This is a genomic window from Kitasatospora sp. NPDC089797 (genome assembly GCF_040684795.1).
GTDB lineage: Bacteria > Actinomycetota > Actinomycetes > Streptomycetales > Streptomycetaceae > Kitasatospora.
The window spans coordinates 1-57,424 of the sequence record NZ_JBFBGS010000013.1; the positions used below are offsets into that span (position 1 = coordinate 1).

The 57,424-nt window shown below is 73.7% G+C and carries 45 protein-coding genes and 1 pseudogene (1 of these 46 cut by a window edge); 21 read left to right on the forward strand and 25 right to left on the reverse strand.

The genetic code is table 11. From position 1 onward, the window contains the following. Positions 1–68 precede the first annotated feature (68 nt). Genes AB0O91_RS12310 through AB0O91_RS12320 form a run of 3 tightly spaced genes read right to left on the reverse strand, consistent with a single transcriptional unit; the run spans position 69 to position 4,866 of the window. On the reverse strand, positions 69–2,570 hold the full coding sequence (locus AB0O91_RS12310) for an acyl-CoA reductase (RefSeq protein WP_363430826.1): 2,502 nt from the start codon (positions 2,568–2,570) through the stop codon (positions 69–71). Next, entirely contained in the window at positions 2,567–3,742 is a 1,176-nt protein-coding gene (locus AB0O91_RS12315; protein WP_363430829.1) for an acyl-protein synthase, read from the reverse strand. Before AB0O91_RS12315 ends, AB0O91_RS12310 begins: the two co-directional genes overlap by 4 nt. Next, a complete protein-coding gene (locus tag AB0O91_RS12320; protein WP_363430832.1) occupies positions 3,739–4,866 on the reverse strand; it encodes a GNAT family N-acetyltransferase in 1,128 nt (375 codons plus the stop codon). The genes AB0O91_RS12315 and AB0O91_RS12320 overlap by 4 nt, the downstream gene beginning before the upstream one ends. A 1,410-nt stretch (positions 4,867–6,276) precedes the next feature. On the opposite strand from AB0O91_RS12320, the gene AB0O91_RS12325 reads away from it, so the two are divergent. After that, the gene (locus AB0O91_RS12325) at positions 6,277–7,002 is read left to right on the forward strand and encodes a peptidase inhibitor family I36 protein (RefSeq protein ID WP_363430835.1); all 726 of its coding nucleotides are present in this window, start codon (positions 6,277–6,279) and stop codon (positions 7,000–7,002) included. Here the strand turns inward: AB0O91_RS12325 and AB0O91_RS12330 are convergent. Both AB0O91_RS12330 and AB0O91_RS12335 read right to left on the reverse strand, forming a co-directional pair. Then, the gene (locus AB0O91_RS12330) at positions 6,974–8,002 is read right to left on the reverse strand and encodes a site-specific integrase (protein ID WP_363430838.1); all 1,029 of its coding nucleotides are present in this window, start codon (positions 8,000–8,002) and stop codon (positions 6,974–6,976) included. The two genes, AB0O91_RS12325 and AB0O91_RS12330, sit on opposite strands and share 29 nt — an antisense overlap. Positions 8,003–8,468: 466 nt before the next feature. Continuing rightward, positions 8,469–9,362, reverse strand: coding sequence for a pirin family protein (locus AB0O91_RS12335; RefSeq protein WP_363431146.1), 894 nt, complete (start codon positions 9,360–9,362; stop codon positions 8,469–8,471). A 180-nt stretch (positions 9,363–9,542) separates the two neighbouring features. Between AB0O91_RS12335 and AB0O91_RS12340 the strand changes: the two genes are divergently transcribed. Next, on the forward strand, positions 9,543–10,031 hold the full coding sequence (locus AB0O91_RS12340; protein ID WP_363430841.1) for a carboxymuconolactone decarboxylase family protein: 489 nt from the start codon (positions 9,543–9,545) through the stop codon (positions 10,029–10,031). A 93-nt stretch (positions 10,032–10,124) separates the two neighbouring features. Here AB0O91_RS12340 and AB0O91_RS12345 read toward each other — a convergent pair whose 3' ends face one another. Beyond that, complete coding sequence (locus tag AB0O91_RS12345; protein ID WP_363430844.1) at positions 10,125–11,522, reverse strand: hypothetical protein; 1,398 nt, start codon at positions 11,520–11,522, stop codon at positions 10,125–10,127. Between the two features lie 344 nt (positions 11,523–11,866). On the opposite strand from AB0O91_RS12345, the gene AB0O91_RS12350 reads away from it, so the two are divergent. Continuing rightward, positions 11,867–13,150, forward strand: coding sequence for a serine hydrolase domain-containing protein (locus AB0O91_RS12350; RefSeq protein ID WP_363430846.1), 1,284 nt, complete (start codon positions 11,867–11,869; stop codon positions 13,148–13,150). Positions 13,151–13,303: 153 nt separating this feature from the next. Here the strand turns inward: AB0O91_RS12350 and AB0O91_RS12355 are convergent, their stop codons facing one another. From AB0O91_RS12355 to AB0O91_RS12365, 3 genes are all read right to left on the reverse strand, one after another. Further along, positions 13,304–14,569 carry an aspartate kinase gene (locus AB0O91_RS12355; protein ID WP_363430849.1) on the reverse strand — a complete coding sequence of 422 codons (1,266 nt, stop codon included), beginning with the start codon at positions 14,567–14,569 and terminating at the stop codon, positions 13,304–13,306. A gap of 5 nt (positions 14,570–14,574) precedes the next feature. Then, positions 14,575–15,954, reverse strand: a complete 1,380-nt coding sequence (locus AB0O91_RS12360) for a diaminobutyrate--2-oxoglutarate transaminase family protein (RefSeq protein WP_363430852.1) — start codon at positions 15,952–15,954, stop codon at positions 14,575–14,577. Between the two features lie 144 nt (positions 15,955–16,098). Continuing rightward, a complete protein-coding gene (locus AB0O91_RS12365) occupies positions 16,099–20,100 on the reverse strand; it encodes a Pls/PosA family non-ribosomal peptide synthetase (RefSeq protein WP_363431148.1) in 4,002 nt (1,333 codons plus the stop codon). Positions 20,101–20,805: 705 nt separating this feature from the next. Here AB0O91_RS12365 and AB0O91_RS12370 point away from each other — a divergent pair. The 4 genes from AB0O91_RS12370 to AB0O91_RS12385 all read left to right on the forward strand — a co-directional run bounded on the left by AB0O91_RS12370 (position 20,806) and on the right by AB0O91_RS12385 (position 25,716). Further along, positions 20,806–22,704, forward strand: coding sequence for a serine/threonine-protein kinase (locus AB0O91_RS12370; protein WP_363430855.1), 1,899 nt, complete (start codon positions 20,806–20,808; stop codon positions 22,702–22,704). A gap of 71 nt (positions 22,705–22,775) precedes the next feature. Further along, complete coding sequence (locus tag AB0O91_RS12375; protein ID WP_363431151.1) at positions 22,776–23,510, forward strand: leucine-rich repeat domain-containing protein; 735 nt, start codon at positions 22,776–22,778, stop codon at positions 23,508–23,510. 197 nt (positions 23,511–23,707) lie between these two features. Next, a complete protein-coding gene (thrS, locus tag AB0O91_RS12380; RefSeq protein ID WP_363430857.1) occupies positions 23,708–25,024 on the forward strand; it encodes a threonine--tRNA ligase in 1,317 nt (438 codons plus the stop codon). A gap of 146 nt (positions 25,025–25,170) precedes the next feature. After that, positions 25,171–25,716 (forward strand): hypothetical protein, encoded by a 546-nt coding sequence (locus tag AB0O91_RS12385; protein ID WP_363430860.1) that lies wholly within the window; start codon positions 25,171–25,173, stop codon positions 25,714–25,716. Positions 25,717–25,761: 45 nt separating this feature from the next. Here the strand turns inward: AB0O91_RS12385 and AB0O91_RS12390 are convergent, their stop codons facing one another. Next, on the reverse strand, positions 25,762–26,172 hold the full coding sequence (locus AB0O91_RS12390) for a VOC family protein (RefSeq protein WP_363430862.1): 411 nt from the start codon (positions 26,170–26,172) through the stop codon (positions 25,762–25,764). A gap of 67 nt (positions 26,173–26,239) precedes the next feature. On the opposite strand from AB0O91_RS12390, the gene AB0O91_RS12395 reads away from it, so the two are divergent. Continuing rightward, positions 26,240–26,719 carry a MarR family winged helix-turn-helix transcriptional regulator gene (locus AB0O91_RS12395; protein ID WP_363430865.1) on the forward strand — a complete coding sequence of 160 codons (480 nt, stop codon included), beginning with the start codon at positions 26,240–26,242 and terminating at the stop codon, positions 26,717–26,719. A 15-nt stretch (positions 26,720–26,734) separates the two neighbouring features. Here the strand turns inward: AB0O91_RS12395 and AB0O91_RS12400 are convergent, their stop codons facing one another. Further along, complete coding sequence (locus tag AB0O91_RS12400; protein ID WP_363430867.1) at positions 26,735–27,415, reverse strand: C40 family peptidase; 681 nt, start codon at positions 27,413–27,415, stop codon at positions 26,735–26,737. Between the two features lie 211 nt (positions 27,416–27,626). On the opposite strand from AB0O91_RS12400, the gene AB0O91_RS12405 reads away from it, so the two are divergent. After that, complete coding sequence (locus AB0O91_RS12405; RefSeq protein WP_363430869.1) at positions 27,627–28,031, forward strand: RidA family protein; 405 nt, start codon at positions 27,627–27,629, stop codon at positions 28,029–28,031. Between the two features lie 58 nt (positions 28,032–28,089). Here the strand turns inward: AB0O91_RS12405 and AB0O91_RS12410 are convergent, their stop codons facing one another. Next, positions 28,090–28,584, reverse strand: coding sequence for an SRPBCC family protein (locus AB0O91_RS12410; protein WP_363430872.1), 495 nt, complete (start codon positions 28,582–28,584; stop codon positions 28,090–28,092). After that, on the reverse strand, positions 28,584–29,027 hold the full coding sequence (locus tag AB0O91_RS12415) for a metalloregulator ArsR/SmtB family transcription factor (RefSeq protein ID WP_363430875.1): 444 nt from the start codon (positions 29,025–29,027) through the stop codon (positions 28,584–28,586). Before AB0O91_RS12415 ends, AB0O91_RS12410 begins: the two co-directional genes overlap by 1 nt. A gap of 380 nt (positions 29,028–29,407) precedes the next feature. Between AB0O91_RS12415 and AB0O91_RS12420 the strand changes: the two genes are divergently transcribed. The 4 genes and pseudogenes from AB0O91_RS12420 to AB0O91_RS12435 all read left to right on the forward strand — a co-directional run. Continuing rightward, the gene (locus AB0O91_RS12420; RefSeq protein WP_363430878.1) at positions 29,408–30,121 is read left to right on the forward strand and encodes a ScbR family autoregulator-binding transcription factor; all 714 of its coding nucleotides are present in this window, start codon (positions 29,408–29,410) and stop codon (positions 30,119–30,121) included. A gap of 421 nt (positions 30,122–30,542) precedes the next feature. Continuing rightward, positions 30,543–31,403: an AfsR/SARP family transcriptional regulator gene (locus AB0O91_RS12425; protein WP_363430881.1), complete on the forward strand. Its 861-nt coding sequence runs from the start codon at positions 30,543–30,545 to the stop codon at positions 31,401–31,403. Positions 31,404–31,537: 134 nt separating this feature from the next. Then, entirely contained in the window at positions 31,538–32,203 is a 666-nt protein-coding gene (locus tag AB0O91_RS12430) for a ScbR family autoregulator-binding transcription factor (protein WP_363430884.1), read from the forward strand. A 314-nt stretch (positions 32,204–32,517) separates the two neighbouring features. Beyond that, a pseudogene (locus AB0O91_RS12435) lies at positions 32,518–32,760 on the forward strand (DIP1984 family protein); the annotation flags it as partial. 327 nt (positions 32,761–33,087) lie between these two features. On the opposite strand, the gene AB0O91_RS12440 reads toward AB0O91_RS12435, so the two are convergent. Next, on the reverse strand, positions 33,088–33,564 hold the full coding sequence (locus AB0O91_RS12440; protein ID WP_363430887.1) for a MarR family winged helix-turn-helix transcriptional regulator: 477 nt from the start codon (positions 33,562–33,564) through the stop codon (positions 33,088–33,090). A 43-nt stretch (positions 33,565–33,607) separates the two neighbouring features. On the opposite strand from AB0O91_RS12440, the gene AB0O91_RS12445 reads away from it, so the two are divergent. The 3 genes from AB0O91_RS12445 (at position 33,608) to AB0O91_RS12455 (ending at position 37,793) form a co-directional block, all read left to right on the forward strand. After that, positions 33,608–34,507 carry an alpha/beta hydrolase gene (locus tag AB0O91_RS12445; protein ID WP_363430889.1) on the forward strand — a complete coding sequence of 300 codons (900 nt, stop codon included), beginning with the start codon at positions 33,608–33,610 and terminating at the stop codon, positions 34,505–34,507. Between the two features lie 141 nt (positions 34,508–34,648). Then, entirely contained in the window at positions 34,649–36,721 is a 2,073-nt protein-coding gene (gene ligA, locus AB0O91_RS12450) for an NAD-dependent DNA ligase LigA (RefSeq protein ID WP_363430892.1), read from the forward strand. A gap of 271 nt (positions 36,722–36,992) precedes the next feature. Continuing rightward, a complete protein-coding gene (locus tag AB0O91_RS12455) occupies positions 36,993–37,793 on the forward strand; it encodes a putative protein N(5)-glutamine methyltransferase (protein ID WP_363430895.1) in 801 nt (266 codons plus the stop codon). A 104-nt stretch (positions 37,794–37,897) separates the two neighbouring features. On the opposite strand, the gene AB0O91_RS12460 is transcribed toward AB0O91_RS12455, so the two are convergent. Beyond that, positions 37,898–38,326, reverse strand: coding sequence for a PPOX class F420-dependent oxidoreductase (locus AB0O91_RS12460; protein WP_363430898.1), 429 nt, complete (start codon positions 38,324–38,326; stop codon positions 37,898–37,900). Positions 38,327–38,586: 260 nt separating this feature from the next. On the opposite strand from AB0O91_RS12460, the gene AB0O91_RS12465 reads away from it, so the two are divergent. Further along, the gene (locus tag AB0O91_RS12465) at positions 38,587–39,033 is read left to right on the forward strand and encodes a hypothetical protein (RefSeq protein ID WP_363430900.1); all 447 of its coding nucleotides are present in this window, start codon (positions 38,587–38,589) and stop codon (positions 39,031–39,033) included. Positions 39,034–39,112: 79 nt separating this feature from the next. Here AB0O91_RS12465 and AB0O91_RS12470 read toward each other — a convergent pair whose 3' ends face one another. Both AB0O91_RS12470 and AB0O91_RS12475 read right to left on the reverse strand, forming a co-directional pair. Next, positions 39,113–40,501 carry a pyridoxal-dependent decarboxylase gene (locus AB0O91_RS12470; protein ID WP_363430902.1) on the reverse strand — a complete coding sequence of 463 codons (1,389 nt, stop codon included), beginning with the start codon at positions 40,499–40,501 and terminating at the stop codon, positions 39,113–39,115. A gap of 108 nt (positions 40,502–40,609) precedes the next feature. Further along, positions 40,610–42,202: an MFS transporter gene (locus AB0O91_RS12475; protein WP_363431154.1), complete on the reverse strand. Its 1,593-nt coding sequence runs from the start codon at positions 42,200–42,202 to the stop codon at positions 40,610–40,612. A 216-nt stretch (positions 42,203–42,418) separates the two neighbouring features. On the opposite strand from AB0O91_RS12475, the gene AB0O91_RS12480 reads away from it, so the two are divergent. Together AB0O91_RS12480 and AB0O91_RS12485 are read left to right on the forward strand one after the other, a co-directional pair. Further along, on the forward strand, positions 42,419–42,874 hold the full coding sequence (locus AB0O91_RS12480) for a MarR family transcriptional regulator (RefSeq protein ID WP_363430905.1): 456 nt from the start codon (positions 42,419–42,421) through the stop codon (positions 42,872–42,874). A gap of 113 nt (positions 42,875–42,987) precedes the next feature. Then, positions 42,988–43,278, forward strand: coding sequence for a DUF4287 domain-containing protein (locus AB0O91_RS12485; RefSeq protein ID WP_363430908.1), 291 nt, complete (start codon positions 42,988–42,990; stop codon positions 43,276–43,278). A gap of 4 nt (positions 43,279–43,282) precedes the next feature. Here AB0O91_RS12485 and AB0O91_RS12490 read toward each other — a convergent pair whose 3' ends face one another. Both AB0O91_RS12490 and AB0O91_RS12495 read right to left on the reverse strand, forming a co-directional pair. Then, positions 43,283–44,548 (reverse strand): MFS transporter, encoded by a 1,266-nt coding sequence (locus tag AB0O91_RS12490; RefSeq protein ID WP_363430910.1) that lies wholly within the window; start codon positions 44,546–44,548, stop codon positions 43,283–43,285. Between the two features lie 95 nt (positions 44,549–44,643). Continuing rightward, positions 44,644–45,240 (reverse strand): helix-turn-helix domain-containing protein, encoded by a 597-nt coding sequence (locus tag AB0O91_RS12495; RefSeq protein ID WP_363430913.1) that lies wholly within the window; start codon positions 45,238–45,240, stop codon positions 44,644–44,646. Positions 45,241–45,400: 160 nt separating this feature from the next. Between AB0O91_RS12495 and AB0O91_RS12500 the strand changes: the two genes are divergently transcribed. Then, a complete protein-coding gene (locus AB0O91_RS12500; protein ID WP_363430915.1) occupies positions 45,401–46,012 on the forward strand; it encodes an SMI1/KNR4 family protein in 612 nt (203 codons plus the stop codon). A gap of 34 nt (positions 46,013–46,046) precedes the next feature. Here AB0O91_RS12500 and AB0O91_RS12505 read toward each other — a convergent pair whose 3' ends face one another. The 6 genes from AB0O91_RS12505 to AB0O91_RS12530 all read right to left on the reverse strand — a co-directional run bounded on the left by AB0O91_RS12505 (position 46,047) and on the right by AB0O91_RS12530 (position 56,665). After that, positions 46,047–48,977: a poly(A) polymerase gene (locus tag AB0O91_RS12505; RefSeq protein WP_363430918.1), complete on the reverse strand. Its 2,931-nt coding sequence runs from the start codon at positions 48,975–48,977 to the stop codon at positions 46,047–46,049. Further along, the gene (locus AB0O91_RS12510) at positions 48,977–50,749 is read right to left on the reverse strand and encodes an RNA ligase family protein (RefSeq protein ID WP_363430921.1); all 1,773 of its coding nucleotides are present in this window, start codon (positions 50,747–50,749) and stop codon (positions 48,977–48,979) included. The genes AB0O91_RS12505 and AB0O91_RS12510 overlap by 1 nt, the downstream gene beginning before the upstream one ends. 88 nt (positions 50,750–50,837) lie before the next feature. Continuing rightward, positions 50,838–52,163: a M1 family metallopeptidase gene (locus AB0O91_RS12515; protein WP_363430923.1), complete on the reverse strand. Its 1,326-nt coding sequence runs from the start codon at positions 52,161–52,163 to the stop codon at positions 50,838–50,840. Continuing rightward, on the reverse strand, positions 52,160–53,671 hold the full coding sequence (locus tag AB0O91_RS12520) for an ATP-dependent carboxylate-amine ligase (protein ID WP_363430925.1): 1,512 nt from the start codon (positions 53,669–53,671) through the stop codon (positions 52,160–52,162). The genes AB0O91_RS12515 and AB0O91_RS12520 overlap by 4 nt, the downstream gene beginning before the upstream one ends. A gap of 260 nt (positions 53,672–53,931) precedes the next feature. Next, the gene (blsF, locus tag AB0O91_RS12525) at positions 53,932–54,981 is read right to left on the reverse strand and encodes a CGA synthase-related protein (protein WP_363430928.1); all 1,050 of its coding nucleotides are present in this window, start codon (positions 54,979–54,981) and stop codon (positions 53,932–53,934) included. A 349-nt stretch (positions 54,982–55,330) separates the two neighbouring features. Beyond that, on the reverse strand, positions 55,331–56,665 hold the full coding sequence (locus tag AB0O91_RS12530; protein WP_363430931.1) for a hydroxymethylcytosylglucuronate/cytosylglucuronate synthase: 1,335 nt from the start codon (positions 56,663–56,665) through the stop codon (positions 55,331–55,333). Positions 56,666–57,044: 379 nt separating this feature from the next. On the opposite strand from AB0O91_RS12530, the gene AB0O91_RS12535 reads away from it, so the two are divergent. After that, positions 57,045–57,424, forward strand: the 5' portion of a protein-coding gene (locus tag AB0O91_RS12535) for a PadR family transcriptional regulator (RefSeq protein WP_363430934.1). It continues 262 nt past the right edge of the window; 380 of the gene's 642 nt are visible here — the first part of the coding sequence; its start codon is at positions 57,045–57,047; its stop codon lies beyond the right edge, outside the window.

Sequence of the window (57,424 nt, forward strand, 5' to 3'; positions counted from 1 at the left end):
GCGCCCGGGCCCCCCCGGCTCGTAGGCGGGGGGCCCGCTCGCGCGGTTCCTGCGCGTCCTCCGGAACGTCAGTGGTTCCTGGACCGCCGGTCCACGACGGCCAGCAGCTTCCCGCTCGCCGCCGTCTGCGCGAAGTCCGCGGCCGGCGCGCGTTCCACGCGCAGCTCCACCAGCCGGTCAAGCTCCACCGCCGCCGCGAGGTCCGGGTACCCGTCCAGGAACTCCCGGGCGCCCGACGCGTCCTGCGGCAGGCCCTCCAGCCGGACGGTCAGGCTCTCGTTGGCGTCGTCGTCCTCGTCCAGCAGGATCTGCAGCGCGCCGTGGTGGTCCAGCCGTTCCTCCGCGACCTCCACGAACCGCCGGTAGTTGAGGAAGTAGCTGCCGCTGCGGAAGATGTCGCCGAAGCGCCCCAGCAGTTCGAAGCGCGGGGTGCGCCGACCGCACGGGCAGTCCTCGGTCAGCCAGCACCCGAGGTCGCCGATCTCGTACCGGTCCAGCCGCTGCCCGCGCCGGGTGTGCGCGGTGAACACCAGCCGCCCGGCCTCACCCGCCGGCGCGGGCCGGTCCGCCTCGCGGTCGAGGATCTCCAGCGTGTGCAGTCCGCTGAACAGGTGGTACACCCGGTCCGGTGCGGCCGGGCACTGGTAGCCGAGCGGGCCGGCGTCCACGCTGCCGTACGCGCCGGCGCGGACCAGCTCGACCCCGAACTCCTCGCGCAGCCACTCGCGCTGGCGGGCCGGGAAGTGCTCGCCGCCGTAGAACAGCTTGCGCACACCGCGGTACTCGCGCAGCAGGTCCGCACCCTCGGTGAAGACCCGCAGCAGGTAACTCGGCATGCCGAACAGGGTGTTGACCCGGTGCTCGACCACCGATCGGGCGACCGCCGCGTGGTCGTCCTGCGCCATCATCGGGTACTGGACCGCCCCGAGCGTCTCCAGTACCGAGAAGAAGCTGGAGAACCCGCCGTACAGCTGCCCGCCGAAGAAGAGGTTCATCGACCGGTCGGTCCGCGGGTCGAACCCGGCCGCCAGCAGGCCCTCCGCGCCGGAGCGCATGTGCTCGTGGTAGTCGTCCCAGCTGAACGCGGAGAGCTTGGGCGCGCCGGAGCTGCCGCCGCTGCGGAAGAAGACCTCCGCACGGCTGAGGTCGGTCTGCAACTGCTCGAAGTCGGTCTTGACGGTCACCGCGACCGCCGGGGGCGCGAGTTCCCGCGCACCGACCAGGTCGTCCAGGCAGGCGTCGCCGGCGAACCGCCCGTCCAGCTGGACGTCCACCCGGCGGCTGTACCGCTGCAGCGCGTAGACGCCGTCGTGCGGCTCACCGTCGTAGCTGCCGAGCATCCCGCCGGGCACCGTCACCCGCTGGACGCCCGCCGCCAGCACGGCGCCGGCCAGCTCCGCGGTGTCGGTGCGGCTCGCGCCGATCCCGGCGGTCTGCAGGTAGCGGCGCATCGGGCGCAGCACCTCGGCGATCCGCTTGCGCGGCAGCGGCTTGACCCAGACCGTGCGGTGCAGCGGCGAGGCCCGCAGCGCGCTGCGGGTGTCGGCGAGCACGTGCCAGCTCGCGTCGGGCGCGGCGTGCACCTTGGTGAGCCCGAGGTGCTCCTCCAGCCGGGCCACCAGGACGGTGTTGGTGATCTCGGCGCTCTCCAGCGGCTCCCGGTCGTGCGGGGCGGGTGCGCGGGCGGCGAGCACGGCGGCGAACCGCTCGGCGAAGGCGAAGAGCTCGTCCTCGTCCTCGGTGTCCAGGTACACCACCTGCGGGCTGGCGCAGGCCTGCTGTTCGAGGCGGCAGATGTCGTCGGCGATGCCGTCCAGCGCCTCGGGGGCGGACCAGGCATCGGCCGTCAGATACGCGAAGGAGAGCTTCGGTCCCCAGTCGACCAGCCGGCAGCCGGCGGGTATCAGCGCGGCGATCGAGGCGATGGCCTCCTCGCCGCCCCAGGCGGCGACGGCGTCGGCGGCCGCGCACAGTCGCCGGAGCCAGTCGGTGCGCGAGGAGGGGAAGCCGAGCACCACGACCTGCCGGGCGATCGCTCCGGTGGCGTCGAACTCCGCGATGGCGGCGAGCAGTTCATGGGTGAACCGCTCCCCGCCGCTGGTCTTGACGACGTTGAGGTTGCCCGCGAGCAGGCCCTCGACCACGGTGAGCGCCCCGGCGGCGGGTGCGTTGCCCGGCGCGATGTGCACCAGCAGGCCGACCGGCAACCAGCCCTCGAAGATCTCCCGGCGGAAGTCGAAGCGCGCCAGCCGCCCGGGGTCGATGCCGCCGAGTTCGCGGGTGAGCTTGACCTCCAGCTCCTCCCGGGACAGCGCCTCGGTGAGGTCGTGCATCGTCCGCGCGGTCTCGTCCTCGGGCACGCCCGCCTCGCGCAGCAGACCCGCCAGCCGGACGGAGTGCTCGCTCGCCGGGTCGGTCAGCGCGACGGCCATGCGCTCGCAGGCGGCGATCACGGTGAGCGGGCTGAGCCGCTCGGCGAGCGCGCCGGCGGCGTACTCGTCGAGGTGCTCCAGGCGGGCCGCCGCCTCCGCGTCGTCGACCCACGTGCCCTGCCAGTAGTGCTGAGTCACTTCTTCCCCTCGGTCTTGAGCAGTTCGGCGGCGGCGACGGCACAGCTGCGGTTGCGGCTGAGCCCGGCGCGCCCGTGCACCTCGAACCAGGGCGTGGGCAGGTCGCAGCCGCACTCCTCCGGCGCGTGCTGGGTGACCAGGTCGCCCATCAGCACGGACTGGGCCGGCACCGAGGTGATGTACGGCGAGATGAACTGGGGGTAGCCGCTCTCGCCGTACGGCAGCGGCTGGAGCGTGCGCACGTCACGGACCAGCTGGCGGGCCCAGACCGGGACGTGCAGACGGTGGTTGGAGCACTCCATGTGCAGGACGGAGTGCTCCACCGCGCCGTAGCCGTCGCGGATCCGCTCGTCCGGGATGCCGAGCTGCTCGTGGATGCGCCGGTACAGCTCCGACTTGGTGATCTCCTTGTCCGCGTTGCCCTTCCAGCCGCCGCCGAAGGCCACCAGCGACTCCGGGTTCAACTGGAGCGGCGGCAGACCGAGTTCGCGCATCCGGTCCAGGGTGAAGGAGAGGAAGGCGGGGAAGCCGAGGATCCGGACCGGCGCGCCCTCCTCGGCGAAGCGGATCAGCGCGCGGACGCAGCCGAACGGGTCGAACTCGTGGCCGCTGCCGGTGTGCTTGAGCGCGTACTCGACCGAGCGGACGGGTGCGAAGTGGCACAGGTACTCGTCGGTGAACGAGGTGCCGAGGTTCAGGCCGGGCCGGGGCTGGTAGTTGGAGAGCAGGTAGTTGACCGGCTCGTCGCCCTCGGACTTGATCCAGCCGTAGTGGTCGAAGACCCGGGCGACCATCCGCTGGCCGTTGCGCAGGGTGAAGTCGTCGAAGGCCATCTGCGACTTCTGACCGGTCGTGCCGGACGACGTCAGGGTCAGCAGCGTCTCCTCGCGCGGCAGCGACAGCACCTCGTGCAGCTTGAAGAAGTTGGCGTGCACGAACGGCAGTCGGTGGAGCTCCTCGACGGACTCCAGGGTGTGCCCCTCGGCGGCCCACAGCTTGGCGAACCAGGGCGAGCGCTCGGCGTGCCAGGCGTTGATCTCGTTCATCGCCGCCGTGAACAGGGCGTCCACGTCGTCCCCGACCCGGTACGGCTCGGCCAGGTCGACCAACTGCTGCACGCGGGCGAGGGCTTCGGGGTCCGGTACCGAGACCGGTTGGAGGTACGTGTTCATTGGAATATCCCGTGGGTGTCGAGGTGCTGCTGCTTCCACAGCTCGATGTACTGCTCGGTGAACGGCTGGAACGCGGCGTCGATGGCCAGGCCCCGGAAGTCCAGCGGCTGCAGGATCCGGGCCAGCACCACGTAGTCGCGGAAGCCCTCGCCCTCCCGGCGCATCGCGGGGTAGGCCGCCACCGGCAGGAAGCCGTGCCCGAGCAGCCGGCGCAGCGAGTGGTAACCGTCCAGCGGCACCAAGGCCTCGATGTACCGGGCGCCGTGCGCGGCCAGCCGGTCGGTGATGGTGTCGAGGTCCTCGCCGATCTCCGCGAGCTCGGTGCCGATCAGCGTGCAGTACCCGTCGGCGGGGCTGAGGTGCGCGTACACCTCGTAGGCGCCGTCGGCGGCCGAGAGCATGACGTTCGGTTCGTGGAACGGGTAGAAGCAGTCCCCCAGCCCGGCGAACCGGCGGCTCACGAAGGCCGGTGCGTCGATGAACTCCAGCTCCCGGACGGCGATCCCGCCCTTCCTCGGCCTGGGCAGCGGTTCGTCCACGAGCTCCGGTCGCTGCTCGGGGCCCGGCACGTCCGCCAGCGCCCGGACCAGCCCGCCGAGCGCGGAGGGGACCTTGTACACCGGAAGCCGCTGCTCCAGGACGCCCGAACGGTGCTTGGCCAGCAGCACCATGGTCTCGTGCCAGGCGGCCTTGCGCAGGTTCGGCAGCACGCCGAGCGCGCGGAAGCCGGACTTCAGGCAGATGCGCTGCGGGGCGGTGGTGTCGGTCCGGGCGGTCGCGTACACGGAGTCGACCGGGTGGTCGCCCGTCAGCAACTGGTCGGCGAGCTGCTGCACGGCGAGGTTGGCCGCACCGAGCCCACGGGCGTCCGGATGGATCACCAGACCCTGCAGCTTGCCGATCCGCGCGGCCGGGTCGACCGTGCCGAGGATGGACCCGAACAGCCGGTCGCCGCCGGGCTCCCGGGCCACCAGCCAGGTGGTGTCCGGGGCCTCGATCTCACGGGCCATCACCTCGGGGTCGGTGCCGAGCGGAAGCGCGTAGCTCCGCCCGTAGACCTGGCGGTAGAGCGTCAGCAGACCGTCCACGTCATCAAGACGGGCCGGTATGAATTCGAGGGACAAGTCGCCTCTCCCAAAGGGCGGTTCGAACACGGTTCATCGCGTACGCACCACGAAAGAAACTTGAGTCGCAAGGAGGCGTGCCCGGTCCGAGCAGCCACGTTGCCGCTCCACCACAGTAACGCTCATGCAACGGTGCACCGGACCGCTCCAGTGCTAAAAGGCCGTCAGGAGGCGAGGATGCGACGAGGATCACAAGCACGCGAAATTCGTACGAAATTGAACCGATGAACTTCCACTGAACGTTGTCCGGCCGTTCGCCGACCGATCGTCGGGGAATTCACCGCGTCGACCCCGCGCGGGCTTTCCATGTCGGTCCCGACATTGCCCCAGAGGCAGGATTCGACGAGGGTCCGCGCGCCGAAGTGCTCGGCCGGGAGGGGCGGGTGCATGCTCCCCGCGCATCCCGAAGCCGTCGTAGGGCTGGTGTCGAGACCTCACCGCCGCCCACCGGGCACGGCCTCAGGGCCGGCGGTCACCCTGGCGCCGGGTCGGGGTGGGTCGGTGGGCTCCTGGCGGCGGCCCGGCGCAAGGCCGAGAACCTCAATCCCGACCAGGGTCGCCACGTCGGCAGACCGTGCTCCTGGGCGTCCTGGACCGGTGCGGTGGGACCATCACCGGCTGACTCTCGCGGTCCGGGGCGCGGGTTGGTAGGGCTACACGCCACATCGGCGCCACAGACTTCGGCTTCGCCGCGTCCGCAGGCTCGGGACAAACCGGCTGTCCGTCGGGAGCCAGTAGACCCGCGGAGACTGGACGCGGTCAGCCTCCTCCCGCAGCTCGTCGACATGACGGCGAGCAGTGAGCTCACGCTGCTCCAGCAGCCCCACAACCGACGGCATCCCCAACCTCCACCCCAGCGACGACACGACACGTCACCACTGCCACGGGGCCGCCGACCCTATACCTGGCCAGCGGAAACACAGCCATCAAGAACGGAAAGACAACAACCGCTGACGAGCCAGCCGAGACTCCGGATCGGCTTGTCGATGAGGGCCAGCTGATCACGGTGAAGGTCGCCGAGGTCGATCTCCAGCGTCACCCGGTGCGGCTGGGCGCCGCTGGCGGAGCGGACAGAAGCTAGCGGATGGGCGTACTGGTGCCCCGTTCGACAGATACCTCGCCGATTCGGCGACGGTTGTCGTGCTGACCCGCCCGGAGAACCGCACGTCGAGCAGTGCGATGAGCGACAAGTAGCGCGCCGAGTCACAGTAGTCAGGGTGACTGGCAGGCAAGGTGGTACGACCAGGGCGCGTCGTGGGGGGATCCGCATGGGGCAGGCGAGTGGGATCCGTTCGGGAGCGGACTTTTACCAGATCGGACTTGCTCATGACACGGCTTTGTTGATGTTGGTCGCCCCCTCGCGCTGCGGTGCCACGATGATCCGAAACTGACGATCTGACGGAGGTTCACATGGCAGCGACCGGCGCCCTCGCGCAGTTCTTCCTCGACCGCGACTACCAGGGCGCACGTGTCTCCCTGGCCGCGGGCGTCTACAACCTCGAAGGGAAGACCAACGACGCCATCAGCTCGCTGAAGGTCCCCGCCGGCCTGGAGGTCACCGTCTACCAGGACGCCGACCTCAAGGGCGCCAGCAGGGTCTTCACCGCCGATGTCCCGTTCATCGGTGCGGACTTCAACGACACCGTGTCCTCGATCAAGATCACCGCCCTGAACACCGACGCGCAGTCCTCGGCGTCCGCCCTCAAGATCGCCGCCATGACGCCGGGCAGCGCCCCGGACAAGGACGTCACGGTCCCCGGCGACACCCAGATCAAGATCGCCTTCACCGATCCCGCCGTCAAGGCCCCCGCGGCAGGCAGCGAGTCGGAAGGGCTCAAGTACCTGGGCTTCGTACAGGACGCCGCCGCCTACGCGGTCACCACGTTCAGCAACGTCTACCTGTACGCCAAGGACAAGAGCGGGCCGCTGCAGCCCGGCGTCGACATCATCGAGGGCCCGGTCAAGAACGTCGCCGTACCCCTCTACAACCGCTTCTCCTACATCCCCAACGGCGCCCTGAAGTTCGTCGACCGCACGGTCGACGCCAGCGTCACCGTCATCGACCGCAGCCTGCCCCCCATCGTCAAGGACGCCAGCAGCCCCAAGGTCACCATCGTCGGCACCTTCGACAGCTGACCGGCCATCCCCCCTCAGGCCCGCCATGCGTCCCAGTCGCATGGCGGGCCTGCTGCGAACGACTGGTGGGGTCTGCTGGTTCGAGTTCGATGGCGCGGCGTAGTTGTTCCATGCGTCGGGGCAGGGGGTGCCAGCCGGGTTCGGCGGCCATGTCGGTGTTGAGGTCGTGGATCGCGCGGGCGTAGGCGCGGGCCAGGCCGCGGAAGTGGAGGGGGAGGCCGGGGCGGGGGTGGCCGCTGGGGGCGATGCTCACCCACAGGGCGTCGGTGGTCTCGTTTCCCGGGCCGACGGGCTGGGTGGGGTCGCGTGCGACGAGGTGGCTGCGGATGGTGAGCCAGTGGCGGATCGCGGCCTGCGTGGAGCGGGACAGGGTGACCGTCCGTGTAGCGGGCGTGGTGCGCGGGTTGCGGTGCTGGGGGAGGTGGGTGAGGCGGATTGTGCCGTGGTGCAGGTCGACGTCGTCCGTGCGCAGGGCACAGAGTTCGCCGGCGCGGCAGCCGGTGTCCAGCACGGTGCCGATGATGGCGAGGATCCGACTGCGGGACGCGGACCGGTCGGGGCGGGCCGAGCGTTCCAGGTGGCCAAGGAGGATGCTGCGCGGGCGGGCGGCGATCACGGGCCGGAGCGCGACCTGAGGCCGGTCGTGATCCGGGAGTATGACGGTGATGCCGGCTCGGGCACCGAGGATGCGCAGGCAGTTCTCTCGGATGCGCATGGACGCGGGTGAGGCCTGGTCCGGTCGTGCGGCGGGCTTGCGTCTCAGCAGGCCCCGCTCGGCGGCCGTGAGGTAGGTGGCGAGGGTGTCCGGCGCGAGGAGCGTGTCGAGTGAGTCGGCGGCTGTGGGGACGATCGCGCCCCGCTCCAGGGCGGTGCGCAATTCGCCGGCGATCCAGCGCAGTTGCTTCGCTCGGGAGGTACCGGTCGGCGGTTTGCAGGCACGCTCGACGAGGGAGTCCAGCGCCTCGATCGCGGGTGGTGCTGTCGTCGGGCCGTCAGCCATGAGGTCACCCTAGTGCCGGGTCGGGGCGGGTCGGCGGGCTCTTTCGGAGGCGGGGGATCCGAATGTCTCCCAGATTTTCGAGGCTAATAACTGGCTTGAAGCAAGATCGTCAGTGGAGCCGGGGGTGGCATGGTGGCTGTTTTCTCCAGCCTGCCCCCTTGCTGTGGTGACCGTCCTTCGGCAACCGGCGAGGGGGTCGCCGGCGTATTCGCCGGTTCTCGTGACGGCACCCGACGGTGGCTTCCCGGACTCCGGGAGAGCTTCGGCCAATTCTGATGGACCGTCAGCAAACTCAGCAGTGGGTCAGCATTGGTCCTGTCAGGCGTTGTCGCGGATGGTTGAACGATGCCAAGCGTCGAGTGCGGGAGCGAGCGTCTGCAGGGGGCTTTGGGCTGAGCGCCAGGGGGCTCCGGATCGGGGGTGCGGTGGACCCGGCCGCCGTACCCCCGATTGCGAAACGCGTAGGTCAGCGGGTGCGCCCGCGCGCCTTGAGGGGGATTCCCGGGAGCTCCGGGGCGGGGAGGCGGTCGCCGGGGTAGCCCTGGACGGCGCCGAAGCGGTCGGCGGCGGCCTGCCACTCCTCGCGGGCCCGGACGATGTCCTCGTGGGACCGCCCGATGAAGTTCCACCACATGACGATCTGCTCCTCGAAGGGCGTTCCGCCGAGCAGGACGAGGCGGGCGGGGGAGTCGGCGGTGTTGGTGACGGTGAGGGCGGCGGCGCCGGGGGCGAGGTAGCCGAGGTCGGCGGGGCGGAGGTCGGTGCCGGCCAGGCGGACCTCGCCGCGGTCGACGAGGAGGCCGTGTTCGAAGGCGGGGTCGACGGGCAGGGTGAGGGTGGCGTGCGGGGCGAGGGTGAGCTCGGCGCCGAGCAGCGGGGTGAAGGTCGGGACGGGGGAGGTGTGGCCGGCCAGGGTGCCGAGGAACACCCGGGCCTCGCCGCCGTCGAGGGGGACGGGCTCGGGGGCGTGGTGCTGGAAGTCCCGTGCGGTGTCCCGGTGTTCGTCCGGCAGGGCGACCCAGAGCTGGACGCCGTGCAGCACGGTGGTCGCCGGGGTGGAGACCTCGGAGTGGCAGATCCCGTGGCCGGAGGTCATCAGGTTGAGCTCGCCCGGGCGGACGAAGGCGTGCACGCCGAGGCTGTCCCGGTGTTCGATCTCGCCGGTGAAGAGCCAGCTGACGGTCTGCAGGCCGGTGTGGGGGTGCGGGGCGACGTCCATGCCGCCGGTGCGGGCGACGTCGTCCGGGCCGTAGTGGTCGACGAAGCACCAGGCGCCGATCATCCGGCGGTGGCCGTGCGGCAGGGTGCGGCGGACGGTCATCGCGCGCGGTCCGCCGAGCGGGACGTCCCGGGCGGACAGGACCTCGACGTACGGGTGCTGCGGGTCCTGCGGTCCGGTCGCGGGGCGCGGTCCGGTGTCGGCGGTGCTCACGGCTGTGGTCCCTCCCTTGGTGGATGTCGATCATACGGTAGTTCTATATTCAACTATTATCGCATGGCAGAGTGACGGACGACAGCGCAGCGGAGTCGAGGAGTACAGGTGAGTGACGTGACGGTGGTTCCGGCCGGGCGACGGGTGTTCATCGACAAGCAGAGCCCCACCGCCTACAAGGCACTGCTCGGCGCCGCCGAGGCGGCGCGGGCGGCCGCGACGGAGGCCGGGCTGGACCGGCGGCTGGTCGAACTGGTCAACCTGCGGGTCTCCCAGCTCAACGGCTGCGCCTACTGCCTGAACGTGCACACCCGGGCCGCGCTGCGCGAGGGCGAGACCACCCAGCGGCTGGGCGTCCTCCCGGCCTGGCGGGACACCGAGCTGTTCACCGGCCGGGAGCGCGCGGTGCTGGCGCTCGCCGAGGCGACCACGCACCCGGCGGACGCGACCGCGCAGGAGGCTGCCTACGCGCTCGCGCGCGAAGCCCTCACGGAGGAGGAGATCTCTGCGGCGATCTGGGTGGCGATCACCATCAACGCCTTCAACCGGGTGTCGATCATGAGCAAGCACCCGGTCCGCCCGACGCCGGGGCTGTAGCGGGTTCGCGGATGGATGCGCGGGGGTGACCGGCCCGCGCATCCGGCCGTCGGCGCCCGGCGCCGGCCGCCGACGGCCGGACCGGAGCAGGCTTCAGAGGCGGCGCAGGAAGACGTCCTGGAGCTGGTTGGTGTCCCCCGGGACGAGGTTGCCGTCGACGGCGTCGAAGATCACGGTGTCGCCGGTGGCGTCCGCCCGGGGGCTCGCGGAGGCCGTGTCGCTCTGCCCGCCGTCGCGGGTGAGGCTGACCCGCTCGGTCCGCCCGGTCCACAGGTCGCGGCGGAACACGTCCACCGCCTGGTTGGTGTCGCCGGGGACGAGGTTGTCGTCGCTGGAGTCGAAGTAGACCCAGCGGTCGTCGGCGGTCAGGTCGCCGCCGGACGAGGTGCCGTCCGACGTCGTGCCCGGCAGGCCGGTGTCGACCTGGGTGACCCGGCCGGTGGCCAGCTCGTGCACGAACACGTTCAGCCGGGTGCCGCCGTGGCCGGGGCCGCCCTGGCCGTACGTGGCGAGGCTGTAGACGGCGAAGCGGCCGTCGCGGCTGACCCGGGCGTCGTAGGCGACGTCGCCCCGCTGCCCGGCCCGGTCCAGGCCGGCGGCGGTGATCCGGCCGGTGTCGGCCTTCCAGGCGAAGTAGGGGTAGTAGTGCGGCCCGCGGGCCAGTGCGGGAGAGCCTGCGGCACCCGGGGCAGTCGAAGGGGTCGGGCCGGTCGGCGCGTCGGGGAGCAGGTTGCCGGCCCGGGAGCCGAAGCCGACGGTGGAACCGTCCGCGCTGATCGTCGGGTTGAAGGAGTTGGCGTCGGCGGCCGCTCCGCCGACGCCGACGGTCACCAGGCGGCTGGTGCGGGTCCTCAGGTCGGTGACGTAGACGTTGTTCTGGCCGGGGACCGCCGCGCCCGGGGCGAGGTCGCCGCGGTTGGAGACGTAGGTGACGTACCGGCCGTCCCGGCTGATCGCGGGGCTCCCGGCGTCGTAGCGGCTCTGGTCGTCGGTGCTGGGCAGGCCGCCCGCCGTGACCAGCTCGGTGCGGCCGGTCCAGCGGTCGCGGACGTAGACGTCGCTGCGGTGCCCGGACCCGCCGGGCAGCACGTTGGTGGCGCCGGTGCTGAACGCGACGTAACGGCCGTCGCCACTGATCGAGGCCTGGAAGGTCATGGCGTTCAGCTGGGCGCCGTCGGCGGCGGTGCTGATCCGCTCGACGTGGCCGTTGCGCAGGTCCCGCAGGTAGACCTCGGTGTTGTTCGGCGTGCCGCCCCGGGGCAGCAGGTCGGTCGCGGTCGACGAGAACAGCGCGTACCGACCGTCGTCGCTCAGCCCGAGCGCGGTCGAGTAGCCGTTCAGCTGTTCCCCCTTGGGGCCCTCGCTGACCCGGGCGGTGTCCCCCTTGAGCGGTCGGGCCTCGGCGGCGGGCATCGCGGCGCCGGCCGCGACGAGGGCCACCAGGACGGCGGCGGCGCGGGCCGACCGGCGGCGGGTGCGGGCGGTGGTCATGGATCGTCCTCCCCAGATGGCGGTGCCGGGCCCGAACGCCCCCGCGGCCCGGTTCGGGACGAGCCAAGCGCCCTCCCGGCGGGCCGGTCAACGATCCGGCGCGAGGTCGTCCGGAAACGCGCCGTCGCCCGGGCTTCCGGCCGAAAGCTCCCGCTCCGCCGGGCCCGGGCCGCGGGTCGTCGCCGCGGGCCGTCGCCGCTGATCGGCGTCCTCCGTACGGCACAGTGGCTACGGTGGCGGGAGTACGGCGACTTCCTCCCGGTGGGGGATGACGGAGCATCAGGAAGGCGACGAGGCTGTGGAGTCGGAGGCGGACGGGGGTCCGCCCTGGACGAGGGGGTCACATGGCGCGTCGAACGGTTTCCGTGCTGGTGGCGGCGGTCTGTCTGGCGCTGGCCGCACCGGTCGCTTCCGCGGGCGCCGCCGAGCCGGGTGCCGCCGGCGCGGGTGCGGCCGGGCCGGGTGTCGTCGGAGCGGGTGCCGCCGGGGCGGGTGCCGGCGGCGGGGAGGGGCAGGCGCGGAGGGCGGCCCTGAAGGCGGTGACGGCGGCCGGGGCGGCCGGGGCGATCGCCGAGGTGCGGGACGGGCGCGGGGTCTGGCGCGCGGGCTCGGGCGTCGCCGACCTCGCCACCGGCGCCCCGGTGCGGACGGACGGGCGGTTCCGCGCGGGGAGCATCACCAAGGTGTTCACCGCCACCACGGTGCTCCAACTGGTGGGCGAGGGGCGGGTCGGCCTGGACGACCCGATCGAGCGCTACCTGCCGGGGCTGGTGCCGAACGGCGGGGGGATCACCGTCCGTCAGCTGCTCGACCACAGCTCCGGCCTGTGGGATCCGACCAACGAGCCGGGCGGGCTGTTCCCGCAGACCACGGACCCGGTCGTGATCGGGGCGTGGCTCGACGAGGGCGGGCTGACCCGCGCCATCACCCCGGCGCAGGTGGTGGCCGCCTCGGTGGCGCATGCGCCCAACTTCCCGCCGGGAGCGAGGTTCAGCTACTCCAACGTCAACTACGCCCTGCTGGGCATGATCATCGAGCGGGTCACCGGGCGGGGCTACGCCCAGGAGATCACCGCGCGCATCCTGCGGCCGCTCGGGCTCGGCGGAACGTACTTCCCGGGGTCGGCCACCGACATCCGCGGTCCGCACGCCCACGGCTACTGGACGCTCGCCGAGGGCCCGAGGCCGGAGGACCGGATCGACCGGGACGTCACGGTGCAGAGCGTCACCTGGGCGAACTCCGCGGGCGAGCTGATATCCACCCTCGCCGACCTGAACCGCTTCGAGCAGGCCCTGCTGGGCGGGCGGCTGCTGTCGCCCCGGCTGATGGCGGAGATGAGGACGACCATCCCGGCCGGGGGTGACGGCCGGGTCGGCCGCCTGGACTACGGGCTGGGGCTGGCCCGGCTGCAGTTGTCCTGCGGGCCGGTCTACGGCCACGACGGCGGGGTGCCCGGGTTCAGCTCGCAGCTGTGGGGGACGGCGGACCGGCAGGTCGCGCTGTCCGTGACCAGCCGGGGCGACCAGCCGCAGGCCGTGGCGCAGCTCGCCGCGGAGGGCGGGTTCCTGGAGCAGGCTTTCTGCGGGAGCCACCCGGGCGGGGGTGGTGCCCGGCCGAAGCTCGGCTGAGCGGCGACGAGCGGACGGCGGAGGAGGCACAGCGGAAGACGGAGGCCGGAGGACGGAGAGCGGAGGGCAGCAGCCGGTGTCGGGGGCGGAGGCCGGACGTGCCGCCGGGCTCGGCCGGGAGGTCCCGGCCGAGCCCGGTTGTGCAGGCCGTCCTCAGCGTCCGGTTCCCGCGTGCACGGCAGCGAGTTCGGCTGCCCCGAGCTCGAAGGCCGCGTGCCAGGCCCGTACCGCCTCCGGCAGCTGGTCCGCCGGGCAGAACGCGGTGACGTGGAGGTCCGAGGTGGAGATCGTGTCCAGCTGGACCCCGGCCGCGGCCAGCGTCTCGCAGCAGGTCGCCAGCACACCGGGCTGCGAGAGCAGGCCGGTGCCGATGAGCGACAGCTTGCCGACCCGTTCCGTGTAGTGCGGCTCCTCGATGCCGAGTTCCCTGCACTGCGGGTGCAGGGAGCGCAGGACGGCCGGGCCGTCCTGCGCGGGCAGGAGCAGCGAGATGTCGGTGGTGCCCGTGGAGGTCCGGGCGGTGTCCTGGACGGTGAAGTGGAGCTCGGCCTCGATGTCGGTCACCACCTGGAGGATCCGGTTGGTGAGTTCGGGGGTGTCCGGGACGTTGCCGAGGGTGATCCTCGCCCCGGTGGCGTCGTGCGCCACGCCGACGACGTTGGAGTACTCGGCCGACGGCACGGTGGCCGCGCCGGTCACCATGGTGCCGGGGTTGTCGTTGTACGACGAGCGGACGCGGACCGGGACCCGGTGCCGGCTGGCGTACTCCACGCTGCGCGGCGCCAGGACCTTGGCCCCGTTGACGGCGAGTTCCCGCATGATGTCGTAGTTGACGTGCGTCAGCAGCCGCGCGTCGGGCACGATCCGCGGGTCGGCGGAGTAGACGCCGTCGACGTCCGTGTAGATCTCGCAGAGGTCGGCCTTGAGCGCGGCCGCCAGGGCGACGGCGGTCGTGTCGGAGCCGCCGCGCCCGAGGGTGGTGATGTCCCCGGTCTCGCTGCTGATGCCCTGGAAGCCGGCGACCAGGGCGACCGCGCCCCGGTCGAGGCTCTGGCGGACCCGGTCGGGCCGCACCTCGAGGATGCGGGCCCGTCCGGGCGTGGTGGTGGTGAGGATGCCGGCCTGCGCGCCCGAGAACGAGCGCGCCTCGACACCGAGGGATTCGATGGCGATGGCCATCAGGGCGTTGGAGATCCGCTCGCCCGCGGTCAGCAGCATGTCCAGCTCGCGCGGCGCCGCGTTCTCGGTCAACTCTCCTGCCAGGTCGAGGAGTTCGTCGGTGGTGTCGCCCATCGCGGACACCACCACGACCACGTCGTGACCGGCCCGGTGGGTGGCCACGATGTGCTCGGCGACCTGCCTGATCCGTTCCGTGCTGTGCACGGAGGATCCACCGTACTTCTGCACGATCAGGCTCATCTTGCTCAGACCTCCTGTTGGGTGGCTTTCGCGGTCCGGATCGCGTTCAGCAGGATGGAACAGGCCGCGTCGACGGTGGCCTCGGTGACGTTGAGCGGGGGCATCAGCCGCACCACGTCGTCGTCACGGCCGCCGACCTCGACGATCAGTCCGCCCCGCAGCGCCTCGCGCTGGACGGCCGAGGCGAGCCGGCCGGCGGGGCGGTGGTCCGCGGGGTCGGCGAACTCGACGCCCCAGATCAGGCCGCGCCCGCGCACCTCGGCGACCCAGGGGTCGTCCAGCAGCGGCTTGAGGCGGTCGGAGATCTGCTCGCCGCGCCGGATGACGTTGCCCAGGACGTCGTCGCGCTGGATGATCCGCACCGCCTCCACCCCGGCGGCGAAGGCCAGTTGGTTGCCGCGGAAGGTCCCGGTGTGGGCGCCGGGGGCCCAGGTGTCGAGCGCGGCGTCGTACATGATGAGCGCGACCGGGGCCCCGATGCCGCTGAGCGCCTTGGAGGCGATGATGACGTCGGGCTCGATGCCGTACTCCTCGAAGGCGAACCACGTCCCGGTGCGCCCGCAACCGGTCTGCACCTCGTCGACCACCAGCGGGATGCCCAGCTCCCGGGTCAGGGTGCGCACCCGGCGGGCGAAGTCGGCGGTCGCCGGGATGATGCCGCCCTCGCCCTGGATCATCTCCATCACCACGGCGGCGGGCAGCGGCACACCGCCGTTGGTGTCGGTCAGCGCCCGCTCCAGGTAGCTGACGCAGTTGGTGGAGCAGCTGTCGGGGGTCAGGCCGACGGGGCAGCGGGTGCAGTAGGAGTAGGGGAAGAAGTGGATGCCGGGGACGCCGTTGGGCACCGGGCGCTTCTGCGAGATCAGGCCGGTGAGCGCCATGGCGGCGTGGGTGCTGCCGTGGAAGCCGCCCTGGAAGGAGATGATGTCGCCCCGCCCGGTGGCGGTCTTGCACAGCTTGAGGGCGGCGTCGACGGCGTTCGCGCCGGTGGGCCCGCAGAAGTGGACCTTCATGCGGGAGCGCATCGACGCCGGCAGCATGGAGAGCTGGGCCTCGACGAACTCCTCCCGCACCGGGGTGGGGAAGTCCAACCCGTGGGTGAGCACGTCGAGTTGGGCGGTGACGGCGGCGACCAGCTCGGGGTGGTTGTGGCCGAGCGAGAGCACACCGGCGCCGGCCAGGAAGTCGATGAAGACGTTGCCGTCCATGTCCCGGACCAGGCTGCCGGAGGCCTGCTCGATGGCGATCGGCAGGCGCCGGGGGTAGCTGCGGGCGTTGGACTCGTAGCCCGCCTGACGGGCGAGGAACTCGGCGGAGCGCGGGCCCGGCAGGTCGCCGGTCACCTGAGGGCCGGCCAGTGCGTCGAGTCGCTGGGACGAGGTCATGTGGAGCCTCCGTGGGTGGGTGGCATGCGGAGAGCGCACAGGGGGAGCTGGTGTCTCGCCGAGTGCACGGCTGCGGCGGGATGACGCCGCGGCCAGGACCGGGGCCGCGAGGACACGGCCCCGGTGGTCACGCGGACGGGCGGGTCAACAGCGGCGGGCGGGGATCCCGCGCCATTCCGTCCTGGGCGGCAGGTGCTCGCCCTTCATCACCAGGGACAGCGCGTCCAGGCTGGTGTCGGCGCCGATTTCGGCGTCGTAGAGGACCACGCACCGGACGCCGACCGAGCTGGCCGGTCCGACGACGACCTTGGACATCTTCATGACCCGGTCCTCGAACAGGTGGGTCTGCAGGGAGGTGAACTCCCCGACGGCGGCGTCGTCGCCGACCTCGACCAGGTCGAACTCGGTCAGGTAGGTCGTGTTGAGCCAGACCCGGCGTCCGATCCGGGCGCCGAACATCCGCATCACCCAGGACGCCATGGGGGTCCCGGTGAGGGAGTTGAGCAGCGCGGGCACCACGAGGTTCTCGAACAGCCCGGTGATCAGCTCGGTGCGCCGGACCCAGATGCCCCACAGCGGTTCCACCCGCGCGCGGTAGCGGCCGATGACGAGCCACTTGAGGAGCACGACCAGCAGGGTGGCGAGGACGCCGATGCCCAGCAGCAGGGCGGGTCCCAGCAGCAGGACCAGCAGGGGCGAGGTGGTGCGGCCCAGCTGGACGCTCGCGTACAGGGCGGCGAGGGTGCACAGCGCGGCGATGGTCGAGGGGAGGGTGACCCGCAGGTACTCGATGGCCAACCGGGCGGCGATCAGGCCCGGGGTGGGGTCGAAGGTGTACTTGGCGGGGAAGTTCTGGCTCTCCTCGCGCCGGGGCAGGAAGATCGCCGGGGAGCCGAGCCAGGTCGTCTCCGGGTCGATCGGCTTGCTGGGCGCGATGGAGTGCACTCCGAGGAGGCTGTTGTCGCCCATCCGGCAACCACCGGGCAGCATCCCGCCGTTGCCGATGAAGCTGCGCTTGCCGACCTCGGCCGGCGCCAGGGCGATCCGGCCGCGGTGGAAGACCGCCGGGGCGACCACGCTGACGTCGGCCACGAAGCTGCGCTCGCCGATGATCAGCATGTCCGGGTCGATGAAGCTGACCGTGGCGACCTCGGACCAGCGACCGGTCCGGGCACCGAGCATGCGCAGGAACGGCACCAGGTAGAGCGTGGAGTAGAGCGAGTGGGTCAGGGTCAGACTGGTGGTCAGCAGACCGTCGGCGATCCACTTGCGCACCCCGAAGCCGCTGCGCTGGGCGTAGATGCCGGCCCGGGCCCGGGGCATGACCGCCCGCTTGACCAGGACCACCAGGGCGCAGGTGGTCAGCACGAACAGCGGTCCGGCGGCCAGGGTGGACAGCACCGCCCAGCGCGGGCCCTCCGCGTACCAGACCCAGCCGATCAGGGCCGAGCCGGTGGCGGCGATCACCAGCGGCACCAGGATGAGCGCGAGGGCGCCGACGGTGTAGCCGAGCAGCACGCGCAGCGGCCAGGGCCGGTCGTCGGGCTGCTCCGCCATGGCCTGGAGCACGGGCGGGGTGGCCTCCTGCGCGCTGGCCGGGGAACCGGCCCAGTGCTCGCCGGCCGGCACGACCTGGTCGGCGGCGATCAGGGACTGCTCGCCCACCGTGGCGTTCTCGCCGAGCACGGCACCGGGCAGGACGACGCTGTTGGTGCCCACGCAGCTACCGGTGCCGAGCCGGACCGGCCCGAGCCGGAGCCAGCCGTTCTCGACCGCGTAGGCCTGCACCCGTGCGCCGTAGCCCACGCTCACGTGGTCGCCGAGCTCGACGAACCGCGGCAGGGCGAAGGGGGCCGACACGTGGCACCCGCGGCCGATCTTCGCGCCGAGCAGCCGCAGGAAGGACGGCAGCAGCGGCGAGCCGGCCAGGAGGCCGACGGGCGAGGCGGCCATCACCTTGCCGTAGAGCCAGAACCGCAGGTAGGTGAGGCCCCACAGCGGGTACCAGCCGGGGCGTATCCGGGCCATCAGCAGTCGGCAGCCGATCACCGGGATCAGCAGCACGTCGACCAGTATCCAGCCGATCTCCAGCGGGATGAACTCGCCGTAGCCCAGGTGCGCGAGGTAGCCGAGCGGGCCGCCGGTGCCCACGCCGGGGGTCGGCTCGTTCCAGGCGACCAGCAGCCGGTAGAGGAGGACCAGGGCCGGCATCCCGAAGACCAGCAACCAGCTGTACAGGATGGCGATCTGGGCCACCCCGGCGACGGCGACCCGGAGGGTGGAGTGCCGTCGGGGGGCCGGCCCCTGGACCCGGGCCGGCTTCGGTTCGGTGGCCGCGGCTGCGGCGTTGTCGATGAACTCGGCCAGGCCCCGCACCGTCGGGTGGGCGTAGAGGTCCGCCATGGCCAGGCTGGCCAGCTCCGGTCGACGGCGCAGCGTGGACATCAGCCGGGCCGCCACCATCGAGTGGCCGCCCAGGTCGAGGAAGAAGTCGTCCTCGACGGAGAGTTCCCCGATGCCGAGGACCTCCTGCCACACGGTGGCGAGCTGACGCTCGGTCGCGCTGGCCGGGGCCGCGTGCGGCTGGGCGCGTTTGGCCAGCGGGGGAGAGGTGGGGGCGGGCAGGGCCTTCCGGTCGACCTTGTCGGCGGCCAGCAGCGGGAACTGCGGCAGCACCTCGACGAAGGCGGGGATCATGTAGGCGGGCAGTCGGCCGCGCAGGGTGGCGTGCAGGCGCTCGCGCAGCGCCTCCTCGTCCGTCGCCCCGCGGTCCGTCAGCGTGACGTACCCGACCAGGTCCTGGACCACGCCGTCGTGCTGGCGCGGGATGACCACGGCGTTCTCCACCGCCGGGTCCTCGCGGATGACCTCCTCGATCTCCGCCAGCTCGATCCGGTAGCCGCGGATCTTGACCTGGGTGTCGATCCGGCCCAGGAACTCGATCTCCCCGGTCTGGGTCAGCCGCCCCAGGTCACCGGTGCGGTAGATCCTCGGGCACTCCTCCCGGTCGCGGGCCACCGGGTTGACGACGAACTTCTCCGCCGTCAGGTCGGGCCGGTTGAGGTAGCCGATGGCCACGCCCGGACCGCCGATGCAGATCTCCCCGCTCTCGCCCTCCGGCACCGGGCGCAGCTCCTCGTCGAGGATGTAGACCCGGTAGCTGGGCAGGGGCTTGCCGATCGTGACCGGTCTGCGGGGCGACAGCTCGCCCCAGGTCGCGCTGACCGTGGACTCGGTCGGACCGTAGACGTTCAGGAAGCGGCGCCCGGGCCGGGACCAGCGCTTGACCAGGTCGGGCGGGCAGGCCTCGCCGCTGACCAGCAGGCTGCGCAGGGTGGAGACCTCGGCCTCGATGGTGGTCAGCAGGGTCGGTACGCAGCACAGCACGGTGATCGCCTGCTCGACCAGGAAGGTGCCGAGCCCCTCGCCGACGCGCTGTTCGTTGGTCGGTCCCGCCACCAGGGTGGCGCCCACCACCCAGGTCGGCCAGATCTCCTCGACCGAGAAGTCGAAGGCGAGCGACAGGCCCTGGTAGACCCGGTCCTCCTCGCGCACCTGGTAGATCGGCGCCACGGACTGGAGGAAGTTGACGATGCTGGCGTGCGAGACGGCCACGCCCTTGGGCCGTCCCGTGGTGCCCGAGGTGTAGATGACGTAGCAGACCGACTCGGAGTCGACCGTGACGTCCGGCCGCTCCCCGGACTGCGCGGCCACCTCCGCTGCGGCCTCGTCCAACTCCAGGACCTCGCAGGGCAGTCCGTGGCTCCGGTGCCGCATGGTCGAGGTAGTCACCAGGGCGCAGAGGCCGGCGTCGCCGGCGATGAACTCGACCCGGTCGGCGGGGTAGGAGGGGTCCAACGGTACGTAGGCCGCGCCGGACTTCAGCACCGCGAGCAGGGCGACGTAGCTCTCGGTGGAGCGTTCCAGCAGGATCCCCACGCTCTGTCCGGGGCCCGCGCCGCGCTTCCGCAACAAGTGGGCGAGCCGGTTGGCCCGCTGGTCCAGCTCGGCGTAGCTGAGGGACGCCGGGCCGCAGCTGACCGCAATATTTCCTGGCACCCGGTCGCAAGTCCGCTCAAAGTACTGAGCGAGCCCCCGGACCCGGGGAAGTTTCCACTGATCCAAAACCTCCGGATCATCCGTCACATTGATTTGTGTACTGACCTTCGATGCCGATTCCACTTCCGGCACAACCTCTCACATCCGCAGAAGAACGAGAGCGACAGCAGTAGCCTTTGAATTTGGTTGACGATGTCCTTGGGCAAATATTTGAGGAATATTTGCGAGTTGTTTGCCCTGCGCATGACAAGTCACACGCGAACCTCAGGACACCAGGAAAACAGCAGTTCAGCTGTGGTCTGAGCCGAGCCGTCCCGGCGTCCTCGGACCGACGTTCCCCCGAACGTCGAACCGGGCGTTCCCCCGCGCGGCCGCGTCCATGTCGCAGCCGTCGATATCCTCGCCCCAGTGAGCGGTGGTCGGCCGATCCGCCCGCACGCGGCAGCCGTTCCGATCATTCATGGACTGGTCATCTAACCCATCGGACTTTATGTCGCCGCTTGCGAGCGCCGCAAGGCCGATGGGCGCATTTAGCGGATTCTCATTTAACGCGGACCCGCCCCGCCGGACTGCCCGGCCGATTGCCCCGGGCCCGGCGCCGCCGCATTGTCCGCGGCCCGCCGATACCGGGCGGCCGGTGGGCAAAGCCTGTCGGGGCGCGCCCCGGTCGATTGGATCACCGAGGACGCCACTGCACCGCGGCCCGGTCCCGCGGACACAATGGTGGCCGAGCGGAGCACTCCGTTCGACGGGCGGGAGCCGGGGCCGGTCCCCGGGGGCGGGGGAGCGCGGATGAACGTGGCCGGAGGGCTGCTCGACGGCCGGTACCGACTCGCCGCACCGCTCGGGCGCGGCGGCATGGGCGAGGTGTGGCTCGCCCACGACCTGCGACTCGGGCGGCGGGTGGCGGTCAAGTTCCTGCCCCGCGGCCACGACCCGGAGGAGGACCGGGAGGCGGCGGCCCGCTTCCACCGGGAGGCCGAGGTGGCCGCCGGCCTCCAGCACCCCGGGCTGGTCCAGGTGTTCGACAGCGGTGAACAGGACGGCCGGCTGCACCTGGTGATGGAACTGCTGCACGGCCGGGACCTCTCCACCGTGCTCCGGGAGGAGGGCCCGCTGCCGGTCCGACGGGCCGTGGAACTGGCCGCGCAGACCGCCGAGGCGCTGTCCTGCGCCCACCGGGCCGGCATCGTGCACCGGGACGTCAAGCCCGCCAACCTGATGCTGCTCCCGGACGGCCGGGTGAAGGTCTGCGACTTCGGCCTCGCCGGGTTCCTCCGCTCGGTCACCGGACTGACCCGCGAGGGCGCCGTGATGGGCACCCCCGACTACATGGCCCCCGAGCAGTGCCGGGGCCGCCACGCGGACGGACGGGCCGACCTCTACGGCCTCGGCTGCGTGCTGTTCGCCCTGCTCACCGGGGAGCCGCCGTTCCCGGCCCGCCGGGACGTCTGGGCGGTGCTGCGGGACCACGTGCAGACCCCGCCGCCGCGGCTGGCCGAGCGGCGGCCCGGCGTCCCCGCGGCGCTGGACGCGCTGGTCGCCGAGCTGCTCGCCAAGGACCCGGCGGACCGGCCGGGCTTCGCCGGGGAGGTCGCGGACCGGCTCCGGGCGCTGCTCGCCCCGGGCGCCCCGGCCCCGGTGCCGGCCGGCCCGGGGTACCGGATCGAGGTGTTCCAGAACCCCTACCAGCCGGCGGACGCGCGCGAGTTGGAGGCGATCCTGACCGTGCACGGCGCGCCGGCCGACCCGGCGGACGCGGCGGTCGCGACGCCGCAGGCCGTGGTCTTCCTGGTCGGCCTCTCCGGGGGCCTGCCCCCGGCGTCCTTCCGCGCCGTCACCGATGCCGTCGCGGACGCCGTCGCCGACCTGGACGACGACGTCCGGTTCGCCGTCGTCGAGGGCTCCGAGTACGCGCGGATGTGCTACCCGGACACCATGCGGCTGGTCCGCGCCACCCCCGCGACCAGGGCGGAGGCCCGGGCCGCGCTCGCCCGGCTGGCACCGCTGCACACGGCCGGCTACGGCCGGTGGCTCCGGTTGGCCGACCGGCTCCTCGCCGGGCACCCGGAGGCGACCCGGACGGCGGTGCTGCTGATGGACCGGCCCGACCGGGCGGAGAGCCCGGCCGAACTCGCCGCCGTCCTCGGCGCCTGCGCGGGCCGCTTCCGCTGCCATGTGCGCGGCGTCGGCGAGGACTGGGAGGTCTCCTCGGCGCGGGCCGTCGCCTCGGCGCTCGGCGGCACCCTCGACCTGGTCCGGCAGTCCGGGCCGGCCGCCGGGGCGTACGCCGGCCTGCACAAGGGGCTGCGCGAGCGGCTGCGGGACGAACTCACCTCGATCGTCCGGGGCAGCCGCCGGGCCCGCGGTCGCGACCTCGCACTGCGGGTCGTCGCGGCGGCCGGCGGCCGGGTCGGCTTCCTGAAGCAGGTCGCCCCGACCGTCGAGGACCTCACCGGCGACGGCCACCCGGTGGGGCCCGGGGCAACGGAGTACCGGGTGGACGTCCCGGACGGCGGCAGCTGCGACTACCACCTTCGAGTGCTGTTGCCGCCGCGCCCGTCCGACGGCGGACCGGTCGATCCCCCGGCGCCGGTCGCCGCCGGCCTGGAACTCCTCCAGCTCCCACCGGCCGGCGACGGCCGGATCCTGGCCCGCGCCACGGTGCGCCACCTGCCGACCGGGGAGTGAGCGGGACGGCGGAGCGCGGTGGGCGGGCAGTGGCGGGCGGGCGGAGGCGGACAATGACCGGCGTGACAGACATGACGCTCAACCTCTGGCGGCAGCCGCTCGGCCCGGTGGCGGGCGAGGTGCTCAGCTCGGTGTGGGACCGCAACGACCTGACCGTGCTCATCCTCGCCGAGGGCGCGCTCTCCGAACTCCCTCCCGGCATCAGCCGGTTGATCAGACTGCGGACCCTCGACCTCGGGCACAACCTGTTCACCGAGGTGCCCGCCGAACTCTGCCGGCTCACCTGGCTGCGGGACTTCCTCTACCTCCACGACAACCAGCTGACCACCCTGCCGGACGGCATCGGGCAGCTCACCCGGCTGCGCTACCTCAACGTCGCGGAGAACCGGCTCTCCGAACTCCCGTTCTCGATCGGGAAGATGGCCGAGCTGGTCGAGCTGCGCGCCCAGCACAACCGGCTCGGCGGACTGCCCGAGTCGATCGGAGCCCTCGGCGAGCTGCGCGAACTCTGGCTTCGCGGCAACGAGTTGACCGACCTGCCGGCCTCCTTCCGCTACCTCACCGAACTGCGTGAGCTGGAGCTGCGGGAGAACGCGCTCGGTGAGGTCCCCGCGATCCTCGCCCGGCTGCCGCGGTTGCGCCGGCTGGACCTGCGGACCAACGGCATCACCGAACTGCCCGCATGGCTGGCCGACCCGACCGCGCTGCCCGCGCTGGAGAAGCTCGACCTGCGCTGGAACGACGTCCTGGTCCCGGACCGGGTACGGGACGCCCTCGCCGAACGCGGCTGCGCGGTCCTGCTGTGAGCCCGTCCACAAAGATCACCGCGGGCGCCGGGGAACTGCTACCGTGGACGGCATGAAGCGCGCTGCACTCGCCACGACGACGCCGGAGAGAGTCCCGGCGCGCTGACTGCTGACCAAGTCCGAAGCCCCGGGGCGAGTGCCCCGGGGCTTCGTCGTTCCCGGCTCCGCTCGCCCTCCCGTCCCGAGTGGAGACCACCGTGAACCGCCAGGCCACCCCCGACCGCCACGCCGCATCCGACCACCGGCCCGCCCCCGACCATCGGCCCGGGGTCGACCACCGGCCCGCGCCCGACCACCGCAGGCTCGGCCGTGAACTCGACCTCTTCGACACCGACCCGCTGATGGGCGCCGGCCTCCCGTACTGGCTGCCCGACGGCGCCGCGATCCGGCACGCCCTGGAGGAGTTCATCCGCGACCGTGAGCGCCGGGCCGGCTACCGCCACGTCTACTCGCCGGTGCTCGGCAAACGCGAGCTGTACGAGATCTCCGGCCACTGGGACCACTACCGCGAGGACATGTTCCCGCCCATGGAACTCGGCGCGGAGGAGATGGTGCTGCGCCCGAGCCTGTGTCCGCACCATGCGCTGATCTTCCGCTCCCGCCTGCACAGCTACCGCGAACTCCCCCTGAGGATGGCCGAGTTGGGCGGCATGTACCGCTCCGAGCTGTCCGGTGTGCTCGGCGGGCTGACCAGGGTCCGGGCGATCCAGCTGAACGACGCCCATGTCTTCTGCACCCCGGAGCAGGCCGCGGACGAGGCGGTCGCCGCCCTGGAGCTGATCCGCGGGGCGCACCGCGCACTCGGCATCGTGCCGGTCCGCTACCGGCTCTCGCTCCCCGGCGCGGGCGGCAAGTACGTGGCCGACCCGGGGCTCTGGGAGCGGGCGACCGCGCTGCTGATCGACGTACTGGAGCGCTCCGGGGTGCCCTTCGAGGTGGCGGAGGGCGAGGCCGCGTTCTACGGTCCCAAGATCGACGTGCAGATCGCCGACGCCGCCGGGCGCGAGTCCACCCTCTCCACCGTGCAGATCGACTTCCACCAGCCGGAGCGCTTCGACCTGCACTACATCGGTCCGGACGGCGCCAAGCACCGCCCGGTGATGGTGCACCGCAGCGTGATCGGCAGCGTGGAACGGGTGGTCGCCCACCTGATCGAGCTCTACGGCGGGGCGTTCCCGGCCTGGCTGGCCCCCGCCCAGGTGGTGCTGCTGCCGGTCTCCGATGCCGAACTGCCGCAGGCCGAGCGGCTGCGGCAGCGCTGCCTGGTCCTCGGGCTGCGGGCCGAGGTCGCCGGGCCGGAGCACGGCAGCCTCGGCGCCCGGATCCGGGCGGCCCGACTGGTGCCGTACCAGGCCGTGATCGGCGCCAGGGAGGCGGCGAGCGACCAGGTCGCGCTGCGACTGCGGGATGGCCGCAGGCTCGCGCCGGTGCCGGCCGAGGAGGCCTGGTCGCGGATCGGCGCGCTGGTCGCGGAGTGCAGCGCGGAGCTGTGGCGGGACGCACCTGAGGGGTGAACCAGCGGCATACGTACGACTAGTGCGCCACGCGGTGTGTCGGTGGGGGCGGGGGCGACGGCCGCCCGTCGAATGGACGGGCGGCCGGGTCCACGGCCGCGGCCGTCCCCACCGGTTCCGCTGTCCCGATCCACCCGGAGGTCCCCGTGCGCCGACCGCGCCGCTACACCGCTCCCGTCCTCGCCGCCTGTCTGGCCCTCGCCGGTGCGGTGGCCGCCGCCCCGGCCGCTCCGGCCGCGCTGCGCCCGCTGCCCGTACCGGAGGTGCAGTACTGTGCGGCCGTCCTCGGGCACCTGCCCGGCGCCGACGGCTACTCCCCGATGCTCGGGCAAGCCTGCTCGCCGGACTCCCGGGCCGACGCGCTCGCCCGGGCCGGCGGCCGAACCCGCACCGCCGAGCAGCCGGCCGGCGACACGCTGTTGTTGGAGGAGTACAAGGACGTCGACTACCGGGGAGGCATCCTCTACTCCTTCTACGGCAACGGAGGAGGGTGCGACGGCACCGGCTACCACCTGGTCAACTACATCGGTGTGGCGCTGAACGTCTCCTCGATGATCGGCTACAACAACTGCAACGCCGTCCACCTCTGGTCGACCCTCAGCGTCGAGGCGACCTTCGACCTGCCGCTGCCCCGGCTGAACGGCTACTTCAACGACTCGGTCCGTGAGTTGCAGGTCTTCCACCGCGACTGAGCACCGCTCGGCGCCCTCGGCCGCCGGGGAGTCTCCCCCCGGCGGTCAGTAGGACTGGAGCTCGATCAAGTGGCCCTCGGGGTCGCGCAGATGGGCGGTGCGCAGGCCGGCGCCCCACTCCGGGCGGTCGGCGGCCGGGGCGGCGGGGGTGCCGCCGCGGGTGAGGCAGAGGGCGAGCGCGGCGTCCACGTCGTCGACCCGGAGGACCAGCATCGCGGCGTCCTGGGCGGGGGCGGCGGAATGGGCGGGCAGGTCGGCGGTGCCGAGGGTGGCGGCCATCGCGGCGCGGTCGAAGAGCACCAGCACGGCCTGGTCGTCGACGTCCCAGTTGGCGTACGGCCCCTCGGGGGCGCCCTTGACCAGGGCGGCCCCGGTGAGCGCGGGGAGGACGGCGCGGTAGAAGGCGAAGGTCTCGGCGAAGCGGGTGACGAGCAGGCGGGGGTAGAGCGCGTCCACGGGCTGGCTCCTGAGCTGAAAACAGTGGGTTGGCACCCACTATAGGGAGTGACCCTAGAATGCCGCCATGGCCTCCGAGAACACCGACCCGCCCGGCGGGCTGCCGCCCACCCTGCTGGACCTCAGCACCTTCCTGCTCGCCCGGATCGGCCGGACCGCGCGCGGCCGGCTCACCGAGCAACTGGCCGAACGCGGCCTGCGACTCTGGGACATGGCGGTGCTCGCGGCCCTCGCCGACTTCGGGCCGCAGGCCCAGCGCGACCTGGTGCAACGGCTGGGCATCGACCCGAGCGACCTCACGAAGGTCGTCGAGCAGCTCGGCGCAGCCGGGTACGTCGAACGCAGCCGGGACGAGCGGGACCGGCGGCGGGTCTCCGTCGCGGTCACGGCCGCCGGGCGGGCGCTGCTGGCCGAACTGGAGGTGCAGGCGGGGGCGGTGCAGGACGAGCTGCTGGCGCCGCTGGACGCGGAGGAGCGGCGAGTGCTGCAGGAGCTGCTGCTGCGGGTGAACGGGGGACCGGCGCTGCGGCGCGGCGTCGGGGGGTGACTCGGCCGGGGTGACTCAGGGGGCGGCCGGCCCGGGGCGGCGGGCGCCCGCGAACTCGCCCGCCCAGCGCGGGAGGTCGAGCACCTTCTCCACCCGGGCGATCAGGGTGCCGGTGCGCTCGGCGTGGATCATCGCACCGTCGCCGGCGTAGATCCCGACGTGGTGCAGCGGGGCGTCCGGGCGGGAGAAGAACAGCAGGTCGCCGGGGGCGAGGGCGTCCCGTTCCACCGGTGCGGAGCGGTTGAACTGGGCTCCGGTGTAGTGCGCCAGCTCGACGGTGCCGTGGCTGGCGCGGTACCAGCAGTAGAGGGACAGTCCGCTGCAGTCGAAGCCGACCGTGCTCTCGCCCAGGCACACGCCGTCGAGGTAGCCGTTCTCGCCGTCGCAGAAGCCGAGGCTCGGACCGAGCCGGTCGCCGCCGCCCCAGGCGTAGGGGAGGCCGAGCTGCGCCTCGGCGACGGCGACCACCCGTCGGCCGAGCGCGGCGGCTGACGGGTCGGTGGACCGGTCGGGGGAACGATCGGTCTGCGGGCCGGCGGGGTCGGACGGGCCTGCGGCGTGGGCGAGTTGGGCGGGTTGGGCGGCGGTGACGAGGGCCGGGGCGAGTCCGGCACCGAGGGCGAGGCCGAGCATGCGGCGGCGGTCGACCCCGGGGGCCCGGTCGGGGCCGGTCGGTCGGGACGGGCGGGACTCCATCGGACGGCTCCCCTGCGGTGGTTGCGGTGGTCGTGGCGTGGGTGGCCACCAGGATCGCGGGCCGACGGCTCCGTCCGCCATCACCCACAACGGTGAATCCTGGGCGCAGGAGCCTTGGCGGGGCCGGGAGTTCACCGGAAAACGGTTTGACGGCCGTTCGCACCGGGCCAACGATGGGCCCGAACGTTCGATCACGACCCTCGGAGGCCCCATGAGCAGCGCCGTCAAGCTGGTCCGCAGCACCCGGCTGACCCAGGCGGTCGACTACGCCTACGCGGCGGTGGTCGACGCCCCGGCCCGCTCGCTCTGGCTCGCCGGGGCGTGCCCGCTGGACGAGGAGGGGCGCACCGTCGCGGTCGGCGACTACGAGGGCCAGGCCCACCAGGTGATGCGCAATCTGATAACCGTGCTGGAGGACGCGGGTGCGGGGCTCACGGACATCGCCCGGACCACCGTGTACGTGGCCTCCGACGATCAGGCGGACCTGGTCGCGGTGTGGAACGTGTACCGGGAGTACCTGGGGGAGCACGACGCCCCCAGCACCTTGCTCGGGGTCTCGGTGCTCGGCTACCGGGACCAGCTGGTGGAGGTGGAGGCGGTGGCCGTGCTGCCCTGACCGGGCGGGTCCCGGTGCTTCGGTGTTCCGGTGTCCTGCTGTCCCGGCGTTCGGACGTTCAGGCGGCGGCCGTGGCGAGCAGGGCGTCGAGCTTGCGGTAGCCCTCGACCACGCCTCGCTCCATCCCGCTGGCCAGGATCGCGTCCCGGGCCGCCAGGCTGTCGACCACCGACAGGACGGTGACGCGGGTGCGGCCCTCGCCGACCGGCTCGAAGGAGGCGGTGTCCAGCGAGACGCCGTTCGGGACGCCTTCGAAGGTGAAGGTCTGGACGAGCCGGGTGGCCGGTCGGACTTCGTGGAAGGAGCCGTAGAAGGCGGCGACCTGCAGGCCGTCACGGTGCATGGAGTAGCGGTAGTGGCCGCCGGTGCGGGCCTCCCATGCGTCGATCGTCATGTCGAGGTCCTCGGGGCCGAGCCAGCGGGCGACCAGCTCGGGCTCGGTCCAGGCCTGGAACACCCGTTCCCGGGGCGCGTCGAACTCGCGGACGATCCGGATGGTGGGCAGCGCAGGGTCCGCCTCGATCCGGGTCTCGTGGCCGGTGGTGGAGGTCATCAGGGGGCTCCTTCGGTGGGGCGCCGGGGGCGCTCGGTGGTCGTACCGGTGGTTGCGTCGATGCGCGGGCCGGTGCCGGTGCCGGTGCGGGTGTCGATGGTCGGTTCGGTGGTCGGTTCGGTGTCGCCCATGGCGGCGAGGACGGCGTCCAGCCGGTCGAAGCGCGCCTCGGCCTGTCGGCGGTAGCGGTCGATCCAGCTCGTCATCGCGTCCAGCACCTGCGGTTCCAGATGGCACGGCCGCCGTTGGGCGTCCCGGCTGCGACTGATCAGACCGGCCTCCTCCAGCACCTTGAGGTGCTTGGAGACGGCTTGCAGGGACATCGCGTAGGACTCCGCCAGCTCGCCCACGGTCGCGTCCCGCAGGGAGAGCCGGGCGACGATGTCGCGCCGGGTCGGATCGGCCAGGGCGACGAATGCCCGGGACAACTGGTCGGCGGCCACCGCGCACCTCCGTTCATTCGCAACCGATTGGTTGAGAACCAGGTTACTCCGCCACGCCTGCATCCTCAACCGATTGGTTGAGGAGTGTCAGCCGGGCGGGCTCCGGGTGGCGGTGTCGCACAAGAAGAAACCGATCGTTCGGTTTCTGGTTGATGGTTGCCCAGGAGTGGTGCATTCGTCGCCGGAACGCCGGGGCGGCACGGGTTCTGTTCCGCGGACCGGAACGCGGGGAGTGCGGGTCGGAACACCCGGGACAGGTGGGGGAGGAGGGGAAGGGGCGGCCGATTCGGTGACATCGTCTTGTCGCCCGCGGGGCGCCCGCAGCTAAGATACGGGGTGTTTGGTTTTGTTTTCCCGGAGCTCAGGGCGGGGTGGTTGCGGTGGTACGGCAGGAGCGGGCGGTCCGGACGCGTCGGCTGATCCTGGAGGCCGCGGCGTCGGTCTTCGACGAGTTCGGCTACGAGGGCGCCACCATCGGGGAGGTGGTGTCCAGGGCCGGCGTGACGCGTGGTGCGGTGTATTTCCATTTCGCCTCGAAGCGCGATCTCGCGCAAGGCGTCGTGGAGGAACAGTTCGTCCAGGACGGCGTGCCGGAACGGAGCTGCAAACTCCAGGAGTTCGTGGACACCGGGATGGTCGTGGCGTATCTGATGCCGCGTGACCCGCTGCTCAGCGCGGGCGCCCGGCTCTCGCTCGGGCAGGACGTGTTCGACGACCTCGGCGGCGGCGCGATCCCCGGCTGGATCAGCCGGATGGAGGCCCTGCTGCTCGCCGCGGGCGAGCGGGGAGAGTTGCTGCCGCACGTCGTGCCGGCCGACACCGCGTGGCTGATCACCGCTGCCTGGACGGGTGTGCAGATCCAGTCGCAGAAGCTCTCCGGCCGGGCCGACCTGGAGCTGCGGGTGTCCGCCCTGTTCCAGCACCTGATGCCGAGCGTCGCGGTCCCCGGGGTGCTCGGCTCGCTGCAGATGGGGCCGGACCGGGGTGGCCAGGTGGTCGCCGAGGTCGAGGCGGCCCGGGCGGCGCGCGAGGGCGGAGCGGCGGCGCCGCTCGCGGGAGTCGAGGCGGTCGCGGGCGGGGTCGGCGTGGGCTGACCCCGCCCGGCCCGGCCCTGGCTCCCGGTCCGACGCTGACCTGGCCCGACCTGCACGTGCTCGGCTCCGAGCCGGAGTTGGGCGGGTTGGATCGGCAGTCGGCGGAGCCCGGTGTGGCGGTCGGTGCTGGTGCGGGCGGATGGATGGCGGCGCGGGACCCGGGGGTCCGACGCCGCCTTCGGTTTGTCCGGGTGTGGCTACGGTGAGTGGCGCAGCGGCTACGTGGGGCGTGGAAGCGGCCGCCGTGCCCGGTGGGCTGCCAGGGGGATGCCCGGATTCCAGAAACAAACAGAGCGTTCGGTTTTGTATTGACAAACCGCGCGTCCTGTTTTTGACTGGTGACAGTTGACCCTGGGGTGTCGACCCGGGTGCCGGCCGCGGCGGAAGGGCCGTGGCGTTCCGTGTGATTGGGGTGGTCATCGTGGAAATTCGGGTGCTCGGGGCGCTGGACGTCCGGGTGTGCGGGGTGTCGGTGGTGCCGACGGCGCCGAAGCCCCGGCAGGTGCTGGGGCTGCTGGCCTTACGGGCGGATCAGGTGGTCCCGGCCAGGGTGCTGGCCGAGGAGCTGTGGTCCGGGCGGCCGCCGCGCAGCGCGCGCACCACCGTGCAGACGTACGTGCTGCAACTGCGTGACCTGATCGACCGGGCGCTCACCGGGGCCGGTGCGGCGGCCGGTGTGTCCTGCGCCAAGGACGTCCTGGTCACCTCGCCCGGCGGCTACATGCTGAACAGCGGCGGCGGAATGACGGACGTGCGCGAGTTCGAGCGGCTGGCAGGGGCGGGCTACCGGGCGATGGACGGCGACGACTTCCCGCTCGCCGCGCGCCAGTTGGGCGAGGCGCTCGCGCTGTGGCGCGGTCCGGCCCTGGCCGACGTACCGCTGGGCGGCCAACTCGCGGTGGAGGCGAAGCGGTTGGAGGAGACCCGGCTCTGTGCGCTGGACCAGCGGATCGAGGCGGATCTGCGGCTGGGGCGGCACCGGGTGCTGCTGGCCGAGCTGACGGTGCTGGTGGACCGCTACCGCACCCACGAGAGCCTGCACGGCCAGTACATGGTGGCCCTGCACCGCTCCGGCCGACGGAGCGAGGCCCTGGAGGCCTACCAGCGCCTGCGCAACACCCTGGTACGGGAGTTGGGCATGGAGCCCTCCGCCGGACTGCGCCGCCTCCAGCGCTCCATCCTGCTGGCCGGCCCCGAACGGGCGGAGCGCGAGCCCGCCACCACCGCCCCGCAGGCCGTCGCGGCACCGGCCGGTGCGGGCCGGTTCAGCAGGGTCGGTTGAGCGGGGTCGATTGAGCAGGGCCGGTCGAGCAGGGCCGGTCGAGCCGGTTCGGTGGCCGCAGGAGGCGGTGCCGGGACGGGCGGTGCCCAAGTCCGGCCGGAACGGGCCGGTGGCTGCGAAGGACGGTGGGACGGGTGGTCCAGGAAAGGTCGGAACGGACGCGCGAACGACTGGTGGAGGCGGGGGCGGAGCTGTTCGACCGCTGCGGGTACGCCGGTGCCACGCTCGGTGAGATCGCCGGAGCCGCCGGGGTGACGAAGGGGGCGCTCTACTTCCACTTCGCCTCCAAGGAGGACCTGGCCAGAGCGGTGTTCGAACAGGCCGAGCACGCGCTGCGCACCGCCTGCGGCACCCCGCGCCCGGTGGACTCGCCGCTCCAGGCCCTGATCGACGCCGGCTACTGGCTGGTGGACGCCCTGGGGTCGGACGCGGTGATCCGGGCGGCCTTCCGGCTCGGGCGCGACGGCGCGGAGTGGGCGGCGGCGCCCCGCCCGGCGGCGCCCTCCGGGACCTCCACGGGGGTGCGGGGCTTCCACGGCGTCTGGGCGGGTGTCGTCGGGGACCTGCTGTCGGGCGCCCGCCGGGCCGGTGAGCTGCGCGACCGCTCCGCCGGACCCGGCCCGGAGACGCTGGTGGTGACGGCCGCCTGCGGCCTGGAGGTGGTCTTCGCCGACGGCTGCCCTCGCGATGAACGCGCCCGCCGGGTGGGCGCCCTGTGGGACTGGCTGCTGCCCTGCCTCGTCCCGCCGGGCAGCTCGGCCGGCTACCGCACCCGCCCGGCCCCGCCCCGCCCGGCCTGACGCCCCTCGGTCGACCGGTCCTGCGCCGGCAGGTTGCCTCCGACCGGCCCTCGGGCCCGCCGGCCGGTCGGAGGCAACCGGGCGCGACTTCGCCTCGAACCCCCGTTGGCGGACGGGCAGGTCGCCGCGCTCGAGGCCGACCACCGGATCGCACTGCCCGTCTCCTGCCGCCGTTTCCTGACCGCACCGGGCGGGAGCGGCGCGGCGCCCTTCTACGGCCTGCTGCCGTCGCGCTACTGCCGGCTGTTCACGATGGACCCCCGGCGCGGGCCCGGCCGCCCACGGGGGTTCACGCGGGTGGGTCGCCCGCCCCGACCGACGCCCTCGCCCGCCGGGACGTCCTGCGGTTGCGCCACTCCGTGGTCACCGCGGCGGCGGACGCGGCGGCGGGCAAGGGCGAGCGCGGGTACGGCCGACAGCTCCGGTCCGAGCTGATGATGCTCCCGGCGCTTCCGGTCGCCGAGCTGCGGGGCCGGGCGGATGCCCCGGCCCGGGAGATCCGCGAGGTCGACGTGCGGATCCAGCGCACGAACTGGGAGGTCGATCTGCTGGACTGAACCGTCCGGCCGATGGCGGCGAGGTGGAGCAGGTAGCGGCTCCGGAGGCGTGCACACACCGAGGGCCGGCGGTTTCCGGCCCACTCCTGGCACGTGGAGGGCAACGCGGGGTTCGACTCCCCATCAACAGCGCGGCTCAGCACCGCGAACAGGTGACGGTGCACAGCACACGGCACATCACCACGTGCAGATCCGGGGCGGCGAGGGCGGGTTCGGGGTCTTCCGCATCGCGGCACCGGGCGGACGGCGGGCTCCGGCGGAGAGTGCCGCCGCCGTCCGCCGGGCCGCCGGTCGCTTCGCGGGCGCATCGGTGCGGGTGCGGACGGGTCAGCCGGTGGGGGTGCCGGTCTGGTCGCGTTCGAGGGCGGCGCGCAGCTGGGCGAGGGTCTGTGCGGCGGCCGTGAGGGGGGAGTCCCCGAGGGCCCCCGTGAGCAGTTCGGCCAGCCGGTCGGCGAAGGTCGCGGCCGCGGCGGCGGCCAGCCGTGCGCCGTCGTCGGTCAGGTCGAGCAGCGAGGAGCGGCGGTCGGCCGGGTTCGGCCGGCGCACGACCCATCCCTGGCGTTCCAGGCGGTCGACGCCCTTGCTGGTGGCTCCGATGCCGATGGCGAACTCCGCGGCCAGGTCCGCCACCCGGGCGCCGGGGTGGTCGCGGAGGTGGCGCAGGAACTCGAACTGCGAGGTGACGATGCCGTGCCGTTCGCGGAGGCGTTCGTTGAGGGCGTTGTACAGCCGGGTCTCGCAGCGGACGAGGTCGGCGAAGAAGCCCGGGAGGTCGGCGGCGCCGCCGTGCCATGTGGATGCCATGGCATATAGTGTAGTGGAAGGTACTTCGACGGAAGGCATTCGTATGAGCAGGGAGCAGCGGGCCGGGATCGGCGCGCAGTTGCAGCAGGCCCGGTCCGAGGGGCCCCGGTCGGTCGAGGAGCTCCGGGCCGGCTTCAAGGCGATGATGGCCGGGATGATCGTGCCCGACACCGTCCGCACCAGCTGGACGACACTGGGCGACCGGCCCGCCCTGCAGGTCGAGCCGGAGGACGGCGCGCGCGGCGGGACGATCCTCTACTTCCACGGCGGCGGCTGGGTGTTCGGCTCCCCCGAGACCGCGCTGTCGCTGACGGCGAACCTGGTGGCCAGGACCGGTCTCCGGTCGTTCTCGGTGGACTACCGGCTCGCCCCCGAGCATCCGTTCCCGGCCGCGATCGACGACACCCTGAGCGCCTACCGGGCCCTGCTCGACGGCGGTGCGGACCCGTCGACCATCGTGTTCGCGGGGGACTCCGCCGGCGGCGGCCTCACCGTCACCACCTGCCTCGCCGCCCGTGACGCCGGGCTCCCGATGCCCGCCGCGATCGTGGCCTTCTCGCCCGGCCTGGACGCGACCCGGTCGGGCGAGTCCATGGTCACCAAGGAGGACGCCGACCCGTTCTTCACCCGGGAGAGCGTGCGGCACACCGGGGACATGTACCTCGGCGGGGCCGACCCGCGGCAGCCCCTGCTCAGCCCGGCCGTCCTGGCCGATCCGACCGGCCTCCCGCCGATGCTCCTTCAGGTGGGCACCAACGAGGTGCTGCTGGACGATTCCACCCGGATGGCCGCCCGGGCCCGCGCGGCCGGAGTGGACGTCGTCCTCGACGTCACCGCCGATGTGCCCCACGTGTTCCAGGCCTTCGCCGGCGTCCTCGACGAGGCGGACCAGGCGCTCGACCGCGCGGCCCTGTTCCTCACCCAGCAGGTCCGCACCGCGTAGGGTCCGTCCGGCGGGGGCTCCTCGGCCGGGGTCCTCGGCCGCGATCCGTCCGGCCGGGGTCCGTCCGGTCGGGGTCCGTCCGGCGTACGCGGCCCGCGGCGGAGCAGGTCGAATGTCAGTGCGGCTCGCGATGATGGCGGTATGAAGGACGCAGCCACCTCGGCCACCCCTGCCGCTCCCGCCTCCCCGGAGGCCTACGCCGACGCCGTCGCCACCGCCGTTCGGGCGGCTGCGGCGTACTACGCCGACGGCTCCACCCCGCTCGGGGACGACGAGTACGACGCCCTGGTCCGGGCGATCGAGGCCTACGAGCGCGCCCACCCCGACCAGGTGCTGCCCGAGTCGCCCACCGGCAAGGTGGCCGGTGGCGCGGCCGTCGGCGACGTCCCGCACAGCACGCCGATGCTCTCGCTCGACAACGTCTTCTCGGCCGAGGAGCTGGAGTCCTGGGCCGCCGGGCTGGAGCGCAGACTCGGCCGGCCGGTCGCCGCCTGGTGCGTCGAGCCCAAGCTGGACGGCCTGGCCGTCGCCGCCCGCTACCGCGCGGGCCGCCTGCAGCAGGTGCTCACCCGGGGCGACGGCCTGGCCGGCGAGGACATCACCCACGCCGCCGACGCCGTGCTCGGCCTGCCCGCCCGGCTCGCCGAGCCGCTCGACGTCGAACTGCGCGGCGAAGTGCTGCTCACCCACGAACAGTTCGAACAGGCCAACGCGGTGCGCACCGCCCACGGCGCCACCCCGTTCGCCCACCCGCGCAGCGGCGCCGCCGGCACGCTGCGCGCCAAGGACCGCCCCTACCGGGTCGAGCTCACCTTCTTCGGCTACGACGCCCACGGCCTGCCCGGTCTCGACCACGCCGCGCTGCTCGGCCGGCTCGCCGCACTCGGCGCCAACACCGCCGCCAGCACCCCGGCCGCGCCCCTGCGCTGCGGCACGCTCGCCGAGGCCGAGCAGCGGATCGAGGAGATCGCCGCCCTGCGGGCCGCCCTGCCCTTCGGCATCGACGGGGTCGTCGTCAAGGCCGACGCGGTGGCCGACCAGGACGAGGCGGGCTCCGGCTCCCGGGCGCCCCGGTGGGCGGTGGCCCGCAAGCTCCAGGCCCAGCACAAGGTCACCCGGCTGCTCGGCGTCGAGTGGAACGTCGGCCGCACCGGCATCATCGCGCCCCGCGCGGTGCTCGACCCGGTGGTGATCGACGGCGTCACCGTCACCTACGCGACGCTGCACAACCCCGCCGACATCGAGCGCCGCGGACTGATGATCGGGGACCAGGTGTTCGTCTACCGCGCCGGGGACGTCATCCCCCGGGTCGAGGCGCCGCTGGTCGAGAAGCGCACCGGTGCCGAGCAGCCGATCGCCTTCCCCGAGGTGTGCCCGCGCTGCGGTGACGCCATCGACCGCAGCGAGCAGCGCTGGCGCTGCGTGCGTGGCCGGGGCTGCCAGGCCGTCGCCTCGGTGATCTACGCGGCCGGGCGCGACCAGCTCGACATCGAGGGCCTCGGCGGCACCCGGGCCGTCCAACTGGTCGAATCCGGGCTGGTCGCCGACCTCGCCGACCTCTTCACCCTGACGAGGGAACAACTGCTCACCCTGGAGCGGATGGGCGGGACCAGCGCCGACAACCTGCTCGCCGCCCTGGAGACGGCCCGGACGCGACCGCTGAACCGGGTGTTCTGCGCCCTGGGCATCAGGGGCACCGGGCGGACCATGTCGCGCCGGATCGCCGCGCACTTCGGCAGCATGGCCGCGATCCGGGCCGCCGACGCCGAGGCGCTGGCCGGGGTGGACGGCATCGGGGCCGAGAAGGCGGCCGTGATCGTCGCCGAACTCGGCGCGGTGGCACCGCTGTTGGACCGGCTGGCGGAGCAGGGGGTGGGGACGCAGGTGACCGCGCCGGTCGTCCCGGCGGCCGCGCCCGGCCCGGGCCCGGATACGGCGGGTGCGGGTGCGGCAGCCGGCGCCGGTCCGTTGGCGGGGCAGAGCGTGGTGGTGACCGGCAGCATGACCGGAGCGCTGGCCGAGCTCTCCCGCAACGCCGTCAACGAGCTGATCGAACGGGCCGGGGGCAAGGCCTCCTCCTCGGTGTCCAAGCGGACCACCCTGCTGGTCGCGGGGGAGAAGGCCGGGTCCAAGCGGGCCAAGGCGGAGGAGCTCGGGGTGCCGGTCGCCACTCCGGAGGAGTTCGCCGAGCTGGTGGCCGACTTCCTCGGCTGAGCCGGCGGTCGAGCGGGTCCGCGAGCCCGTCGTCGCGTCGGCCGGCGGGCCGGGGAACGGGGACGGGGGTGCGGTAGGGTGGCCGACGCTGAACACGACCGCGATCCAGGGAGGTGAGTTCCATGCCCGGTACGTCCGAGCGGGTGCTCCCGGAGCGCGGCCGTGCGGGCGCGCCGCGCGCGTAGCGCGGGTGCGCCGACGCGGTGTCGGCCCTGGCGGGAGCCCTGACGGAGTACTCCGTTCTCCTCCCGTCCTGCCCAAGGGGTCCCCTTTGCCGGTCTTCGCCTCCGCTGTTCTCCGTTCCTCCGTCGTCTCCCGACTGCGCGCCGCCGGTTGCGTGTTCGCCGAGGAGGAGGCGCGGATCCTGCTCGCCGCCGCCGCCACGCCCGCCGAACTCGCCGCGATGGTCCGCGGCCGCGCCCAGGGCCGTCCGCTCGAACACGTCGTCGGCTGGGCCGAGTTCGCCGGACTGCGGATCGCCGTCGACCCCGGCGTGTTCGTCCCGCGCCGCCGCAGCGAGTTCCTCGCCGCCGAGGCCGCCCGGCACGCCCGGGCCGGAGCCGTGGTGGTCGACCTGTGCTGCGGAAGCGGCGCGCTCGGCGCCGCCGTCGCGGCGGTCGCGACCGGGGCCGGGCACCCGGTCGAGCTGTACGCCACCGACCTGGACCCGGGCGCCGTCCGCTGCGCCCGCCGCAACCTCGCCGGAACGGCCGCCCGGGTCTTCGAGGGCGACCTGTTCGCCGCCCTGCCCGACGCGCTGCGCGGGCGGGTGGAGGTGCTGATCGCCAACGTCCCGTACGTACCGAGCGGCGACATCGAGCTGTTGCCGCCGGAGGCCCGGCTGCACGAGGCGCGGCCCGCGCTGGACGGCGGGGCGGACGGGCTGGACGTGCTGCGCCGGGTGACCGCGGCGGCGCCGCAGTGGCTGGCGGCGGGCGGCGCGCTGCTGTTCGAGACCAGCGAGCGGCAGGCGGCCGAGGCGCTCGCGGTGGCGCGGGCGGCGGGACTGACGGCGGCGGTGAGCCGTGCGGAGGAGCTGGACGCCACGGTGGTGACGGCGGTCCGGGGCTGACCGGCGCCGGCGGCGCGCCGCCGGAGTGACGCCGCCGGAGCGAGACCGGCGGAGTGACACCGTCCCGGCCACCGCACCCCCGTGTCGGTGGCCGGGACGGCCGGTCAGATCCGGGCGCCGTAGACGTGGTCGACCGGGATGGTGAGCAGCACCCGCCGGTCGGCGACCATCACCGCGCGGTACTCGGCCCAGTCGGGGTGCTCCCCGGCGGCGCGGCGGTAGTACTCGACCAGCGCCTCCACCTCCGGCCCGTCCGGGTCGGTGCCCGGGCCGGTGAGGGTGGCGACGCCCTCGGCGGTGGCCCAGGACCGACCCTCCGGCCCGGTCACCTCCAGGCTCACCCGCGGGTCCCGGCGCAGGTTCGCGGTCTTCGCCAGCCCCTCCCGGGTGGAGATGAGGATGGCGTTCGCCTCGCGGTCGTAGAAGGGCAGGACGGGGGAGAGCTGGGGCCGCCCGTCCGCCTTGATGGTGGCCAGGATGCCGAGGCGGCTCTGCGCGAGCAGCGCGTACGGGTCGTGAGCAGTGGCGGTCATGGCAGCCATCATCGAGCCTCACACCAGTGTGAGGGTCAAGGGTGGAGGGCGTGTCGCGGCGCCGGATCCGAAGGGTGAGGATCTGTGGAATCGCCGGTGGGGGCGCCCCGTTGAGGTCTAGGGTCGGGAGGCGACGGGGTCTGACGCTCCGTCATCCGGCGCTGATCCGGACGCCGAGGCAGGCGCTGCTCCGAGCCCTGCTCCGGGGGCGAAGCGGATGGCCGAGGCGGGCGCCGAACCGAACCGAGGGAGCACGCACGATGGCTGCCGACTACCGGCGCAGGGAACTGCTGGAGTTCTCCGACGACTTGCACCACGACGACGTGCCCCCCTTGCAGGCCTTCCTGGCCGCCCGGCTCGGCGAGGTGGTCGAGGCGCAGCGCGAGGGCAGCGCCATCCGCTTCGCGGCCGAGCGCCTCGCCGACCTCACCGACGAGGACTGCGTGCACCTGGCCGACTTGCTCGGCGCTTGGGGCGAGGTGGTGGACGACGGCCGGGTCGACGTGCCCGGCGAGACCCAGCGGCTGCGCCAGGACGTGATGATCTGGTGGCAGCGGCTGTGCGACACCGCGGACGGCTTCCGTGACCACCCCGACCACAACCCCCGGTGGCGGGGCCTGCGGTTCCTGAACCTCGCCCACGCGGAGCTGATGGCGAGCCTCACCGATGCGGCGGGCGGCGTGTACGGCGACGGTGCGCACCCTTGAGCGGTGCCGTGAGCGGGGCTTCGCCGTCGGCGGGTCTTCGGCGCGGGGGGGGGGCTGCACCGTCAGTGGGTCTTCACCGTCAGTGGGCCGGCACGGCCGCGGCGAGCGCGTCGGCCGTCCGCCGGACGTCCGCCTCCGTGGTGCGCCAATTGCTGAACGCCGCGCGGAGGGCGGGCAGTCCGGCGTAGCGGGTGGGGGTGAGGAAGGCCCGGTCCGAGACCCGGGCGGCGAGGGCGGCGAGGCGCTCCGGGGTGGGGTCGTCGGCGAGGGTGAAGCAGACCACGTTGAGGCGGACCGGGGCGAGCAGCCGCAGTCCGTCGGTCGCGTCGATCGCCTCGCCCAGCGCGCGGGCGCCCGTGATGCAGCGCTCGACGATCTCCCGGTGGCCGGCCCGGCCGTAGGCGCGCAGGGTGAACCAGGCGGCCAGGGCGCGCAGGCGGTGCGAGTTCTCCGGGGTGAGGTGCACCAGGTCGGGGTGGCCGCCGATCGGGCCGAGGTAGGCGGCGGCGTTCTGGAAGACCCGGGCCTGGAGGTCGCGGCGGCGGGTGAACTGCACGGCGCTGTCGTAGGGGACGTTGAGCCACTTGTGCAGGTCCACGCAGACCGAGTCGGCGAGGTCCAGTCCGGCCGTCAGGCCGGCGTGCCCGGGGGAGAGCGCGGCGAAGGCGCCGAAGGCGGCGTCCACGTGCAGCCAGAACGCGTACCGCTCCCGGAGCGCGGCGATCGCGCGCAGGTCGTCGAAGTCGACGGTGTTCACGGTGCCCGCGTTGGCGACCACGACGCACGGGCCGTCGGCCTCGGCGAGTGCCCGTTCCAGCGCGGCCGGGTCGACGGCCTCCCGGCCGGGCAGGGTGGGGAGGGCGGTCAGCGCGGTGCGGCCGAGGCCCAGGACGGACAGGGCCTTGGCGACGCTGGAGTGCGCGCTGCCGGAGAGCACCCGCACCCGGCCGAGCGCGGCCACCCCGTCCTCGGCCACGTCCACCCCGAGCCGCTCGCCCAGCCACTCCCGGGCGATCGCCAGGCCGACGGTGTTGGACATGGTGGCACCGCTGACGAAGGTGCCGCTGTGCGCGGCGGAGAGCCCGAACAGATCGCGCAGCCAGTCGACCGTCTCCCGCTCCAGGTGCTGACCGGCCGGATCGAGCGAGGAGTTGGAGTTCTGGTCGGCGGTGGCGGTCAGCCAGTCGCCGACCAGCGCGGCCGGGGTCGCGCCGCCGGTCACGAACCCGAAGTAGCGCGGCCCGGCGCTGGCCGACAGCCGGGGTTCCCAGCGTTCGCCGAACTCCGCCAGGGCCGCCCGCAGTCCGCCGCCGTTCTCGGGCAGCGGTGCCGCGGGCATCGGCCGGTCGGTCCGCGGCGGGATCACCGGTCGCTCGTCCAGGCCGGTGAGGAAGCCGGCGGCCCGCTGCCGTGCCTCCTCCAGCAGGGCGGGCAACTGGTCGAGGTCGGTGGCGAGTTCGGGGTGCATGCGTTCTCCGTTGATCGGTTCTCGGGCCGAGGGTAGGGGAGGGCGGAGAGTGCGTCGCGGGCCAATTCGCCGCCGGTGGCCCGGTCATGCCGACCGGGTGCCCGGGGATCAGGTGGTGGCGGGGTCCCTCCGGTCGGAGCTGCCGTCGGTCTCCGACCGGAGGGTGGTGGTCGTGGCGTCCCCGGTGGCCGGGCCGGGCGCGGTGGGGGCGGTCGGTGCGGTGGGGGCGGTCGCTGCCGCCGGCGGGGCCGCGGGGGTCGGCAGGGCCGAGGGGATCGGCGGGGCGGGTATCGCGGCGGCGACGGCGGCCGCGATCAGGGCCACCCCGCAGCCGATCGCCAGGCCGATCCGGAAGCCGCCCTGCGAGGGGAGGGTGTGTCCGCCGAGCGTGGTGGTCAGCTGGGACAGCACCACGCCGATCACCGCGGCCGCCGTCGAGGTGCCCAACGAGCGCATCAGGGTGTTGAAGCTGTTGGCGGAGGCCGTCGCGGACAGCGGTACCGCGCTCATGATCAGCGCGGGCATCGCGCCGTAAGCCAGCCCGACGCCGCCGTTGGAGACGACGGTGGCGAGCAGCAGGCCCCAGGTGGAGCCCATCAGCGGGAGCGCGAGCCCGTACCCGGCGGCGATCGCCAGCGCACCGGCGATCAGGGTGACCTTGGGGCCGCGCGCGGCGGAGAGCCGTCCGCCCAGCGGGGAGACGATCATCATCATCAGCCCGCCCGGGGCCATCCACAGGCCCATGGCCAGCATCGACTGGCCCAGCCCGTAGCCGGTGGCCTTCGGCAGCTGGAGCAGCTGGGGCAGGATCAGCGCCTGGGCGTACATGCCGAAGCCGACCAGGACGGAGGCCGCGTTGGTGAGCAGCACCCGCGGGCGGGCGGTGACCCGCAGGTCCACCAGCGGTGCGGCGATGCGCAGTTCCCAGCGGGCCCAGAGCATCAGGACGGCCGCGGCGGCGGTGAACAGCCCCAGGGTGCGGGTGCTGCCCCAGCCCCAGTCGCCGCCCTTGGAGACCGGCAGCAGCAGGCAGACCAGGCCGACGCTGAGGCCGGCGGCGCCGATGTAGTCGAAGCGTCCGGTGGAGCGGGCGGCGCCGGTGGGCCGGGTGCCGGCGGGTTCGGCGAGCGGGGCGGGGGCGGGGACGACGGTGCGGATCAACCCGATGATGACGAGGGTCAGGACGGCGGTGCCCCAGAACAGCGCGCGCCAGCTGGTGTAGTCGGCGACGGCGGCGGCGATCGGCAGGCCGAGTCCGCCGCCGATCCCCATCGAGGCGCTGACCAGCGCGATCGCCGAGCCGAGGCGTTCCGGTGGCAGGACGTCGCGCAGCAGGCTGATGCCGAGCGGCACCAGTCCCATGCCCATGCCCTGGAGCGCGCGTCCGGTGATCATCGGCAGCACGGAGGAGGACAGCGCGCAGAGCACCGAGCCGGCCAGCAGCGGGACGCAGGAGGCGATCAGCATCGTGCGCTTGCCGAGCAGGTCGCCCAGGCGCCCGCTGATCGGGACGAACACGGCGGCGGAGAGGAGGGTCGCGGTGATGACCCAGGAGGCGTTGGAGGAGGTGGTGTGCAGCAGTTGGGGCAGTTCGCTGATCAGCGGGGTGACCAGGGTCTGCATGATCGCGGCGACGGTGCCGGTGAAGGCGAGCGTGGCGACGATCGGACCGGTACGGAGGGTGGGGGCTGGGCCGTTGATGGCGGGCCTCCTGGGGCTCGGCAGGCGGGGGCGGGGTGGCCGGGCCCGTGCGACGGGCCCGGAATGTGCTGCTTGCATGGAATGTGCATCGTGCACATCAACTGGAGCATACATTCCTTGTGCATCGTGCACATCATGTGTGAGGTGCACTCCTCTGGCATACTGGGATGATCACCGAGGAATCCGCAGGTCGAGCGGCGATGAAGGGACTTCGACATGACCAGCCCCACCCACCAGGTCGCCCTCGAGTTCCTGGTGTTCGCCCGCCACCGCGACCTCAGCCAGGTCGACAACCGCCCCGAGGGCAGCCAGCTGGAGCGCAGCGCCTACATCCTGCTCAGCCGGGTCGATGCCCAGGGCCCGATGTCCATCGGCCAGCTCAGCGATGCCTTCGGCCTGGACGTCTCCACCCTCAACCGGCAGACCGCCGCGCTCACCGGCGCCGGACTGCTGGAACGCATCCCCGACCCCGAGGGCGGGATGGCCCGCAAGTTCCGCCTCACCGAGGAGGGGCGGCAGCGCCTGGGCGAGGAGCGCACCGCCCACGTCCGCGCCCTGAACCTGGTGATGGCCGACTGGCCGGAGGCCGACATCCTCGGCTTCGCCGACTACCTGCGCCGCTTCAACACCAGCATCGAGAGCATCGACGGGCGCTCCTGGCCGCGCCCGTAGCGGGCAGACGGCTGCGCTCGATTCGTCCGCCGTCGAGCGATGAGTTTCGCCCGCCGGGCCGGTCCACCTTCCGGAAGCACCGAACGGAACACCGAATCGAGCAGGGGGAACAGATGTCCTTCCAGGCGTACCTGGACACCATCGAGACCAAGACCGGCCTGACGCCCCGCGAGTTCATCGCGCTCGCCCGGGAGCGCGGCTACGACGACCCGGCCACCAAGGCGGGCACGATCCTGGCCTGGCTCAAGGAGGAGTACGACCTGGGCCGGGGCCACGGCATGGCGCTGGTCCACGTCTTCAAGCACGGGGCGAGGATCGACGCCAAGCACGTCGGCACGACGGGCTCGCACCGGGACGCGTCCGACACGCTCTGGCTGGACGGCAGGGCGAGCCGGCCCGCGTGACGCGTCACCGGCGGGGCAGCTCGGCGGTCCGTACCGTACGGGAGCTCAGGGCGTAGAGCGCGCCCAGGCAGGAGAGGGCGCCGCACCCGAGGAAGACCGGGGCGGCGCCCCAGACGCCGATGGCGGCGCCGACCACCGGGTAGCCGAGCGGGGCGATGCCGACCATGGCGAGCATCATGACCGAGGTGACCCGGCCGAGGTAGCCGGGATCGGCGGTGGTCTGGAGGAGGGCACCGTTCAGGCTCCCGAAGACGCCCGCGCTCAACCCGACCAGTGCGGCGAGCGGGGCGGCCGTCCCGAGGCCGGGGACCACGCCCAGGGCGGCCGCGCCGATGCTGCCGAGCAGCAGGGTGACGGCCATGGTGAGGCCGGCCCGGGGCAGCCGGCCGGCGACGGTGATCAGGGCTGCGCTGGCCGCGGCGCCCGCGCCGAAGCAGGCGACGATCAGGCCGTAGCCGGACGGGCCCCAGCCGCGCTCCGCGTTGAGCAGCACCATGCCGACGTTGAGGGTGCCGATGAGACCCAGCTCGCAGACCGCCCCGGCGAGGACCAGGGGGCCCAGCAGGCGGTGGCGGCGGATGTAGCGCAGGCCGTCGAGCAGGTCGGCGCGGGCGGTGGTGCGGTCGGCCGGGGTGCGTCCGGCCGCGGTTCCGCCGGCGGGCGGCTCCGGGGGGTGGATCCGTACCGAGAGCAACAGGGGGAGCGAGAGGGCGAACAGCGTCCCCGCGACGGCGAAAGCGGCGGCCGGTCCGCCGACGCCCATGGCCAGACCGCCGATCGGCGGGCCGGCGATCTGGCTGAGGCGCATCGCGAGCGACCGCAGTCCGGTGACGCGGGCCAGCTGGTCGGGGCCGGTGATCCGGGGCGGCAGGGCGCCGACGGCGGGGACGAAGAGGGCGTCGACGGCGCCGAAGACCAGCGCGACCGCGACCAGCAGCCACAGGGCGGGAGAGGTCAGGGCGACGGCGGCGGCGACGGAGAGGATCAGCAGGCAGCGCAGGGCGTCGCTGCCGAGGATCACCCGGCGCGGGTCGAGGCGGTCGGCGACCACCCCGCCGCCGAGCATCAGCACCGCCCGGGGCAGCGCACCGGCTGCCATCACCAGACCGACCTCGGTGGCGCCGGCGGCCTGCTGGGCTGACCAGCCGAGGGCCACGAAGTAGACGCTGTCGCCGATCAGGGAGGCGGTGTAGGCGGCGAGCCAGCGCACCACGTTGGCGTCGCGGTGGGCGGCGGGGCGCAGGGCGGGGCGTGTCGCCACGGTGGTCATGGGGGACTCCAGCGGGTGGGCGGCGTCAGGGGTGCTTCCAGGAGCGGTGCCGGGAGCGCTTCCGGGGGCGGTGGCAGGAGTGGCCTCGGCCGGGGTCACGGGCGGAACGGGAAGCCGTACAGGTGGACGGACACGTGCTCGCGCCGCTCCGTGCCGCCGGCCGTGCGCGCCGCCCTGCCGCGTTCCCGCCAGCGGCGGCCGATCTCCTGCAACTCCTCGCCCAGCTCGGCGAGTTCGGATGCGGTGAGGTCGAGCAGCCACTCGGAGGTGAACGCGGCGTCCGTCCACTCGGCGCCCCAGGCGGCGCTCTGGTCGAGGTAGGTGCGGTACTGGGCGGCGCGGCTGTCGACCAGGCCGCGGGTGACCGCGCCGACGGCGGCCGCACCCTCGGGGGTGCCGGTGAGGTCCGACTCCCGGAAGCCCCAGCCCTCCTCGGAGGCGACCTGCCACCACCGCTCCCGTCCGTCGGCGCTCTGGGCGGCCGCCTCGGTGACGAAGCCGTGCTCGGCGAGTTTGCGCAGGTGGTAGCTGACCAGGGACGGCGCCTGGTCGACCTGCTCGGCGAGCTGGGAGGCGGTGGCGGTGCCGGCGGCGTAGAGCAGGCGGTAGAGCTGCATGCGCAGCGGGTTGGTGAAGGCCTTGAGGCGGGAGAGGTCGGTGATCCGCTCATCCGGATGAGGGTGCTCTGGCATGCCTCCACGGTAGGTTCGAAAGAAAAGTTGCGCAATGAAAACTGCGCAATAAAGATTTCTGGTTGGCCGATGGTCGGCGCCGGGCAACTGTGGCCGGATCCGCTCGGTGGCCGCCGGACCCGTGCCGGCGGTGTCGGTGGGCTGCGGTGTACTCCGTGCCGTGGAGACGGCGGAGACAGCGGAGACGGCGGAGACGGCAGCGCAGTGGAGCGAGAAGCTGGCGGCCCTCACGGGCCGGGAGGCGGCGGCGCGACGGGTGATCGACTGGCCCGCGGTGGAGGCCCGGCTCGGCCTCGCCCTGCCGACCGACTACAAGCGGTTGGCGGAGCGTTTCGGATCCGGGGTGTTCGACGGCTACCCGCAGCTGCGCGCCCCGGACACGCCGAGCGGGCGCTACGACCTGGTCGAGGACGCCGAGCGGCTGGGGGAGATGCTCGCCGCCGACGAGTGGCTCCGTGAGATATACCGTCCGTACCCGGTGTTCCCCGCTGCGGGCGGCCTGCTGCAGTGGGCGGACTCGGTCCAGGCCGACGGGTTCTTCTGGCTGACCGGTTCCGCCGACCCCGACACCTGGCCGGTCCTCGCCCGATCGCGCGACGGCGCCGACGAGTGGGAGCGGTTCGACGGCCCCACCGGCGAGTTCGTCCATCGTGTCCTCACCGACCACCGGCAGCCGTTCTCCGTGGCCGGGTTCGTCGACGCCCACATCTTCCGCACGTACGAGCCCGAGGGCGAACCGGACCCGGGCTGGGAGGCCGAGCCGCACTGGTGAGGAGGCCGAGCAGCTTCGGGGGCGGCTCGGGGGTTCAGAGGCGCTGCTCGCCGGCCGGGGTGAGGGTCGGGACGGCGCCGCACTCGGCGTGGGTGACGTGGACGCCGGGCAGGCCGCGGGACCAGGTGGTGGTGACGGCGGTGAGCCGGGCGGGGGAGAGCGGTGCCGGGCCGAGGCCGATCGGGAAGTGGGTGCGGCCGTCGGGGGTCCGGTAGGGCCGGGGCCAGGCGTGCAGGTGGGTGGCGCCGGCCTCCTCCAGGGCGGTGAGCAGGCCGCGGAGGCGGCCGCGGGCGGGGCCCTCGGACTGCCGGTCGGCGGTGACCACGGCCCAGGCGGCATGGCGGCGGTGCAGCGGGGGCGGGGTGAGCAGGGCGGGCCAGGGGTCGGGGGCGGTGGTGGTGAGCTCCCAGGCGCGGTAGAGCTCCTCGGTGAGCAGATCGCGGGTGTCCGGGCCGACCTGGGTGGTGCAACTGCGGACCGGGGCGGAGGGGGTGCGGACGGTCACTGCGGTGGCGGGCTCCGGGGCGGCGTCGGCGCTGAACCCGTCGCTGAACTCGTCGCTGAACCCGTCGCTGAACTCGGCGGTGAGGGTGACGGGTTGGCGCCAGTCCCAGGAGGCCCAGGTTTCGGTGAAGCGCCGGAACAGGTCGTCGTCGGGGGCGGGGGCAGGGGAGGCGGCGAGGTCGGGGGTCTGGTCGAGGACGGTCCGGGCGGCCAGCACCGACCAGGCCAGCGAGGGCAGTTGGCCGAACGGCGCGCCGTCCAGGCCACGGGCCCGCGCCCAGGTCTTGACCCGGCGGGCCAGCCGGACGAAGCGGTCGTGCCGCTCGCCGAGGGCCGACAGGACCGCCTCGGCGTCCGTGACGGCACTCAGCGCCACCGCCGCGGGCTCGTCCAACTCGGCCCGCCGGTCGACGGCTCGGGCCGGGTCGAGGGTGCCGGTGAACACCGTGACCAGGTCGACGGTCAGCCCGTCCGCCTCCAGCCGCAGGCCCGGCACCCGGGCGCCGCGCACCTCGCGCAGGTGCCGGGCCCCGGGCAGGGCGGCCGCGACGCGGGAGAGCACGCCGGGCAGATCGGCCGGGCCGGGCAGGGCCGCCACCAGATCCACGTCGCCACCGTCCAGTTGGCAGCCCAGCCGACGGGAGCCGACCAGGTGGACCACGCCCTCCGGCAGCGCGGCGCCGATCCGTCGGACCAACTCGGCGGCCCGCGCGGTGCGTTCGGGGGACTCGGCACCCAGGGACAGCACCGGCTCCTCCGGCGGCTCCCGCACCTCGCCCGTCCCCAGGGTGACCACGGCGCGCGGGCGCATCGGCTCCTCGCCCCGCCGGGAGAGCAGCACCAGTTCGCCCACCCGGGCGTCCATGCCGTTCAGTCGGGCCGCGCAGTCGGCGGCCACCCGCTGGGGGTCGGTGCTGCGCCCGAGGCTCAGGTGCGGGGTGTAGCCCTCGGCGCGGCCCCGGCAGCGGGGGAAGCGGCGTTCCAGGGCGTGCCGCAGCGCCGCCCAGGGTTCGGGCGCGGCGGAGGCCGGGTCCAGCCAGACCGTGGCGTCCTCGCGGTGGCCGAAGGTGTGCACGCCCTCCAACCGGGCGGTGAACGGCGCCACTTCGGCGGCGGCCGCGCCGAGCAGCGGCAGGGCGCGGTCGAAGTCGGACTCCGGGACGAAGCCGAACAGCAGGTTGACGTGCGGGGGCCAGCGGTGCAGCTGCGGGTCGTACGCGGCGCGCAGCTGCTGGATCGGCGGCCGGAGGTGTTCCGGCGGCAGCCAGGCGACGGCGGTGCGGGCGGTGGGCGCGGCGTCGAGGACCTCCGGGGAGGGGGCGCCGTCGAGGCCGAGGTCGACGGCCAGGCCGTAGTGGTCGGAGGGGTGGAGGCCGTCGGGGTCCGGCCGGTCGCCGAGCAGGGCGGCCGCGGTGGCGCGGGTCCGGTCGGAGCGGTGCAGCACGCGGTCGATCCGGCCGGGCCGGCCGGTGAGCGAGGAGACGGCGGCGAGCGGGTTGACCGTCGGGTCGAAGGTGGGGGTGTCGTCGGCGGGGCCGTGGACCTCGCTCCAGGCGTCCCGCAGCCCGAGGACGGCGGCGGGGCCGGCCGGGCCGGAGCGGGTGTCGTTGAAGTCCCCGAGCAGCAGCAGCTCACCCTCGACGCCGGCCAGTCCCTCGGCGAGGCGGGCGAGTTCGGACTGTCGACGGTCGGGCCCGTTCGCCGAGTGGTCGCTGCTCAGGTGGACGGCGGCGACGGTCAGTGGGGCGTCGCCGGCCCGGAGGGTGACGGCGGCGACGGCCTTGTGCGCGCCCAGCACGTGCCGTCCGGCGGCCAGGACCGGGAGACGGCTGAGCAGGAGCAGCCCGTACTCGGGGACGTCCCCGCCGGCCGGGTCGGTGCCGAGGGCGTAGCCGTCGCGCACCCAGGGCGCGGCCAGCAGTTGGGCGACCAGGGCCGGTTCGACCTCCTGGAGGGCGATGACGTCGGCGTCGGCGGCGGCCAGTTCGGCGAGCAGCAGCGGGCGTCGGCGGGCGGTGGCGATCCGGTCGGCGTCGTAGCGGTTCCAGAGGGTGTTCCAGGTGACCACCCGCAGGGTGCCCCCGGCAGTGGCCTCGACCGTGGCGGCGTCGGTGGCGGTGGCCGTGGCGGCGTCGGCGGCGGGGCCCCAGCCGGTGTCCGGGCGCCACGCGTACGGGGTGGTGGCGGTGAAGAACGGCGCGGGCAGGTGGCGCGGCTCGGTGCGGCGACCGGCCCCGGCGGTGTCCAGGACGTCCACGCCGGTGGTCCGGTCCCACACCGTCACGCCGTCGGCCTCGACCCAGCGGACCCGGTGCCAGGGGATCTCGCCGGCGGCGGCGAAGGCCTCCAGCGGGATGCGCTCGGTGCGGTCGTCGCGCTGGCGCACGCCCAGGGTGAACCGGGCCGGGTCGAAGCGGGCGTCCCAGCGGATGCGCTGGCAGATCTGTTCGATGGGGCGCATCAGTCCTCCTCGGTGTCGAGCGTGCCCGCCGTGGACTCGACGGTGCCGCCCGGACCGACGTACCACGTGCGGTGCGCCTGCCCGGGGTAGGGCGGCTGGTAACGGTGCAGTTGGGCGGTGAGCACCTCGGGCGGCACCGGGTGCGGGCGGACGGCGTTGCGGCGCAGCAGCTCGGCCTCGTCGACCAGCAGCACCACCTGGGTGAGCAGGGCGTCGCGGCGGCGGGCGATCGTGTGGACCTGGGAGCGCTGCTCGCGGTTGAGCGAGGTGGCGTCCCAGAGCACGGTGGCGGGCGGGGTGGCCGGGGTGGCCGGGGTGAGCGGGGGGTAGGCCAGGGCGGCGTCCAGCCGGGCCAGCGCGGTGCGCAGCACCTCGGGGTTGTGGCGCTGGTCGGCGCGCGAGCCGAGGGCGGCGCGCAGGTCGTCCAGGCTGATCCGGCCGGAGACGCCGGGCAGGGTGGCGGCGAAGGTGCTCTTGCCGCTGCCGGACGGGCCGCAGAGGTGGACCAGGCGCGGGAAGCGGCCGTCGCGCCAGCGCCAGGTGGCGGCGACGGCCTCCTCCACGGTGCTGATCCGACCGAGCGCGTACGCCTCGCGGGCCTGCGCCCAGCAGCGGTCGGCGGCGGTGCGGTCGACCTCGGCCAGGGCCTCGCGCAGTCCGGTGCGCAGCCAGCCGAGCGGGTCGGCGGTGAGCAGCCCGGCGTCCTCGGCGTGCAGGGCGGACCAGGCGACCTGGTCGCGCTCGGCGGGCCCGGGGGCGGCGGCCGCGGCCACCGCGTGCAGCACGCCGAGGTCGGCGGCGCCGGTCAGCCGGACCAGCCCGGCGCGGCGGTCCTCGTCCGGGTACGGCTGGTGCAGGCCGGGGTGGAGACCGACCAGGTCGGCGACCCGGCGGGCCAGCGGGAGGCCGAGCCGCCCGGCGAGCCGGGGTGCCAGCGACGGGCGGCGGGCGGTGCGCAGCACGGTGGCGAGCAGCCCGGCCAGCCGGGCGTCCCCGGTGCGGCCGAGCTCGTCCAGCCGGGCCGCCACCTCCGCCAACTCCTCCGGGGTGCAGTGGAGTTCCGGCGTCTCCAGGAGCTCGGGCAGCCCCAGGGCGGCGGCCAGCCGGGGGAGGTCGGGCTGTCGGCCCGAACGGGCGTCCCAGAGCGGGGCGGTGGGCCCGAGGCCGTTCTCCACGACGGTGGCGTGCATCCAGTGGGTGTCCGTCCGCACGTGCTGCGGGCGGACCCACTTGGCGACCCGCTCGCCGAACTCGGCCCGGGGGAAGCCCCGGACGGTTCGGACCACGAAGCCCTCCTGCCGGTCCAGGTCCAGCCGCAGGGCGCGCAGCGCCCGTTCGTCGTAGCGGCCGCGCCACAGCACCCGGGGTGTCGGGACGCCGAGACGGTGCAGGAAGCGCACGGTGGTGTCCCAGTCCAGGCAGTGGTCCCGGTCCGTCCAGACCGAGAAGCCGTAGAACCAGCTGTCCAGGTCGGTGTACGGGATGGAGTGCCGGGCGAAGAGGTTCTCGCCGCAGATCCGCCAGCCGGCCGGGATCCGGGGGCCGATCCGGTGCTGCAGGCCCTTGACCCAGGCCCGGGACGGGTGGTGGGCGGAGTCCAGCGAGCGGGCGTGCAGGCCGTCGGGGTAGAGCGTGGTGTTCTCGCCGTCCAGCTTCTCGGTGACGACGACCTCCGCCCCGGCCAGACCGGAGACGTCCCCGGTCCGTACGTCGTCCGCCGCCGCCCCCGGTGACCAGGGGAGATGCGGCGTCCTGGGGTAGTGCACACGCATGACCGGCTCCCTGGGCGTCCTTGATCCGGCGGACACTGTAGGAGCCGGTGAGCGGGGTCGGCCAGCGATTAACCGGGCGGTCGGGTTGTCAGTCGATGCGGTGCTCGCGCCAGAACGGCGTCAGGTCGACCGGGGACACGGCCTGGGCGGCGGCCTTGAACTCGGCGGTGGTGGAGACGCCGTACCAGTGGTCGCGGGCGTAGTCGTGCAGCAGCGCGGCCATCGTCTGCGGGCCGATCAGGCGGCCGAGTTCGTGCAGGGCGCAGGAGCCGTGGTCGTAGATGACCGGTTCGTAGCGGTCGGGGTGGGCGTCCCAGTAGCGCATCGGGCTGCTGAGACGTTCCTCCTCGGATTTGAAGGGCGTCGCGGCGGTGCAGCCCTCCTTGGAGTTGCCCATTTCGACGTCCATGGCGTACTCGGCGAAGGACTCGTCGAGCCAGGGCGCGCGGTACTGGTCGTCGCCGACGATGCCGTACCACCACTGGTGGGCCAGCTCGTGGATCACCGCGGAGGGCCGGACCCGGTCGAGGACGAAGGCCGGGTACTCCATGCCGCCGAACTCGAAGGCGTTGTCGATCACCGTGGCGACGTCCCCGTACGGGTAGGCGCCGTAGCGGGCGGAGTGGGAGTCGATGGTCCGCAGCGAGAGGTCCAGCATCGCCCGGGCGTCGGCCGCGGTGACATTGGCGGCCCAGTAGACGGCGATCCGCACGCCGTCGGCGGAGGTGCCCGCGATGTGGCCGAACGGCCCTGCGGCCCAGGCGAATTCGCGGACCTTCCGGGCCCCGACCCGGGTGACCGTGCGGCCGGGCTCGCCGGGGGTGTCGACGGCGGTGCCGGTGGCGGGGACGAGGACGTCGGTGGGGTGGTCGAGGGTGACGGCGAAGTCGGAGGCGAGGCCGAAGAAGGACTCGCCGAGCTCGGAGTACGGGTCCAGGTGCCAGCCCGTCCCGTCGTGGACGGCCAGGACCGGCAGGGCGTTGCCGAGGTAGGTGAAGGCACCGTCGCGGCCGAACCGGTCGATGCCGTCCGGGACGTCGACGGCGAGGTCGAACTCGACGGTGTCCGAGGCGCCTTGGCGCAGCGGGCGGGACAGCGGCACGCGCAGGGCGGTGCAGTCGACCTCGGCGGTGCCGTCCAGGCCGGTGACCCGGACGGACGGGGTGGCGCAGCCGCCGCGGAAGTTGTCCCAGAGCCGCAGGTACACCTCCTGGAGGGGGTCGGGCGAGGTGTTGGTGAAGGTGATCCGCTCGTGGCCGCGCCAGTGCGCACCGGTGGCGTCGCTGCGCAGCTCGACGGTGTAGGCGGGGGCGCCGGGGGTGCGGGTCGGGTCGGCGGGGGTGCGGCCGGGCGGGGCGGCGGCGACCGCGCCGAGCGCGGCGAGCGCGGTGATCAGGGGGAGGAGGCGTCTCACGCCGGGGACTCCTGTCGGTGGAGGGGAACGGGGCGGGGCGGCGGTGGTGGCGGCCGGGATGGCGGCGGTGGTGGGGGCAGGGATGGTGGCGGTGGTGGTGGGAGCGGGGGATCGGTGGGGGTGGCTGTCGGGCCGAGCTCGATGGTGAAGACGTCGAGCACCTCGCGCATCCGCCGTTGCACCTCCGCGATCGAGACGCCGACCACGTGGACGTACCCCGACGCCTGCTCCGGGGGCCGCCGGGCGGACACCGTGTCGCCGACACCGACCTCCAGAACGGCCTCGACCACCCCGGGGACACGCATCAGGTCCTCCGTCGGTGTGATCCGGCAGACCGTCCCGTCTCCGGGCAGGGGCAGCAGGACGGCTCCCGCGCAGCGGCGCAGGCGGTGGGCGGGGTGGGGGTGGCCGGGCTGGTGGTCGAGGTGGTGGTGTGGGTGGTTGTGGTGGGGGAGACGCGGCCGGATGCCCCGGTGGACGTCCAGGGCGGCGCCGAGCACGTCGACGCCGTAGGCGTGCCCGTGGTTGGCCGGGGTCGCGCGGTCGGGCGGCCGGAGCCCGATCCTTTCGGCGTACAGCCGACCGTCGATCAGGCGGAACCCCAGGTGGGCGTAGCCGCGGTCGATGGCCAGGCCGGTGACGATCCGCTGCACCAGCGCGCGCAGGTCGACGGCCGGGGCCTCGTCGGTGCCGACGCTGATGGCGGTGCCCGCTGCAGGGCCGACGGTGTCCGGTGTACGGCCGACGGGGCCCGGTGGGTGCTGGGGCAGCGCGCTCGGCCAGGCGTCCAGCACCTCGCCCCGGTGGATGAGCGCGCAGACCGCCCACTCGGTGCCGCCGAGGAACTGCTCGACCATCCAGGCCCCGGCGGTGAGGTCGATGCCGACGAGCGACCGGGGGCCGTCCAACCGGCGGACGTCCCCGCGGGCGCAGGAGTCCACCGGTCTGAGCAGCACCGGCCAGCCGTGCGCGGAAGCGAACCAGGTGACCTCGCCGGCCGTCCGGACCCGGAGGAAGTCGGCGGTGCGCAGGCCGAGTTCACGGAAGCGTCGCTTCATCTCGATCGTGTCGTGCAGCCAGGCGACCTGCTGGCCGCTCAGGTGCGGCAGCCCCACCAACCGGGCGAAGTACTGAGCCGGGGAGCGGTGCGGCTCGCCCGGGTCGCAGAAGGCGCTCGGCCGTGCGGGCAGTCCGTCGGCCCAGGCGCGGTAGCGGGCCGCCTCCTCGGCGAGCGGGGCTCCGGCGTGCACCCGGAACGTGGGCAGGTGCGCGGTGCGGCGGAGGTGCTCGTCGGGGAGTTCCTCGAAGCGGAGCAGCACGAGGTGCTCGGGGATCGTCCGGACCGCGTACCGGGTGAGCGGGGAGGACCGGTCGTCTACCAGGAGCAGCGCGGGGGCGTCGGGCTCGGATGCGGATGCGGATGCGGATGCGGATGCGGTGGTGGTGGTGGGTGGGCTGTCGGGTGCGTCGGCGGGCGGGGTGCCGCGGCGCCAGGCGGGGGTCCTCACACCGGCTCCAACAGGGCCCGGGCGTCGGCGAAGCCGTCGCGGCCGGGCGCCGACGGCTCCTCGACGGTGGTGCAGAGCATGCGTTCGGGGTGGGCGGCGTGGGACACGGAGGCTCCGTACGGGGCGGTGGGTGTCGGACGGTCGGGGGTGGTGGGCTGGGGGTGTCGGCGGGCGTCGGCCGGTGGTGGGCGTCCGCCGGTGGTGGTGGGGGCGGGATCGGTCGGCGGCGGGTGGCCCGGTGCGGCCGTGCGGGTGGCCGGCTAGAGCGGTGTGAGCAGCAGTCGGCGGACGGTGCGGGCCACGGTCTGGGCGCCGCGCAGGTCGTCCAGCTCCGGGCCGAGTCCGGCCCACTGGACCTCGGGCGACGGGGGCACCCAGACGGCCCGGTCGGCGGCGCGGGGCGGAGCACCGGTGGCGGTCGGGGGCGGTTCGGCAGCTGCGGTGGCGGCTGCGTCGGGGTCTGCGGGGTGGGCCGGATCCGGGGGACCGGTCAGGCCGAGGGTCGGGACCGGGACGATCCGGGTGAGCCGCTCGGCCAAGGCGTGCTGGGCCGGGCCGAGCGGCGGCAGGAAGGCGAGCGGGGCGAGGCGGGCACGGGCCAGCGCCAGGGCGGCCATGGTGGGTGAGGCGAGCAGCAGTTCGGACTCGGCGTGCCGGGCGTCGACGTTGGTGTCGGCGGCGCGGACGACGGCGGTGTCGGGCACGCCGACGGCCGCGGCGCGTACCAGGTCGAGCGAGGTGTCACAGATGACGGTGCAGCCGCCGGTGCGGCGTGCGGCTTCGCGGATCAGCGCCGGGAGCCGGTCGGTGGTGAAGGACTCGGCCTCCTGGGCGGGGACGCCCCAGAGCGAGAGCAGCAGCAGGGCACCGCGCCGGTCGCGGTTGCGGGTCAGCCGGGTCGGTGCGAGCAGGCCGGTCGCTCGGAGACCGGGAGGGTGGTCCAGCCAACCGGCCCAGTGGGCGCGGGGGAGGACGCCGCCGGTGGGACCGGGCTGGGTGAACGAGGAGATCGAGGGGACTGAGGAGACCGGGGTGACCGGCAGGGACGGGGCGAACGGGTACGAGGACAGGTGCAGTACCGGAACCCCGAGCCGGACGAGCTGCGCGGTGGTCGCCTCGTCGTCGCAGACCAGAGCGGCGCCCGGTCGTCGGCCGCCGGGGCGTCGGGAGCCCGGCCACTCGGTGTCGGTGGGCCCGAGCCGGGTCAGGTCCGCGAGGTGGGCGGCGATCCGGCGCAGCGCGAGCAGGGAGTCCAACTGCTCCTCGCGGCAGGCGAGCAGCACGGCCCGGCGGTCGGTCGGCCGGTCCATCAGCCCCGCCACGGCGTCACCGCCCCCGGTCGGGCGGGGCCGTCGTCGTGGCCCGCTGCCGTAGCGGAGCAACTGCGGTGTGCCCGCCTGTGGTTGCCGCGCAGCGGTGCGCCGTGGGGGCCCTCGGCCTCGCCCTGGCGCCGGACGGCACAGCGGCAGGCGGGCCGCCGGCCCCGCGAGGGGGTGAGGACGCGCAGGGAGCAGGTGGCGCGGGCGAGGCGCGGCGGTGTGGTGGGGGACACGAGGACACCTGCGGCCTTTCCGTCGGGAACGATCTCGTCGGGGCTCGGGAGCTCGGGGCTCGGAGCTCGGGAGCTCGGTAGGTCAGGGTTCTGGGCTCGGGGGCACGTCAGTGGGCCGGGGCGGTGGCCTCCCGGGGGAGTCCGGCCAGCAGTTGGACCAGGGCATCGGCGACCTGCGACGCCCCGGCCGTGCCGACCGTGGTGGTGAGAGCGGTCCAGTCGGTGGCTGGGCGATCGGCAGCGGGGCGATCGGTGGCGGGGAAGTCGGGGGGAGTCCGACCCGGGCCCGGCGGGGGAAGGACGTCGGCGTCGACTGCGGCCCCGACTTCCTCGACTCCCCCGGCCAGGCGGCCGAGCAACTGGCCCAGGCCGTCCCGTACGGCCGCCGTGGTCCGGTGGCGGTTGAGGTCGGCGGCGCGGGCGATCCCGCCGTAGATCAGCTCGAGGGCCTTGCCCTCGCCCTGGGCGCGCAGCGCCAGCGCCTCGTCCTCGTCGAACACCTCCGTGGGCCAGCGGACCCGGAGGTCGCTGTCGAGCGCCTGGCTGTGGAAGCGGCCGTTGAAGATCTGGCTGAGGTTCTGCGGCGGCAGGCAGAGCGTGGGAGTCCCGAGCAGACCCGCCTCCAGAAGGGTGGTCAGCCCCGGGGAGGTGAGCAGCACGTCGCAGTCGGCGAGACGGCGCACGAAGTCCTCGTGGGGGAGGGCGCCGACGGTGGTGACGGCCGGATGGGCGCAGGAGTCCACCAACTGTGCGGCCAGCCAGGCGGGCAGGTTCCCCGCGATGTGCACCTCGGTGACCCCGCTCGCGGTGAGCGCCTCCAGCGCCGCGGGCAGGACGAGCTGCGGATAGCTGGCCCAGTCCGTGAGCCGGGGCGCACGCAGGCCACCGAGGCTGAGCACGGCGCGCCGGGGGTGCGGCGTCGGTTCCGCCCGGCGGGTGGCGCCGCCGTCCGCGATCACGGCGTCCACCCAGCGGAGGCGGCGCACGTCGGCCAGCACCCGGGCGCCCTCCGGCGGCAGTTCCACGCACCGCTGGGCGCAGTACACCTCGGCGTCCAGCGGGAGGTCGGAGCGGTCGCCGTCCGTCCGGAGGAACGGCAGGCTGTCGACGAACACCACCGGAACCCCGCACGCCCGTAGGGCGTTCGCCAGCGGGCCGTCCCGCATCACCAACGCGGCCTGCACGCGCTGCGCCCCGACGATCCGGCGCAGTTCCTGTTCGGACCTGGTCTCCGGGAGGTCGAACCAGCGCTCCACCGGATGGTCGGCGAGCACCGGTCTGCCCAGCCCGGAGGCCAGCCCGACGAAGCGCAGCCGGTCGCCGCCCCGGTGCCTGAGGGCGGACAGCACCGCGCCCAGCTTCCCCGAACTGCCCCAGCCGGACTCCACTCCGGCCACGGCGATCGTCCGGGTCTCCGCCCGGCCTTCCACCTGCGCCTTCATCCGTGTCAGCTCCCCCCGCTCGTTCCGGATCCTCCGGTCTGCCCCGTCGCTCCGTCGTTCCGTATTCGTACCAGGCCGGAGCTGTCGGCCCGGTTCGACTACCTACAAAAATTCGAACCCTAACCACCTCACCGAGTGAAGTCGCCCTCCTGTGGATTGACGTGGGGCGGTTCATCGGTCGATCGGCTCACCAGATGAGCTGCGGGCCCGGGTCCGGGTCCGGGCCCGGACCCGAGCCCGGGCGCCCGCGTCCGCCGTCGCCCCGGCGGTGATCACTCGTCAAGTCAGCCTCTGAAAAAGCTCTTTGGCGCCCCAGGGCAGGCATCGATGTCGTATGGTCGGTTCCTACTATTAGGAACCGGTGAGTGTGATACCCGACGTGACACCCAGACGGAAGATCTCCAACACGCTGGCGCTGGCCGTCCTCGGCCTGCTGCGCGAACAGCCCATGCACCCCTACGAGATGGCCGTCACCCTGCGCGAACGGCACAAGGACAGCAGCTTCAAGGTCAACTCCGGCTCCCTCTACGACACCGTCGAGGCGTTGGTGCGACACGGCTGGATCGAGCCCGTGGAGACGGCCCGCGCCGGCCGCCGGCCCGAGCGCACCGTGTACGCGACCACCGCACTGGGCCGGAGCGAGTTCGTCGGCTGGATCGACGAACTCCTCCGCACGCCCGTCGCGGAGTACCCCAAGTTCATGGCCGCCGTGTCCTACCTCGGCGCACTCGGCCCGGACGGCGCGGCGGAGGCCCTGAC

Coding starts and splice junctions, on each gene's coding strand:
- AB0O91_RS12315 (WP_363430829.1), bottom strand. CDS start 3,742: ATGAACACGTACCTCCAACCGGTCTCGGTACCGGACCCCGAAGCCCTC.
- AB0O91_RS12325 (WP_363430835.1), top strand. CDS start 6,277: ATGGCAGCGACCGGCGCCCTCGCGCAGTTCTTCCTCGACCGCGACTAC.
- AB0O91_RS12330 (WP_363430838.1), bottom strand. CDS start 8,002: ATGGCTGACGGCCCGACGACAGCACCACCCGCGATCGAGGCGCTGGAC.
- AB0O91_RS12345 (WP_363430844.1), bottom strand. CDS start 11,522: ATGACCACCGCCCGCACCCGCCGCCGGTCGGCCCGCGCCGCCGCCGTC.
- AB0O91_RS12350 (WP_363430846.1), top strand. CDS start 11,867: ATGGCGCGTCGAACGGTTTCCGTGCTGGTGGCGGCGGTCTGTCTGGCG.
- AB0O91_RS12355 (WP_363430849.1), bottom strand. CDS start 14,569: ATGAGCCTGATCGTGCAGAAGTACGGTGGATCCTCCGTGCACAGCACG.
- AB0O91_RS12360 (WP_363430852.1), bottom strand. CDS start 15,954: ATGACCTCGTCCCAGCGACTCGACGCACTGGCCGGCCCTCAGGTGACC.
- AB0O91_RS12370 (WP_363430855.1), top strand. CDS start 20,806: ATGAACGTGGCCGGAGGGCTGCTCGACGGCCGGTACCGACTCGCCGCA.
- AB0O91_RS12375 (WP_363431151.1), top strand. CDS start 22,776: ATGACGCTCAACCTCTGGCGGCAGCCGCTCGGCCCGGTGGCGGGCGAG.
- AB0O91_RS12395 (WP_363430865.1), top strand. CDS start 26,240: ATGGCCTCCGAGAACACCGACCCGCCCGGCGGGCTGCCGCCCACCCTG.
- AB0O91_RS12400 (WP_363430867.1), bottom strand. CDS start 27,415: ATGGAGTCCCGCCCGTCCCGACCGACCGGCCCCGACCGGGCCCCCGGG.
- AB0O91_RS12405 (WP_363430869.1), top strand. CDS start 27,627: ATGAGCAGCGCCGTCAAGCTGGTCCGCAGCACCCGGCTGACCCAGGCG.
- AB0O91_RS12410 (WP_363430872.1), bottom strand. CDS start 28,584: ATGACCTCCACCACCGGCCACGAGACCCGGATCGAGGCGGACCCTGCG.
- AB0O91_RS12440 (WP_363430887.1), bottom strand. CDS start 33,564: ATGGCATCCACATGGCACGGCGGCGCCGCCGACCTCCCGGGCTTCTTC.
- AB0O91_RS12445 (WP_363430889.1), top strand. CDS start 33,608: ATGAGCAGGGAGCAGCGGGCCGGGATCGGCGCGCAGTTGCAGCAGGCC.
- ligA (WP_363430892.1), top strand. CDS start 34,649: ATGAAGGACGCAGCCACCTCGGCCACCCCTGCCGCTCCCGCCTCCCCG.
- AB0O91_RS12460 (WP_363430898.1), bottom strand. CDS start 38,326: ATGACCGCCACTGCTCACGACCCGTACGCGCTGCTCGCGCAGAGCCGC.
- AB0O91_RS12465 (WP_363430900.1), top strand. CDS start 38,587: ATGGCTGCCGACTACCGGCGCAGGGAACTGCTGGAGTTCTCCGACGAC.
- AB0O91_RS12470 (WP_363430902.1), bottom strand. CDS start 40,501: ATGCACCCCGAACTCGCCACCGACCTCGACCAGTTGCCCGCCCTGCTG.
- AB0O91_RS12480 (WP_363430905.1), top strand. CDS start 42,419: ATGACCAGCCCCACCCACCAGGTCGCCCTCGAGTTCCTGGTGTTCGCC.
- AB0O91_RS12485 (WP_363430908.1), top strand. CDS start 42,988: ATGTCCTTCCAGGCGTACCTGGACACCATCGAGACCAAGACCGGCCTG.
- AB0O91_RS12490 (WP_363430910.1), bottom strand. CDS start 44,548: ATGACCACCGTGGCGACACGCCCCGCCCTGCGCCCCGCCGCCCACCGC.
- AB0O91_RS12495 (WP_363430913.1), bottom strand. CDS start 45,240: ATGCCAGAGCACCCTCATCCGGATGAGCGGATCACCGACCTCTCCCGC.
- AB0O91_RS12505 (WP_363430918.1), bottom strand. CDS start 48,977: ATGCGCCCCATCGAACAGATCTGCCAGCGCATCCGCTGGGACGCCCGC.
- AB0O91_RS12510 (WP_363430921.1), bottom strand. CDS start 50,749: ATGCGTGTGCACTACCCCAGGACGCCGCATCTCCCCTGGTCACCGGGG.
- blsF (WP_363430928.1), bottom strand. CDS start 54,981: ATGGACCGGCCGACCGACCGCCGGGCCGTGCTGCTCGCCTGCCGCGAG.
- AB0O91_RS12530 (WP_363430931.1), bottom strand. CDS start 56,665: ATGAAGGCGCAGGTGGAAGGCCGGGCGGAGACCCGGACGATCGCCGTG.